This is a genomic window from Bacillus sp. MUM 116 (assembly GCF_001866655.1).
GTDB lineage: Bacteria > Bacillota > Bacilli > Bacillales > Cytobacillaceae > Neobacillus.
Map to the genome: position 1 here is coordinate 1 of NZ_MLYR01000020.1, position 45,350 is coordinate 45,350.

Genomic DNA, 45,350 nt, shown 5'->3' on the forward strand with positions numbered 1-45,350 from the left:
TTACGAAAAGATGCCACGAAGCATTTTGTTATACGGGTTGATGAACTTATACGAAAAACAGCAATTTATGCGAAAATAGCATTAGATAAAGTTAAAGTCCAAATATTTTTTTATAAATAAAATTCAGTCTTTTTAGATAACTCGAAATTTAACAAAGGAATATGGAGGTAATATGAAATTTAAAACAAAGCTTTATACAAGTATTGGCTCATTATTGTTGTTATTTTTTATTTTAGCGCTAGTTTTAATGAATATGCTTGAGCAAACAATTGTGAACCTTAACCTTGTGGTCAATGATTTAAATGAAAGAATCGAAATGTCTTCCGATATTAAATTTGAAACATCCCGGGTTGGTTTAGAGCTAAGTTCGGCGCTAACGGATCAGCACCAAGCAATCTATGCAGCCGCACAAAATGATTGGGAGGATTCCCAAACCACAATAACCGAATCTCTTGGGGCACTGAAAAAGCGGGACACGGATAAGAAAGCCCAAGAGCTGATGGAAAAATTTTTAACATTACAAGATTCCTATACTAATATGGCACGTCTTGCCCTAACGGAGAAAAAATTCAATAAAGATTTCGAAACACCGGATTCTTTTTGGAAGGATTCCGAACTGCTTAGGCAAAGAATGTTGCAAATTGCCGATCTTCTCAATGGCTTGCAAAAACAAAAGTTGAAGAATGAACTGATCGGATCTAAAGATACATATAATTTGGCCGTCAAGGTGATTTACGCATATCTAGCAATTGCCCTGATTATTGGTATTGCTTTTACTTATTGGATCATTCGAAGTGTGACAACGAACCTGAACAAGGTGACAGATGTGATGAAAAGGGCGACGACCAGTAATTTCGAAACAATACCTAGGAGTGATATTTCTTCTAAGGGAGAATTAGGTGAAATCGCGGTTGCTTTTAATAAAATGGCCGATGAATTAGAAGAGCATAACAGGTTGGAAAAACAATTTTTACAAGAAGCAGAAGAGCAAAGCTGGTTAAATACAAAAATTGCCGAAGTTGCCACGATTTACCCTAATATGGAAAATGTTTCGACTTTAGCTGAGATGCTCATCACGAAGCTGGTTCCCATGGTAGATGCGTGTTTTGGAGTTTTCTATATTAAAGAAGTGGAGGAGGACCAATATTTTTTAAAAAAGATATCAAGCTTTGCCTCCTTGGATAAAAATAAAGATTATATGCGTTTTCGATTTGGAGAGGGGCTGATCGGACAAGCTGCACTTGAAAAGCGCTCCATCCTGATAAACGATGTCCCGGACAATTACATTAAGGTAGGTTCTGGGACGGGTGAAGCCACACCAAAAAATATCATCATATTGCCGGTACAATTTGAAAACCATGTCCTGGCTGTTATGGAAATTGCCTCATTTAACTCATTTAACCAGCTACAGGTAAAACTGCTTGAGGCGGTGATTAACAATATAGGAATCAAGATTAATAGTATTGTGAACCATATGAGGGTTGAAAAACTTTTACAAGAATCACAGGCTTTGACCGAAGAACTCCAAACCCAATCAGAGGAATTACAGTTACAACAAGAAGAGTTACGAACAACGAATGAAAAACTGGAAGAGCAGTATGAAGCATCGGAGCAAAAGAATCTTGAAATTGAAAAGGTCCGTGCCGAGCTTGAAGAGAAAGCGCAGCAACTAGAGATCAGCTCCCAGTATAAATCTGAGTTTCTCGCAAATATGTCTCATGAGTTAAGGACACCGCTGAACAGCTTGCTTATTTTAGCACAAATTCTTTCTGAAAATAGCGACGGGAATTTGACAGCCAAACAGGAGGAGTATATACGGACCATCTATTCGTCAGGAAATGATTTACTTCATTTAATAAACGATATACTAGATTTGGCAAAAGTCGAGTCAGGTAAATTAGATGTTCACGTGAAAGATGTAGAATTACATGAAATTGAAGCTTTTATCCAAAGCCAATTTTCTCCGGTCGCGGTTCAGAAAAATATTCAGTTTGCCATTGAAAGAGAAGAGGGGCTATCAGAGACTATCCTTACAGACGAGCTGCGTTTGCAGCAAATTCTAAAAAATTTACTTTCCAATGCATTCAAGTTTACAGAAGTCGGCAGTGTGACATTGCATGTTCAGAAAGTAACAAAAGATGTCGGCCTACTTCTACCTGATAGAAAAACACAAAAGAAACTAATGCTCGCTTTCTCTGTCATTGATACAGGAATCGGTATCGAAGAAAACAAACAGGCCTCAATATTTGATGCCTTTATCCAGGAAGACGGTACGACGAGCCGGCAATATGGGGGAACCGGCTTGGGACTGTCAATCAGCCGGGAGATTGCGTATTTATTAGGCGGATTTATTGAGGTGTCTAGTAAAAAAGGAAAAGGCAGCACCTTTACGTTATTTTTGCCATATGGCCACAACGAATTAAATATAGCTATGGAAGAAGCAGCAGTATCTGTTTATGAGGAGGAATTACAAGAAACCGAAGAGATTCAACCGAAACCACAAGAGAATAAAATTTTAATCAACAAGAAAATTCTAATCGTTGACGATGATATCCGAAATGTTTATGCACTCACCATCGCACTGGAGGAGAACGGGATGGAAGTGATTGTTGCAGAAAATGGCCGCGAAGGGATTGAGGTTTTAAAGTATAACCCGGATACCGACCTCATCTTAATGGACATTATGATGCCCGTGATGGATGGATTTGAAGCGATGCGGAAAATTCGTCAAATCACAGAATTTAAATCCTTACCAATCATTGCTCTAACTGCAAAAGCGATGAAACGCAGCAGAGAGGAATGTTTGGAGGCGGGGGCAACGGATTATATTAGTAAGCCTATAAACTTGGACCAACTGTTCTCGTTAATGCAAGTTTGGCTGTATCGATAGGAGGGGCCCGAAATCATTACGAAGAAAATTACTCCCATTCTACATCCAGATGAAATGGAAAAAATCGAAATCGAATTACTGCTCGAGGCCGTATTTCGCTTTTATGGCTATGATTTTAGAAACTATGCTTATCCTTTTATCCAAAGGAGAATTAGCCAACGTGTTCGAAAGGAGAATCTATCAAGTATATCGGCTCTCCAGGAAAAAATCCTTCGTGATTCAGGTGCAATGCAGAACTTGCTATTGGATTTCTCCATTAATGTGACTGAGATGTTTCGCGATCCAACATTTTTTAGGTCTTTTCGAACAAAAATTATCCCAATTATAAGGGATTATCCCGAAATACGGATTTGGCATGTGGGCTGTTCTTCCGGGGAAGAGGTTTATTCCATGACGATTCTCTTACATGAAGAAGGAATATATGAAAAGACGAAAATTTATGCAACGGACCTAAACCATATGATTCTTGAAAAAGCACAACAGGGCACCTTTCCATTAGATGTGATGAAGCTTTATACCAAAAATTATATGGATGCTGGCGGGACGAGGGCGTTTTCGGAATATTATAAGGCAGTTGGGGATAAGGTTTTTTTTCATGCTTTTCTTAGAAAAAATGTATTTTTTGCCCAGCATGACCTGGTAACCGACCAATCTTTTAATGAGTTTGATATTATAATATGCCGGAATGTGCTCATTTATTTTAATAAGGATCTGCAGAATGAAGTCCATAAGCTATTATATAACAGCCTAAGCCAATCCGGCTTTCTCGGGCTGGGAAAAAGAGAGGGGATAAAGTTTACAAGTTATGAAAACTGTTACGAAGAATTCGACGGATCCGAAAGACTATTCCGAAAAAATAGGTAGTTCGGAAACGGATAAAGTGAACATTTTAATGGTAGACGATCATCCAGAAAATCTCTTAGCGCTTCAAGCTGTTCTCAATTCTCCCCATTATAATTTGGTGAGTGCGACCTCGGGAAAAGAAGCGTTAATCTGTATGCTAAAACAGGACTTTGCCGTTATCCTACTGGATGTACAAATGCCGGGGCTAAATGGATTTGAAACAGCAAAGCTGATTAAGGCCAGAGAAAAGACCAGACATATTCCAATTATTTTCATCACAGCGATTAGTCAGGAGCGGGAACATGTCCATCAAGGATATGCTGCAGGAGCAATTGATTATATTTTTAAACCATTTCATCCGGATACATTGAAACGGAAAATCGAACAATTTGTGAAACTTCATCAAAAACATGAAGAAAATATTCTTCAGACCAATCGGGAACGGAAGAATGAATTGAATGAAATTAATCGGAAGTTAGACCGAACAACACTTCATTTACGCCGAACAGAAGCATTAGCGAAAGTCATTGGTGAAACCATTGTCGACACTATTATTACATTCGATGAACAGGGCTCTATTTTATCAGTGAATCCCGCTGTTAAAAAAATGTTTGGATATAAACCCGAGGATTTGGAAGGAAGAAATGTTTCTGTTCTTTTCCTTAAAGGGGAGAATGAAATCGTCATGGATTCTTTTTTAACCTCCATTAAACAATCGGTAGGAAAAGTAATGGAATCGGTTGGGATTAGAAAAGATAACCGGCAATTCCATGCTGACATTCTCATAGGTGAAACATCTGTCGAACAACATCAGATTTTTGTCTGCACAATTCGTGATGTGACAGAAAGAAGAAATATGGACGAAGTTAAAAAACTAAAATTTATCAATATGGAACATATGGTAGAAAAACGAACAAGGGAATTGATTAAGTCAAACGAGAAATTGCAATCCGAAATTGAAGAAAGAAAAAAAATCGCTGATCATCTGTATCGATCACAAGAAAGATTTCGAAAAATTTTTGAATCGAGTCCATGTTTAATGCTGATTTTTTCCCAAAAAGATTTAACGATCATGGAAGTAAATGATAGTTGGTTAAAATATACAGGATTTTCCTATGAGGAGTTAGTTCAACAAAAAATAAATTTGAATAGTTTTGTTGAAGAATCAACCTCCAAATCCATTCGGATTGATCAAACGATTAGGAATAAGAAAGTCAACTATCGCACGAAAACCGGCAGTATGCGTGATGGTTTATTATCAACCGAATTGATTGATGTCTATCCAGAACCATGTATACTGTTTGTTTTGAACGATATTACTGAAAGAGTTCACTTGGAAAAAGAAATATCCCGACTAGATCGGTTAAATTTAATTGGGGAGATGGCCGCGGGAATTGCCCATGAAATTCGCAATCCGATGACTACCGTTCAAGGATTTCTACAAATATCAAGAAATAACTTGGACCCTTTACCAACAGATATTATGGATCTGATGTTAGAAGAATTAAATCGGGCGAATTCCATCATTACCGAATTTCTAAATCTAGCAAAAAATAAGATAAGCGTGAAGAAAAAACAAAGCTTGAATGCGATACTTAAAGCCATCTATCCCCTTATTCAAGCAGAAGCTTTGCGTTCAAGTAAACAGGTAAACTTGGACTTAAATGATTGTCCGGATATTTTCCTCGATCAGAAAGAAATCCGCCAGCTCATTTTAAATATTTCATTAAATGGACTGGATGCCATGTCAACAAATGGACTGCTGACAATCAAAACCTTTTCGGAAAAACAGGCAGTAATTTTGGAAATTAATGACCAAGGTCACGGAATAAGCCCAAAGGTTTTACAAAAATTAGGGACACCTTTTTTTACAACGAAGGAGAAAGGAACGGGATTAGGTTTGGCGATTTGCTATAGTGTTGCCAAACGGCACAATGCGGAAATTGATATAAAAACCGGGAATCAGGGAACCACTTTCTCGATCCGATTTCATTTAAATTCCTTTTAAGCTACTTATGGTTTTTTAAACAGAATGGCTCTTTTCTAAAAGATTGTTGTTTTTTAAAAAAACGGTTGATTGGAACGGAAGGTGCGAGTTTCCAGTGGGAGAAGGCTCACCGCCCGCCCCGCGGAAAGCGAGCATCCCTACGTTCCAATCAACCACTCCTTATTCAATAGCAACAAAGTTTACGAAAACAGCCAACAGAAAAGAGGGAAGGATTTAGTGTTAAAAAAAGGAAAATTTGTTTTTCTAACGGCTGGGGTTATTATTCTCATCATAGGCGTATTTTTTTACAAATCGTACAATAAACCGAAAGTGATGGTTGTAGTAAAAAATTTAGACACGCAATTTTTCGAAATTGTTAAAGCCGGTGTTGAGCAAGGGTTTAAAGATTATGGCTTTAACGGGGAAGTAGTCGGTTCACTGAAAGAATCTGCTGATGAACAAGGTCGTATATTGAAAAAAATCTATTCCGAGAATCCCGATGTTTTAATTGTTTCACCGGTCAATTCATCGGTTATTCCAATATTGGATAAATTTGTGAAAAAAAAGCATATTCCTGTTTTATTATTGGATCAAAATAATCCATGGCCAGATAAAACGGCTTATGTGGGTTCCGATAATGTAGAATTAGGCAAAAAGGCGGGATCATTACTAAGCTCGGAGCTTCATCCTGGTAATAAAGTGGCCATATTCGCCGGAAATTTATCTAACACGGTTTTTAAGGAAAGAATAACGGGGGCAAAAATCGCCTTAAAAAATTCAGGCATGACGGTTGTGTCGGAAAAAGCGGCGATACCGGAGAATTTGAAGAGTGTAAGAAATGAAGTGAATCAGATTTTAGGAGAGTATCCCGATCTTAATGGAATCATCGCTACACATGATATTCTTGCCTATCAGGTCTTAAAGGTGCTAAAGGAACAAGACCGGAACATTCCGGTAATAGGGGCCGATGGAATTCCCGATATGATAAATTATATCGAGGATGGAACCATCTCTGCGACAGTCGCACAAAACCCATATGACATGGGCCATTTAGCCGTTGAAACAGCCTTTAAAGTGATCAAAGGAGATCATGTCCAAAAATTCGTGGATTCAGGTGTAGATCTCATTTTGAAAGAAAATGCCAAAGAAAGACTCGATTTCTATAAAAAAATGGTTCACTTTGGTATGAACTAGATCGAAGAGTCTAACTTCTGTGCAATAAGCTATCAGGCAATATTTGAAGAAATTCCCTAGCCAAACTGAACTGCACCCAATTGTTAGACACAACTAACAACTGGAGGTGTAGTTTTTTTATGGGGAAGTTTTCATTTGAAGATAAAATGAAGAAGTTCTAGATTATCTTGAAGGGAAAGAATCCTATAGGGATATAGGAAAGCAAATTGGTACTGATCATAAATTCATCGTAAAATGGCCGTCTATTAGGTTGTTTTTTGAACTGCACCCAATATCCCCATTTCTTATAAAAAATAATAATTATTAAAGGCGGTGACAAATAAGTCCCGCCTTTAATTCTTTAATTCAATGTTAAGATTTTTATAGGAAAAGGTTTTTTATTATCAGTATTTTGAAAAATCTGTTAATATATGGAGAAGATAAATTTTCTTTAGGGATGCGTAATAATTGAATGGATTGTAAAGAAGATGCTTTTTACAAACTAAAAATGGGGAAGGAATGATAAAGCCTATGGCAGATTATTTACATAATCCATTGAACAATCAGGAGGTGAATCAGCGCTCCAAAAGGGTATGGATGGCCATTGTGCTCGGTTCGCTGTCCGCATTTGGTCCATTATCAATTGATATGTACTTACCAGCATTGCCTAATATTGCAAAGGATTTTCAATCAAATCCGTCTTTTGTGCAGCTTAGCTTAAGCTTTTTCGTCATTGGATTGGCTTCTGGCCAACTGCTTGCAGGACCGATTAGTGACATTAGCGGTCGGCGAAAACCCCTTTTGATTGGATTAATTTTGTATTTTATTGCATCTCTTTTGTGCGTATTTAGCCCCTCCATATGGGTTTTAATTTTCTTACGGTTGCTTCAAGGCTTGGCGGGTTCTGCAGGTATTGTGATTTCAAGGGCAATTGTCCGTGATTTATATTCCGGCAGCGAATTAACCAAGTTTTTTGCGCTGCTTGCTTTGGTAAATGGGCTGGCTCCCATTCTCGCTCCTGTAGTCGGTGCCCAGCTGCTTAAATTTGTTCCATGGCAAGGTGTATTTATTGTATTAAGTGTGATTGGAATCGTGATGTTTTTCGTTGTTCTTTTTGGTTTGCCGGAAACGCTTAGTAAGGAAAAACGTTCTGAAGGCGGCATTAAAAATACGTATAAAACCTTTCTAAAACTGATTTTAGATCGAAGTTTCATGGGATATGCTTTAGCACAGGGGCTAGTTTTTGCTGCCATGTTTGCCTATATTTCAGGGTCTCCGTTTGTCGTGCAAAACATTTATGGTGCATCTCCGCAAATGTTCAGTCTGATTTTCGCCATTAATGCGGTGGGCATTATGATTAATAGTCAGACGGCAGGGAGATTAGCTGGGAGAATACATGAATCTAAACTGCTTGCTTTTGGTTTGGGTACATCATCAATTGGTGGAATTGTTTTACTTGTTTTGTTACTGGTACATGCAAAATTAATTTTTATTTTGATTCCTTTATTTTTTGTTGTATCCAGTGTAGGAATGGTAAATACAGCGGGATTTTCCCTTGCAATGCAATCACAAGGAAACAACGCCGGAAGTGCATCTGCCTTACTAGGTGTTATGTCATTATCATTCGGGGGAATTGTTGCACCACTAGTTGGAATTGGTGGAGGGCAAACAGCGATTCCAATGGGAATTACGATCGTTTGCGCCGGGTGTGGAGCGGTACTTTCTTATTTACTACTTGTAAAAAGGAAACACGAAAAAAACAATAAGCAGCTTTATATTTAAAAAATATATATCTAACTAAAAACCGTACAGAAATTTGAATCTGTGCGGTTTATTTGTGCATGTGGAACATTTGCGAAACAAGAAAATTCAGGCGGTTCCTGTCACCGCCGAATTTTATCGAAAACTAATTCAGGAATATTGACCCTATTGACAAATTTAATGGATGATTTTAACATATATATGTTAACTTTATTTTATTTTTAGTTAACATATTGATGTGGGAGGTAAAAGGGGTTGAGCAAAAAAGACTTTTATAGTGTTAGAATGAGAGCTTCTGAGAATGGAGCCCATGAACAGGGGGGGAAGCATATTTCAGGTGGGGAACTTATTTCTACCTTCGGGAATTTGAAAAATGCTGTTAATGTCCTGCTCGAAAAAGCATTAACGCATTCAAGAGGAAAGCCGGATTTTATGCAAATACAGTTTGAAGCAATAGAAAATCCAATAACCAAATTGAAGCCATTACCGATTTTGACTAATGAAGTGGAGTCAGTTGAAGAAGGACATAAAACGGCATGGAAACTTTTAGAGATCGCAGGGGTCCCGCATGAATGTATTGAAAGAGCATACAAGCAAATCACTAAAATTACTGGACTTAGAGGGGCCATTTTATTTGATATTCGGACTGGTAAACGAATAGATAATCGAAGAGAAAAAGGGGTCCGGGTTTCGAGAATGGATTGGGTGACCACGGATTTTGACAAATGGGCAGACCACCACAATATTGCTCCAAGTCAAAGGGTTAAGGAGGCACTTGTTCTCGCAACAAAGGTGAGTCAGCATCCAGCTACAGTCGCAGAATTATGCTGGTCCGATGATCCTGAATATATTACCGGATATATAGCCAGTAAAAAACTGGGCTATCAGCGGATTACGAGATTAAAAGAATTTGGAGATGAACGTGGCTGCCGGATCTTCTTTGTAGATGGTTTAAACGATCTTCAAGCATACATAGAATACTTAGAAAAACAACCAATATTCGTTGAATGGGAGGAAGGAAATGTCACACGAATTAATTGAAAAAAGTAAAAAGTACCTTTGGTTACCGTTCACGCAAATGAAAGATTACGATGAAAATCCACTTATCATCGAAAGCGGCCAAGGTATAAAAGTGAAAGACACGGATGGAAAGGAATATTATGATGGATTTTCTGCCCTTTGGCTAAATGTCCATGGACACAGAAAAAAAGAATTAGATGAAGCGATAAAAAAGCAGCTTGATAAAATTGCCCATTCAACTCTTTTAGGAATGACCAACGTCCCGGCAACAGAATTGGCAGAAAAATTAGTCGAAATTAGTCCCGAAAAATTGACCCGAGTTTTCTATTCAGATAGTGGTGCAGAAGCAATGGAAATTGCGCTAAAAATGGCTTTTCAATATTGGATGAATAATGACAGACCGGAGAAACAAAAATTTATTGCCATGCATAATGGTTATCATGGAGATACAATTGGCGCCGTCAGCGTTGGGGCGATTGATCTATACCATCAAGTATACGGCCCGCTCATGTTTGAAAGCTATAAAGCTCCGATTCCATTTGTCTACCATTCTAAGAGCGGTGATCCCAAAATATGCCGGGACGAATGTTTACATATACTTGAACAGCTATTAATCGAAAAACACCATGAAATCGCTGCGCTCTCAATTGAATCAATGGTCCAAGGGGCCGGAGGAATGATTGTGATGCCTAAAGGGTTTTTAGCAGGTGTACGTGAACTTTGTACAAAATATGATGTTTTAATGATTGTCGATGAAGTCGCAACTGGATTTGGCCGGACAGGAAAGATGTTTGCCTGCGAACACGAAGGGGTTCAGCCTGATTTAATGGCAGTTGGGAAGGGAATTACTGGAGGATACCTGCCAATTGCGGCAACTTTAACGACAGAGAAGATTTATCAAGCTTTTTATGATGATTACGATAAATTAAAAACCTTATTCCATGGCCATTCTTATACGGGAAACCAGCTGGGATGTGCAGTGGCCCTTGAAAATCTGCGTTTATTTGAAAAAGAAAACCTTGTTGAAGAGGTAGCAAAAAAGGCAGGGTATCTCCAAACATTACTTGAGGAGCTGAAATCTCTTCCTTATATTGGCGACATCCGCCAGCTTGGGTTTATGTGTGGGATTGAGCTTGTTTTATCAAAAGAAACGAAGGAACCTTTCCCGAAAGAAAAGCGGATTGGATATCAAGCTACCTTAAAAATGAGAGAGCTTGGGATGCTGACGAGGCCATTGGGCGACACCATCGTCTTTATGCCGCCGCATGTGAGCACAAAGGAAGAACTAAAAGAAATGGTGGCGATTGTGAGAGAAGCGATAATTGAGGTGACAAAAGTTGGAGCTTGATGAATGGTTAAGTAAGCGATTGGATCAAACCAAAGCGGCTGGTTTGCATCGGAAACTGCGAACGATGAATACAGCTCCATTACCAAAAATGTTGATTGAAAGTAAGGAACAGCTTGTCTTTTCCTCTAATAATTATTTAGGGCTCGCTTCCGATCAACGTTTGGTCTATGCTGCCGAAACGATCCTGCACGATTTTGGCGTAGGCAGCAGCGGCTCCAGATTAACAACAGGACATACGGACTGGCATCGAAGGCTGGAAGAAAAAATTGCTCAATTTAAGCAAATGGAAGCCTCCTTACTTTTTTCAAGCGGCTTTTTAGCAAATGTTGGCGTGCTATCTTCCTTGCCTGAAAAAGGGGATGTCATTTTAAGTGATGAACTAAATCATGCCAGTATTATCGACGGCAGTAGGCTTTCTAAGGCCTCAACAGTCGTATACCGCCATATTGATATGAATGATCTGGAAGAAAAGTTGAAAGAAACAGCAGATTATCAGCGGCGGTTTATTGTAAGCGATGGTGTTTTCAGTATGGATGGAACAATTGCCCCACTAGATCAGATTATCAGGCTTGCGAAACGCTACCATGCTTTCGTGATTGTGGATGATGCCCATGCAACAGGTGTATTGGGGGAGAATGGCAGGGGTACAAGCGAATATTTCGGTGTCCAACCTGATGTCGTAATTGGTACCTTAAGTAAAGCGGTTGGTACGGAAGGCGGGTTTGTTGCGGGTTCAAAGGTTCTAATTGACTTTCTGCTCAACCATGCAAGGACCTTTATTTTTCAAACCGCTATGCCTCCCGCTATCTGCGCTGCTTCCTATGCCGCAATTGAAGTCATCGAAGAAAGTAATGAAAAGCGGAAAAAGCTATTTTCAAATGTAAAAGAAATAAAAACGAGCTTAGTAGAAATGGGGTTTGTCGTAATTGGGGATCTGACACCTATTATTCCTGTCATCATTGGCGATGCAACAGAGGCAGTTGTTTTTGCTGAAAAGCTTCAGGAAAATGGGATTTTTGCGCCTGCGATCCGTCCGCCTACGGTGCCGGCTGGGGAAAGCAGGATTCGCCTAACGGTTACATCCGATCATTCCTCGAAAGATATCGAATACTTATTAAACCGCTTTTATTCCATTGGAAAGGAGTTAAACCTGATATGATCAACGGTATTTTTGTTACAGGAACCGATACAGATGTTGGAAAAACAATTATAGCAAGTGGAATCGCAGCCGTTCTAAAAGAGCGGCAAATAGATGTAGGTGTCTTTAAGCCTTTACTAAGCGGCATATCGCGCGAGAATCCAGCGAGTGATACAAGTCTTTTAAAACAATTTTCCCAAACTTCTTTATCTTACGATGAGATCACGCCTTTTGCCTTTAAAGAACCACTCGCACCATATGTTGCAGCCAAGCTCGAAGGAAAGAGCGTAAGGATGGAAGCGGTTTTAAGTCACTGGGAAAATATTAAAGAAAAACATGAATTTTTCATTGTAGAAGGTGCTGGCGGTATTTCAGTCCCGTTGGGGGAACAGTTTTTAGTAATTGATTTAATAAAAGCATTAAAGCTGCCCATTTTGATTGTAGCCCGGCCAAATCTTGGGACCGTCAATCATATTTTTCTAACGGTACAATATGCAAAAAGTCTGGGTCTAACAGTAGCCGGGGTTGTTTTAAATGGAATGAATGAGCATCCTGATCTTGCTGAAAATACAAACCCTGAATTAATTGAAGAGTTATGTGGTGTTCCTATTTTAGGAATTACTCCTAAATTGAAAAATTTAACAGAAGAAAACATTAAAAATATGGTAAAAGAACACATAGATGTAACGTTATTTTTAAAAGAAAAGGAGCTAAGAGTATGAATAAATGGATGGAGTTTGCAGATCAGGTATTAGCGGGGAAAGAAGTAACAAATGAGGAGGCACTTTCAATCTTAACATGTCCAGATGAGGATGTATTGTTGCTCATGCATGCGGCTTTTCAAATTAGAAAGCGTTATTTTGGTAAAAAGGTAAAGCTGAATATGATCATCAATACAAAATCGGGATTATGCCCGGAAAACTGCGGTTATTGTTCACAATCCTCTATTTCAACCGCACCGATTAATACTTATAGAATGGTAGATAAAGATACGATTCTTGAGGGAGCGAAACGCGCCTATGATTTAAATGTGGGAACATATTGTATTGTGGCAAGCGGCCGGGGACCATCCAATAGGGATCTAGATCATGTGGTAGAAGCGGTTAAAGAAATTAAAGATGCATACGGGTTAAAAGTCTGTGCCTGTCTTGGACTTTTGAAGCCAGAACAAGCCGAACGCTTGAAGGAAGCTGGGGTAGACCGTTACAACCATAATATCAATACATCCGCGAGCAACCATGCAAACATTACCACATCCCATACATACGATGATCGTGTGAATACGGTGGAGATGGTCAAAGAATCCGGGATGTCACCATGTTCCGGTGTCATTGTTGGCATGAGAGAAACAAAGCAGGACGTTGTCGATATGGCAAATAGCCTTAAGGCTCTTGATGCGGATTCCATTCCGGTTAATTTCTTACATGCAATTGATGGTACTCCTCTGCAAGATGTTAAAGAGTTAACACCGCTATATTGTTTAAAAGTACTGGCATTATTCCGCTTCGTCAATCCAACGAAAGAAATCAGAATCTCAGGTGGCCGAGAAGTGAATCTGCGTTCATTACAGCCATTAGGCTTATATGCTGCGAATTCGATTTTTGTTGGTGATTATTTAACAACTGCAGGGCAGGAAGAAAATGAGGATTATAAAATGTTACAGGACTTAGGATTTGAGGTTGAATCCGTGGAGGAAATGAAGGAAAGTCTGGCGGCAGAAAAATAGAAAGGATAAAAGTCTTACAGAAATTGATTCTGTAAGACTTTTAAAACGAAAGGAAAGGAGCCGAACATGAAGACGGTTATGAATCAAACAATGCCATCTCCTCCACATGACTTTTTTCAAAATCCTTATTCATTTTATGAAAGGGTACGAACCATACATCCCATATGTTGGGGAAATCTACTGAAGCAGTCGGGATGGTATGTAACAGGATATGAAGAAGCAAAAACGATTTTAAAAGATACTCGCTTTAAAAATCGGATCCCATTGCCCTTAGCAACAAAAAAATATGAACAATTAAAAAACATCCAAAGTGAGATGCTGCTTTTTAAAAATCAACCAGACCACAAACGCTTGCGTTTCCTTGTAAGTAATGTTTTTACACCGAGAATGGTCGATCAGTTAGGTCCATATATTGAAAAAACGGTCAATGATTTACTACAGTCGTTTCAACATAATAAAAACATGGATATCGTCTCTGATTTTGCATTTCCATTAGCAAGTCAGATTATTGCGGAAATTTTAGGAGTACCACAAGAAGATCACTATCGCTTTAGAGAATGGGCGACAAGCTTAATTCATTCAATTGATTTTACACGATCAAGAAAGGTGTTAGTAAATGGGAATGAAGTGATGTTAATTTTAAGGGATTATTTTAAAGATCTGATAAAAAAACGGAAACAAAATCCTGAAGAGGACTTAATCAGCTTGTTAATAAAAGAGGAACAGCAAGGTGACAGACTGACAGATGAGGCATTATTGGCAACCTGTATTTTACTTGTAATTGCTGGTCATGAGACAACCGTTAATTTGATCAGCAATTCCATGCTTGTTTTATTGAAACATCCCCAGCAAATGATGGAGCTAAAAGAAAAACCACTGCTGATGGAAAGGGCGGTTGAGGAGTTTTTGCGATATGAAAGTCCTACTCAAATGATTGCCCGGATTGCGTCAGAGGATATAGAAATCAATGAGAAAAAGATTAAAAAAGGAGACCAGGTGTATATTCTTTTGGGTGCTGCCAATCGAGATCCACTTCAGTTCCATGAACCTCATTTACTTGATTTCAAGCGGGAGCCGAATCATCATCTTGCCTTTGGAAATGGTTCGCATTTTTGTTTAGGCGCTCCATTGGCTCGATTAGAGGCAAAAATTGCTCTGCAGTCTCTTTTAGCTTGGAAAGACATTATTAAATTAGCTACTCCTGATTTGCAATGGAGGGAGCTGGTTGGATTTCGATCATTAAAGGAATTAAAGATTACATTTGAATAAATTGCTGCACGAAGAAAAATGTCCTTCCAGCGTTCGTGGAAGGACATTTTTTCATTGAAGAGAGAAACTGTCTTTCAAGAGCCTTTGGTAGGACAAAATTTCGTGGAGGAAAGGGGATCCTGTCCCTCCACGGACAAATCTAACCCAAATACCTATGATAAAGCACCTTAGCTTCCGCAACATCCTTCGTTCCGTGCACAATCACTCTTCCATCTTTAAAAACAACCATTCTAAAAGAATCGGCAGTAAAAGATAGAAGATAAGGATTCCGCTGCACAACTCCACCTTGATTCAGCAATACTTTTTCCAAAGCCTCTAAATCACGCCCAACAGGGGAGAAGGGGCGAATCTGAACTGAATCCCTTCCACAAAGCACCGCTGTCTTTGTTTGGTTTTCAAATGACAAATATGGGTGGGATCGTTCAACTCCGCATGAAGGACAATCCAAATTCCGTAAAGAATCTACGGAAATTGCACTATATTGATTTTTCCAAACATCAAACGACACAAGCTTGTTGCGCAATGAATCCAAGTCTCCTACCAAAATTTTTAGTGCTTCACAAATCTGATATGAAACCACCATATTTACAGCCGGACTAATGATTCCGGCTGTATCACACGTTAATCCACCTAAAGGAACGGTCTCTAGTAAACAGGAAAGGCAGGGAGTAAGCCCTGGAACAATGGTATAGGATATCCCATAACTTCCTACGCAGGCACCATAAATCCATGGGACTCCATACTTTTGCGATACATCGTTCAACATCATTCTGGTTTCAAAATTATCGGTTGCATCAATCATTAAGTCTACCGTTGGAGCCCAATCTTCTAGCTCTAATACAGAGGCATCCGTAATGATCGCTTCAATCGAAACAGATGAGTTAATTCTCATTAAACGGTTTTTGGCGGCAATGGCCTTTGGCAGCCGATTTTTCGCATCTTCTTCTGTATATAACTGTTGCCGCTGTAAATTCGACCATTCCACATAGTCCCGGTCCACGATCGTTAATTTGCCAATGCCTGCACGGACAAGGGCTTCGGCACTACCTGAGCCGAGCGCACCGGCACCAATAATCAATACATGTCCAGAAGAAATTCGTTGCTGCCCGTCTTTTCCTATCGGCGCAAAAAGCTCCTGCCGTGAGTACCGCTCGTTCACCCAATACTCATTCCTTCCTTAGGGCTGCTCGCCGTTGCATAACGTTTTTTCTCAATTCTTCCAGCCTCAAAACCTAAGCGGCCAGCCTCAATGGCCATTTTCATCGCTTTTGCCATTTTCACAGGATTCTTAGCTGCAGACACGGCAGTATTTAATAACACACCATCCGCTCCTAATTCCATCGCCAAAGCAGCATCTGCAGGGGAGCCAATACCAGCATCGACAATGACAGGCACGACAGCTTGTTCAATTATAAAGCTTAAATTTACCGGATTGATGATCCCTTGACCGGAACCGATAGGCGATGCACCTGGCATGATTGCATGACAACCCAGTTCCTGCAGCTTTCTTGCCAAAACAACATCATCGGAAGTATAAGGGAGGACGATAAACCCTTCCTTCACCAATTCTTCGGTTGCCTTTAATGTTTCGACCGGGTCAGGCAGTAAAGTTTTGTCACAGCCAATGACTTCAACTTTGATCATGTCGCAAAGGCCAGACGCTTTCGCTAATTTTGCAATTCGGACCGCATCTTCTGCTGTTTTTGCCCCTGCAGTATTCGGGAGAAGGGTATATTGATTGGTATCCAGCTGCTCCAAAAAATTAGGCTGACTTGCTTCAAAAATATTCATTCGTCTTACCGCAAATGTAAGGATTTCTGCTTCGGATACTTCAACTGCTTCTTTCTGGATTTCAAAGCTAGGATACTTTCCAGTTCCTAGTAATAAACGAGATTGAAAAGAAAATGAACCTATTTTTAACATATTATCCGCCTCCTACAAAATGAACAATTTCGATTTTATCTTTATCTGATAATCTAGTACTTTGGTGTTCCAATTTCGTTAATATATTACCATTTATTTCCACAACCACTACTTTATTGTGAACGTCGTAGTGTTTAAGGACATCCGAAACAAACACAATATCATCGGGAAGCACGACTCTTTCTCCATTTAATAAAAGCTTCATGTACAGCCTCCATTCTTTAAAAAAACATTGACAAAAAATAATTTTTATGGTATGATTAAATTTTTACATGTTGATAAAAATTCTATAAAGATGTAATATTGGATTCGCAGTTAAGATTAATTTTTTCAGGAGGGATCCAATGTTCATGAAAAAGGGTATTCACATGCTAGAAATTTCCAACAACTCTACCGGTACGGTCAATGTCATTCATCCAACAATCATTTGGGATGACGAGGACTTGATTTTAGTTGATACTGGTTACCCTGGAAATTTAAATGAATTTCGTGATGGGATTGAAAAGGCAGGCGTTTCCTTTGAAAGACTGACAAAAATCCTTATCACCCATCAAGATATCGATCATATCGGCAGTTTACCAACCATTCTGGAAGAATCTCCGAAAAAAATAGACGTGTATGCGAGTGCAATTGAAAAGCCGTTTATTCAAGGTGAAAAAATGATTCTCAGGATTACCCCTGAATCCATTGAAAAAGCCTTGGAATCTCTGCCACCGGAAGTACCCGAAGATTTTCGCCGTGCCTTTAAATTCAGATTGGAAAATCCACCAAAAGCTAAAGTCGACCATGTAATAGAAGGTGGTCAGGAATTACCTAATTGTGATGGAGTAATTGCCATCGATACGGCAGGTCATACCCCAGGCCATTTGAGTTTTTATCATAAAGCAAGTAAAACCTTAATTGCCGGGGATGCGTTAATCGTGAAAGAAGGTCAATTATATCAGGCTGATCCGAAATACACTTTAGATAATGAAACGGCAATGAAATCACTTGAAAACCTCTTACACTATGACATTGAAAAAGTCATTTGCTATCATGGCGGATTATTTGCCGGCAATGTTCATGAAAGATTATTAGAAATTTTAAAAGCATAATCCACTAATGAGGTCCGGACAGTAAATTCTTGTTCGGGCCTTATTGAACCGTTTCCAAGTGTCGTTCCAACTTAAAGGCGGAAATAATAGGGTCCTGTTTACCCCCTAATAAGTCAGCGACCAGCTTTCCGGTAATTGGGCTTAATAGAATTCCATTACGAAAATGACCGGCAGCTACGAACAAGCCTTTCCATTCCGGGTGTTCGCCGATATAGGGGAGCCCGTCACCTGTCTGCGGCCTAACCCCAGCCCATACACGCTCCCAAGCCATATCTTTAATCTCCGGAACCAATTTTGTAGCTCTCTCAATTAATGTTGCGAGTCCTCCAGGCGTTACATTAAGATCAAAGGTATTTTCAATCATCGTTGCACCAATATAAATTTCCCCATTTCGTTTTGGAACGAGATAACAGCGTTTATCGGAAAAAATCGTCCTATTGATTAAAGGCGTCTCCGTTTTGATGGAAAAGCATTCACCTTTTACAGGATAAAGAGGAACATCAAACCCTGACTCACGTAACAATTGGCCAGCCCATGCTCCGGTTGCCACCACAACTTGTTCGCAATGTATATCGCCATTTGTGGTTTTGACACCTTTCACTTGACCGTTTTTAAAAAGAAAAGATAGAACCTCGGTATTTTCCCTTATTTGTGTGCCAAATTGTACGGCTGCTTTTGCAAATGCTGCGGTTAATTTTTCCGGCTGTACATGGCCGTCATTCGGAAGATACATCCCGCCGGCCACATTCGGTGAAAGAGCCGGTTCCATCTCTCTTATTTCCGCTGAGTCAAGCCATTGGATTTTGGAATCCCAATTTCTTTGAAAAAGCACTTGCTGTTTAGCCTCGATGACGATATCTTCTGTTTCGGCGATTTTTAACATCCCTTTTTGAACAAGCTCGATATCGATTCCTGTAAATTCGAATAACTCATTTGCCATATCAGGAAACATTGCCTGACTTTTTAATGCCATTTGGAAGAGGGGACCGTCCTGTTCGATTTCTGCTTGTGCTGCCAACATGCCGGCCGCTGCACTGGATGCCTGGCATGCCAATTGTTTTTTTTCCAAAATGATGACTTTTTTATTACGCTTTGAAAGCTGATAGGCAATGGAAGCCCCGTTAATTCCGCCGCCAATGATGGCAACATCATAGGAATGATTCAATTGATTCACCTCCATTTTTTAGTACGTTTACGTAAGACTTTACAGCCTCGACTGGGTCCACAGCATCTAAAACTCCGGACATGACCGCAATCCCATTTGCACCGGCCGCTGCCACTTGCCTGGTATTCTCAGGTGTAATGCCGCCAATGGCAATGACTGGGATGTTAAGCGAGGCGATCCTTTTTAATTCCTCAAGACCTTTAGGATTTTTCCCCGGTTTTGATTTGGAAGGGAAGACGTGGCCAAACAGAACGAAATTGGCTCCATTTTCTTTGGAAATTTGGCCCTCTTCATAGCTGTGAATGGAACTTCCTATCCGAAGTTCGGGAAAATATTTTTTTACCGTATTTGCCTCTAAACTGTGATAGGCTAATTGAACTCCCATAGCCCTTGTAACATGAGCAACATCGACCCGATCATTAATGATAATCTTTGTTAAGGGGATATCTTTTTTTGTAAAATAATCAATTGCTTGAAAGAGTTCTCTTGCTGTTTTCTGTTTTTCCCGCAGGTGAATGGCCGTTACATACGGATGGATAGCTTGTGCAATTTCAGTTAATTGTTCAATCGGCATTCTACCATTTGAAATAAGATGGAATTCTTTTGGAATTTTAACGTCACCCCCTTTAGAAGATTCCGCTGAAATGAAAAAAACCACTTTCTAATAGGTAAGAAAGTGGTTTGAAAATTTGAAATAATCAATTTTTGGTTATTCAAATATCCTGTTTTCCACTTCCCTACGCTGGTCTTAACCAGATCAGGTTCATAGAGTCCCGAAGTTACACTTCAATCTCAGCCCTTTAAAAAGGCACCTCTAGCGGAATTGCATCATTATTCATATGTAAAGTTTTCCTATAATTAATATATTAACACGCTGGACAGGAATGTCAATTTATTTTGTTAAATGCGATTCTATCATTTTTACCATCTTTATCTTGTATAAATACTTTTCAATTTTTCGACATTCTTACGTAAAAATAACGTTCTTTATGTTAAACTAAAATAGATTGATGATGGAGGTTTGATGGGGTATGTTGAACATTCGTAACGTGAAAAAGCTGGACTTATCTGATATTTTTATCATTGAACAACTTTGTTTCCCTCAAGAAGAGGCTGCGACAAAAGAAGCATTTGAAATGAGAATTCAAGTAATTCCAGATAGTTTTTTTGTAGCAGAAGAAAATGGAGTGGTCATTGGTTTTGTGAATGGACCGGTTATTGAAACCCCATTTATTACCGACGACTTATTTAAGGAGATAAAGCCAAATCCGGAAACGGGAGGTCATCAAAGTATCCTAGGGATAGCGGTAACTCCACATTTTCAAACTCGCGGGGTCGCAGCAGCATTGCTTGCACATGTTGAAGAAGATGCAGGAGCCAAGAACCGCGAAACCATTACTCTTACTTGTAAAGAAGACCTAATCGGTTTCTATGAAAACCATGGATACCGCAATATGGGCGTCTCGAAATCACAGCATGCCGGAGTCATTTGGTATAACATGGTTAAAAAATTGCAATAAAATGGAACATTTATGTAGAAAAAACAAAAATCCTCTTGCATGAAGAGGATTTTTGTTTTTTTATGTTTGAATATTGCTGATGATAGGAGGAGTAGGAAAAAAAATAACTTTTAAAAGGTTTACCTACAAATTTGTCGAACTATTAAGATAATATATCTCGGCAATTGAGGTGGGCAAAGTTGAACGATATCCAATATGCATTTTTCAATGAATACGGAGATTATGGTTTTGATTTTGACAACATAGACACGTCAACCCACTTTATGATCACAGCCATTCTCGTAAAAGATTCCGATAAAGAATGTTTAGAAGAGGAAATCGAGAAGATTTTGGAAAAATACTTTCAAAATAAAGACTATGGCTTCAGTCAGATAAAAAATCAACCGGACCTTTTATTGAAAATTTTAATTGAATTAAACGAGTTACCTCTTAAAATATATACTTACGCGATCGATAAACAAAAAATTAGAGAGAATAGTGGGGTTACATATAAAAACACGTTTATAAAATATTTAACCCTTAATGTCCTTGAGGATCTATCTAATACATACGAAAAGCTTGATATTGTTGCGGATGACAAGGAACCAAAAGAATTTATGAAGGCCTTCTTAAATTACGTAAAAAAAGAATGTATTCCAGATCTTTTTAATTATTCAAGTTTCGGATTTAATAACACGAAGTCAGATATTCTTGTGAATTTGGCGGAATGGATTGCGGGTACGCTGGCAATGGAATATGACCGAAAACACTCAAAGCATTATCAAACTTTTTATAAACTCATCAAGCCTCAAATCGTCCGAATGAATTTATGGCCCCATGATTATCGAAACTTCCTCTATGACTACAAGGTAGACCGCGCTAACATAAAGAATGACGAGGTAATCATTAAACAGGCCGTGAATTCAGCTTATCAATACATCGATAAATACCGAAAAACGGACGATGAGGACGAAAAGCTGCGCGTAGATTTTATAAAATTCTTATTGTTTAATTTGAAGGAAAACCCCGATGACTATGTTTACACCCAAGAAATTTTAAATAACCTGAATGCGATTCGTGAGGTGGATTTGAATCCTCATAATTTTCGCTCAAGCATCGTCTCAAAGCTTCGTGATCGTGGATTGCTGATTGCAAGCAGTAATAAGGGCTACAAACTGCCGGTTTGTTTGGCTGATTTATATGATTTTGTGAACCTGTCAAGCCTCACGATTTTTCCGATGATCCAAAGAATAGCCAAATGCCGCGATCAAATATTAAAGGCAACCAACAAAGAAGTCGACATTCTTGAGCAAAAAGAATATGAATACTTGAAGCGGGTTATTGATATGGAGAAAGTGAAGTAATGTTAAGGGGGAGGTATATCAGGACCTTCCCTTTTAAATTTAGCATGTTTTGTATAAAGGAGTTGAAAATAAGGGTATATCTAATTATCTTTACGTTTTAGGAGGAAGAATATTGAAAAGCAGGAGAACGAAATTCACTTTAACAACGATCCTCCTCGTAGCTGGTGTTTTAATCTTGTTAATGACGTCCAGTGTATTTGGGAAATTTTCAAATGTAAATGGACACCCTGTTAAGGAAAAAAAGGTCACTATTTACCTTGCTGGAGATTCTACTGTTTCCAATTACCCCGACACAATGGCACCACGGACTGGGTGGGGACAGGTGCTTCCTGAATTTTTTAACCATAATGTAATAATAAAGAATCGTGCCGTACCTGGCAGGAGTTCGAAAAGTTTTATCACGGAAGGCAGATTGGCATTGATTTTAAAACAAATTCATAAAGGGGATTATCTCTTTATTCAATTTGGCCATAATGATGAAAAATATAAGGACCCTAAGCGCTTTACAAAACCATTCTCTACTTATAAAAGCTTTTTGAAGCAATATATTGATGGTGCCCGGCAAAAAGGTGCCACACCAGTTCTTGTCACGCCGATGGAAAGAAGGCGGTTTTCTAGTGACGGTAAGGTGTTGGAAACACATGGTAATTATCCGGCATCGATGAGAGAACTTGGGCGGGATGAGCATGTTTCCGTAATTGATTTAAATGCAAAAAGTAAGAGGCTTTACCAGCGGCTAGGTCCGGAAAAAACAAAAGAGTTATTTATGTGGATTGAACCAGGAACAAACCCTAATTATCCGAGAGGAGTAGAGGATAATACTCACTTTCAGGATAAAGGGGCAATGGAAATAGCTAAGATGATAGTTGAGGGGATTAGGGAACATGAATTAGGACTACGGGATTATTTAAAATGAGGTGTATATAAATTAATCAGCGAATCAAAATAAGAATCATGATTTAGTCAAAAAATGAGACCAGCCCTTCACATTGAGCTGGTCTTTTGTATTAAATCAACGTTTTTTTCAAGTTCTGCAAGTAGCGGTACCTGATGATAATGAAATAAATCAGCTGAGCAACTAAAAAACTTGCAAGGACAATGATGATTTCCGTCACAATTGATAACTGATAAAAACTTTGCAGAGCCATAAAGGCAAAAGCACTGTGAATAAAAGCGACAATAATTGGAACAAAGAACAGCAGGGCAAGCTGACGTGTGACGATTTTATTTAATTCTTGATCCGTCAGACCGACTTTCTTGATTGTTAAATATTGACGCCGGTCGTAATCAAGGTCAGCGTACAGTCTGAAGTATAAGAAACTACCTGCCGCGATAAAGAAGACAGCACCCGTCAATAAGGCAACAAATAACATCATCTTATACATATTCATTTGGTTTTCATAGATGGTCCCACTTACAGTCATCGAATAAGGGTTTTTATCTGAGTAAAATGTCATTCCGTTTTTCGTTAAGTTTTTTGCCATACCGGCTGTTTCATTTAACTGCTTTGTATAAAATCCGGTAAACATATCGGTGGAAACAGGCGTTAGCTTTTTGAATAGGTCATCACTAACGACGATCCCTTGAGTCAGAATCAATTGCATCGGAAGAACAACATGACTTGTAATTTGATCAAGATGAAGTTTTAAATGATTCTGTTTCAATGTGTAAGTGATGGGTCCTGGATTACTTATTGTTGCTGTCCGCATTTCTAATATTTCTTCGCCAGTAAGCGGTTTTTCGCTAAAATCAAACCCAGCATTTTTTTCTATATTTTGATAGTCCGAAAAAGATACTACGGCTATTTCTTCAGGCTTATATTTTTCTGTTGACGAAGCAATGGAAAAATATTTGATTGGAACTTGATTCCTTGTATAGTTTATATTTCTCGCCTTCAATTCATCTTCAATTTGCTTCAGGTGTTTCTGGTGAATAGGTTGATTGTCCTTAGCTAAATAACTGATTTCTGCCGGGAATTCTACTTTTACTTGCTTATTCATGACATTCATTGAAGCAAGGGTTCCGACTGCACAAAAGGCAACAGTTGAAACGATCGTCACCATAAAAAACATCCGCGCATTATCTTTTAGACGGTAAGCTAAATTAGAAATTGTAATTAAATTTGTTTTTCTCCAGACCAACAAGCGGTGTTTTTGTAGTCTTTTCATTAAGAATACCGAAAGCTGTGTATAAAAAAAGTACGTGCCGACCACCGTCATTCCAATAACCGGAAGTATTCGGAAAAGTAACGTCTGTAATGTTGCTGTAGCCGCTAAATAATAGCTGCCGAGTAGCAAAATGGCAGAAAGCAGTGATAAAAAAACGGATGCTTTAGGTTCTTTTTTTGGTTTTGTCCCGGCTTGAAATAAATCGATTAACTTATTTACCCTTACAAGAATAGTTGTAAAGAAGGAAATGCTTAAGAATAAGATTAAAAACGCTCCAATTGTCAGCAGCAAAGCCTTTTTCGATAAGAAAAAGGGAAGCGGGGGAATGCCAATCATTTTCGAGCCAACCAATAAAAATAGTTTTCCCGTGATGATTCCCAATCCAATCCCAACTGCAACTGCACCGAGACCAATCAGCATATTTTCTAAAAATACCATTCGATTCAGTTGTCCTTTTGTCATACCATGCATCATAAGGATTCCAAATTCACGTTTCCGCGATTTTAAAAACGTGCTGACGGAATAGAGGACAAACAAAAAGGAAAACACATACATAATCACTTCTGCAGCAGTCATGAGTTGGACGGCTGTTCCTGAGGTAACCCCTTTTTTAATTTCAGGGTGAAAAATAAATAATGCATAGATAAAAAAGATTAATACCGAAAAGGCGCTGCTTAAAAAGTAGGCGGAGTAGGTCCGCTTATTTCGGACAACATTTCTAAACACGAACTGTGGAAAGGTCACGGCTGTTTCCTCCTAACAATGCAAGCATATCGATAATCTTCTGGAAAAAGGCCTGCCGGTTATCGCCTCGGTAAATCTCATTATAGAGCTGCCCATCTTTGATGAAGATGACACGGTGGCAGTAGCTGGCGGCAACGGCATCGTGTGTAACCATTAAAGCGGTTGCCCCATCCTCTTTGTTTATTGCTGTCAGTGTTTCCATTACATCCTTGGAGGCTTTGGAATCCAAGTTACCTGTGGGTTCATCCGCTAATATAAGTGACGGCTGGTGAATGATGGCCCTCGCAATCGCAGTTCGTTGCATCTGCCCGCCGGAAATTTCATAGGACCGTTTCTTTAGAATCTGGTCGATTCCCAGCTTCTTTGCTACGATTTGAAGTTTTTTCTCCATTTCACTAACACTTACTCCGTCAAGAGTAAGTGGCAAGACAATATTTTCTTCCACTGTTAGTGTGTCGAGCAAATTAAAGTGCTGAAACACAAAGCCTAGTTCATGACGTCTAAATAGCGCAGTTTCCTTTCGGTTTAGAATATGGGGATTTTTCCCGTTAATTAAAACCTCACCAGATGTTGGCCGGTCAATCGTAGCGATCAAGTTGAGCAAGGTGGTTTTCCCGCTCCCGGATGGACCCATAATCCCAACAAACTCACCTTGATCAATGGTAAAATTGATATTCGTTAATGCTCGATGAGCAATTTTCCCTTCATAAATCTTCTCTAAATGTCTAACATCCAAAATCGACATCTTCCCAACTCCCTGTTCAATTTGACTTTGTACCCTTATTCTAACGACATCCCCGTACCCCTGCCATTTTCTAAACTTACACTAACCTTACAAAACTGTAAGACGGTGTCAAAGAAAAGTGACAGGCACTGTTCGTGGACAAATCAATGTGTTTGTCTACGTAGGGTGGACAGTCGCTTATCCAAAGATGATTCGGACGGTGGTACCTTGGTGAACAGTGGAATCGATTTCGATGTGATGACCGAGTTTCTCACAGATTTGCTTTACGAGGTATAGGCCCATTCCGGTTGATTCTTGAAAGTTGCGGCCATTTTCGCCTGTAAAGTATGGATTAAAGACGCGCGGGAGATCACTTTCCAGGATGCCGACGCCTTCGTCCTTGACCTCAAGAACGGTCTTGATACCACGTCGGTAGCTAAGGAAGTGGATTTTCCGGTTTTCATGAACAGTGTAACGAATGGCATTGGTAATCAGTTGTGTTATCACAAATGATAACCACTTTTCATCGGAGACAATCTGATGGTCCTCGCTAAAGTGGAAGGAGGGGAATATTCGCTTCCTGATAAATAACCGTTTTTGGTTCGAGACAGTGGATTGCACCACCGATTCCAAATTCAGGTTCTCGACAAAAAAGTCCCGTTCAAATGTATCAAGCCTCGCGGTATAAAGAACCATATCCAACCCTTTGCGCAATCGGTCAATTTCATCACCAATTGCGGTAAAACGAGGATCATCCTCTTCCTGAATAATTAAATGTATCACTGATAAAGGAGTTTTCATTTGATGCACCCATTGATTGATAAACTGGATATGTCCTTCAAGCTTGTGCTTATAGTTATGTAAATCAGTTTGATAATGTTGGAACTGACTTAATAGGAGCTCCTGCAAACTTTCAGCCAATGGTGAATGGTGCACCTCGGATCTAAAATCCTTCAATGATTCGAGCGGTTTTTCCAACCGCTGATAAAACGAACGATGTGTAATATATCTGAATATAAGATACCCGACGAAAAGACAGCCACTAAGCAGGGCAGCATATAAACTTATCTCAAGATGGTGAAACCCATCAAGCCAATAAATTACGGTAATGACCATTAATTGTCCAATATATAGAAAAATAAGGGGAAGCTGCTCACGGATGAAAAGCGTCATTCGTTTTCACCCCAGTTTGGAACGAGTCGATAGCCCTGACCACGAATGGTTTGAAGTGCCTGCTCTACCTCTAATTGTGATAACTTTTTCCTTACCCGTGTAATGTAAACATTCAATGTATTATCATCAACGAATGCCTGGTCATCCCAAATTTTTTCTAATAAACGGTCACGGCTCACCACTCGCTCCGCTTTTTTCATTAATTCATCTACAATTTTTGCTTAGGTATGACTTAATTCGACGGTTTTGTCATGTAAAGACATGCAAAGCCGTTCAACATCAAGTGTTAATCCCTCCACTGTAGTAGTTCGTCCCTGCTGGGGATTGGCATAGGAACCGTACACCCGGCGAACCTGGCTATTAATTTTGGCAAGGACAATATCATAATCAAACGGTTTTGTTATGTAATCATCTGCACCGTTTTCAAGAGCCATCACTTGATCCATTTTTCCTTCTCGAGCCGATATAAAGAGAATCGGACATGTTGAAATACTGCGGATTTGCCTGCACCAGTAATAGCCATCAAATTTTGGTAAATTAACATCTAAAAGGACAAGATGCGGTGCATATTCTTCAAACTTATCCCGGACTGACTCGAAATCTTGAACCGATTTTGTATCAAAGCCAAATTTATGTAAATGCTCCTCAAGTAAGTGGACAATCTGTTGGTCATCCTCAATGATAAAAATTTTAAACATACCATTTTCTCCCTTCTAATACTGCCATATTGTAACAAAATTGAAGGGGGAATTGAAAACAGGAAGCCTTTTGAAAATTTACATTGGGGTATGTAGACTGCCAGTAAACCTTGATAATTCGCCCGTAAGAGATGGCAGACCGCCAGTAAATGCAGCTTTTTCACCAATAAGAGAAGGTAATCCGCCAGTAAACAAATTCAAAGGAAAATCCGAAAAAAGTGGCTCCAAAAACCTCATATAAAAAAGAAGGTGAGTTTCACCTTCTACTTTACAAAATTATGTGCGCTGAATTTGTGCGGTAGAGAAGCTCTTAATCAACTTTTGTAAATTCCGATGACCTTCTCTTAATTTGATTGTTTCATCAATAATCATCTGAAATCCTTGCAATTCTTGATCGGATGCATTTAATAGGGATTTCGGCAAACCTTCTGCAAGTTGTTGTAGGGTGTAATCTTTTGTCACGGACATCGACCATCCTTTCAACTTTTTCATTAGACTTCAATTTTGTCTTTTCTAGTAATTTGGGATATACACTCGTTTTTCCTGCATATACAATAAAAAACTTATCTACATATATCACCAGAATTCTTTTTGAAAAACGATAATTTAGCAACTAACGACATGAGCCACTAAAAACCCCGGTATTTTGTAGAAAATAATAGTAACTTTCTAGCTTGCTTGTAATGTGGAGACAAGGTAAATTATAGAAATATTGATATTTTAAGGAGGGTTAGGGGATGGAACATGAATTAAAAGAATTAATCAAGAAGTGCGATTTGGCAATAAAGCAAGAAGATTTTGATATGTTGATGAATTACTATACGGATGATGCTATTCTGGTGGTAAAACCTGGCATGATTGCCCGAGGTAAAGAGGAAATCAAAAAAGCATTTATCGCCATTGCCCAATACTTTAATAACAGTCTTGTACCAACTCAAGGTGAGATGATAATTTTAGAGGCGGGGGACACTGCGTTAGTGATTTCTCAAACACTGCTTGATGCTGATAAAAACGAGTCGGAATTATCTATGGATAGAAGAGCAACCTACGTATTTAAGAAAAATTCAAAAGGGGATTGGCTTTGTGCAATTGACAACTCCTATGGTACGGATTTAATTAAAATGTAGACCTTTTCGTTTTTAACAGACCCAAACAAATAAGTTATAAAAATAACAAAAGGCTTCCTCCAAAATGATATGGGGAAGCCATTGTTATTTCTAATTTAATATCGTTACCTTCAAATGTTTTACACCAAAATTAATGGCATCTGCTTGGGAAGGAATAAAGACATCGATTCGATTTCCTTTAATGGCCCCCCCTGTATCGCCAGCTATAGCTTCACCAAATCCTTCTACATAAACTTTACTACCTAGCGGGATAACAGATGGATCAACGGCAATAACCTTTGCATTTGGGTTTTCCTTTATGTTAATTCCAGTTTTTGTGATACCTGAACATCCTGCACATGAAGCTGTATAAGCAGTGGCCTTTACAGTGATTTGTTTTGCAGCATCTACTTGTTTTACACTTTGCGTTGAAACTTGTTCCTTTGATTTTTCCGTATTACCTTTAGTATCTGCAGATTGATCAGATTGATCATTCTTTTTTGTATTTGTTTCAGAAACATTCTTTTCATTTACACCCTCAAAGTATATTAAATCTAATCCAGGATGGATCAGGTCGGTAATTAAATGATTCCATTCCTTTAGCTGCGAAACACTCACATCATGTTTTTTAGCAATATCCATTAATGTTTCATTATCTTTAACGATATAATGTTTTTCAGGTGCGACGTCCAGTCTTTCACCTGGATAAATAAAATCTGAAGTTAAATGATTTAACAATTGGATGTTTTCAACCTTTGTATGATTAACACTTGCCAGATTGGAAAGTGTATCTCCTTCTTGAACAGTAATCGTAGCAGCTTGTACATTAGCAGTTACAGTTCCTGAGAGTACAACAGCTGCCATAATTGTTTTTATTTTGTTTAGCATTCTTTTCCCCTCCGTTTTCTTTGTCCGCTAAGTTTTCATAAGCTTATCATGAATTTTAGGGATACAAAGAACAAGGAGATGTTAAAAACATTACAAGCATGGCAATTATATTGCAATAGTATTTCTATATTAACTGAATAATCAGAAAACATAGTGTGTCAAACACATCTTATAAAAGGAAAAGCCCTATAGGATGCACTCTAAGCGGCACATCCTATTTATTACAATAATGTTACAAAAAATGAGTCTTTTGTTTTACGAAACTCCAATATTTTCCCATATACCCAGCATTTTATTCTAGCAAATCCTAAATATTTGCTGAGTAAAACGGTTCAAGAAATAAAAAATCCGAAAATCGTATATAAAATAATCGAAATTACACCACCAATCGCCGCAATTTTTAATTTGTAACGGGCATAATCAACAAGTGATAAATCCAGAATGGTGGCGGTGGTGATCGTGGTATCACCGAGAGGGGAGGTTAACGCTCCAAAAGCGCCACTGGCAAAAACAGCACCAACGGTTAATGGAATTGATGCATCGGTCGAAACGGCTAGGGACATTCCTAATGGCATGAATAACCCCCAAGTTCCCCAAGAGGAACCAATAAAATACCCGATAATGGAACCTAATACAAAGATGGTTACTGGGGTCAAAAAGGCTGGCAGGAAGGAACCTAAGGTTGAACTGATAAATTTTGAAAAACCAAGATCTTCTGCCGATAAGGTTAATGACCAGATAAGAACTAGCAAAGTGATGGCCTCCATCATTTGGTTTCCGCCATCAAAAAAGTGGTAAAGGATTTCATCTAATTTCTGTCGTCTTATTATGTAAAAAACAAAGGATAAAACAAGAGTGATGAAAACAGCTAATAACATCACAAATGTGGCATCGGCCATCGAATAAGCCTCAAAAACGGTGTGTGCCCCCTTTGCGATACCGTTTTGCCATAGTAGAAATAATGATAATCCCAAAAGTAAAAAGACGGGGAAAATCAAATTCCAAGGCTGGGATTTAACCATCGACAATTCTTTTTTTATGCCACTCCGGTGCAGGTCATTCTCTTCTTCGTCAACCTGTTTTTGATTAAGGTTGAGGAGGGAGGTGTTGTTCCTGGGGGTCCAAAAGGTTTGGACAATACCAATAACCAGCATGACAATTGCAAAAAAATTAAACAAAATACTAAGCAAGAAGACATGATAGGGGGACATCCCTAAATGAAGCTTACCTATGCTGCCTTCCACTAATGACACCATGAATCCAACGAACGCGGTCGCCACCGGTAAGAGGACAATCACCGACTCTGTTGAAATATCCATCGTTAGACCGACCTTTTGCTTTGGCAAGTTCATTTTATTAATGAGGGATTTTACGATTGGACCAATCATCATGATGCGAAACATCGGCATCATAAAGGTAAAAAGGAGGGTGAACCAAATGAGCGAAAGCAGCCCGCGTTCTGTATGAATCTTATTCCCAACCCATTCCGAAAAACCCTTAATCCCACCAGATATGTTCATCATGCCAACTAATCCGCCAAATAAATAAAGAAATCCGATAATTTTAATATTATTTCTAACGGATAAGGTGGTCACAATATATGAAACCGTTTGATAGACTCCATCTAATAAATCAGCTTTAAAAATGAAAGAACCCACCAGCAAACCGAGGATTAGACCAGGTAAGATGTTTTTTAGCCAGATAGATAAAGAAATAACGATGATAAAAGGTAATAAAGAAAGCCAAGTATGATTCAAAGTTTCCCCTCCTCAAGCATACTTTATATTTGAAAAACTCATTCCATTATTATGACCATATAATAGAAGAAAAATGAGGAACTGAACAATTTGATAAATAGAAAAAACACACTACAAATAAATTTGTTGTGTGCCTATTTATCACTAGCATTTTTTAAATCATTGTAATAACAACTTTTCCCTGCGCATGCCCTTCAGCAAAATACTTGAAAGCTTCGGGTATTTCGCTCAACTTATATTGCCGATCAATTACCGGTTGAACTTTGCCGGCCTCAATCAGTTCTTTTAAATCAATCAAATCCTTTTGGTTTGCCCTTTGTAAGAAGGTGCTAATTTTCTTTTTCCCGGTCACAGAAATCCAAGGCCCCGCTACCATGGCATGAAACATTTGAGTCCCAGAACCACCCACATGCACAAACATTCCATTCGGACGTAAGACACGCTTATAAGCGGAAATCGGATAAGATCCATTCACCCCCAAAATGAGGTCATACCTCTGGTGTTTATTGGTGAAGTCTTCATTTTCATAATCAATTGCATGGTCCGCACCAAGGGATTGTAATATGTCTAAATTCCTCGTACTGCACACACCCGTTACCTCAGCCCCGAATGATTTGGCAATCTGAACAGCGAAAGTTCCTACACCTCCAGATGCCCCATTAATCAATACTTTTTGACCTGTCTGAATTTTTCCTTTATCTCGTAAGCTTTGTAAGGCAGTGACACCTGCCATAGGCACCGCAGCTGCTTCTTCAAAGGAAAGATTGGCTGGTTTCAGCGCAATTGCTTTTTCGGGAACAGAAACATTTTCAGCAAAACCTCCCCAACTACAACCGGACAGGTCACCATAAACATCATCACCAGGTTGAAATTGGGTAATATTTTTACCAACAGCTTCAACCCTTCCTGCAATGTCACCACCAGGGATCGAGTATTTTGGTTTAAGCAAACCGAATACAAAGCGGGCCAAAAAAGGTTTTCCTTTCAAAAGTACCAGGTTACCATAATTTAAGGACGAAGCATGGATTTTTACCAGGACTTCGTTGTCTCCAGGAATTGGTTTTTCCACTTCTTGTAATTCAAGGACATCTGCCGAACCATATTGATGATATACAATTGCTTTCATACGCTCCCCCCAAAATGATTTCATTTGAAAAAACCTCTAATTAAAAGGTATTCGAGTGAAAAGATATTAAAGACTAAAATATATATACATAAACTTGTATAATTATTAATCTAAAAAATAGAACGATTAGTTAAAAATCTTTTATAAATTCAGAAAAAATGAAAACGCTTTCTAAAAAACTATCATAAATATTCAAAAAATATTCAAAAAAAGATTGTCAAAAAAGATTTTTTTCACTATAATCAAAATTATCAAATGTGAGGAAATATAACATGGAAATGAGGGTTAATATAACATGGCTAAAACATTAACTGAAAAAGCACCTTTAACTGCTACAACTCTCAAACAAATTAAAGAAATCATTGCAGAAAAATCTGTTGAACTATTACACTTGCAATTTGTTGATATTGAAGGAATCTTAAAACACGTAACCGTTACAACTGAGCAGCTCGAAGATGTAGTCGAAGGGAGAATGATGTTTGATGGCTCTTCCATTAAAGGATTTTCTCCAATTAATAAATCAGACCTTTATTTGCAGCCAGATCTTAATACATTTGCCGTTCTTCCATGGACAGTAGAAGAGGGGTATGCGGAAGCTCGTTTCTTATGTTCGGTTAAAAATCCAGATGGAACTTGGTATGAAGGGGATACTAGAAATGTTCTAATGAAGACGGTTGAGCGTGCGTCAGAAAAAGGCTATACGATTTCTGTTGGGCCTGAATTAGAATTTTTCCTTTTCAAAACAGATGAAAATGGGTATGCTACGCAAGAACTTGGCGATAAAGCAGGCTATTTCGAGCCCTCCCCACATGACCTTGGCGAGCGAGTTCGTTTAGAAATCTATCGTGCATTAAAAGCAATGGGCTTTACGATTGAAGCATCACACCATGAAGTGGCAGAAGGTCAGCACGAAATTAATTTTAAATATGCGGATATTTTATCAGCAGCAGACCTTTCAACTACTTATAAATGGGTTGTAAAAACTGTTGCCAAGAAATTTGGTTTACACGCAACTTTCATGCCAAAACCAGTATTTGGTATCAACGGTTCTGGAATGCATGTTAATATGTCCCTCTTTGACGATAATGGAAATGCATTCTTTGATGAAGCGGATGATTTACAATTATCGGAAAAAGCATACCAATTTATCGCAGGAGTTCTGGCAAACGTGAAGAACTTTACAGCCGTGACGAATCCATTAGTAAACTCTTACAAGCGTTTAGTTCCCGGCTATGAAGCGCCTTGCTATATCGCTTGGTCAACTTCTAACCGTTCAGCGTTGATTCGTATCCCTGCTAAAAGAGGTTTAGCGACTCGCGTTGAATTACGCTGCCCAGATCCGTCTTCGAATCCTTACCTAACCTTTGCTGTAATTGCAGCTGCAGGTTTAGATGGAATCGAAAAAGGACTAGAAGTACCTGCTCCAATTAGCGAGGATATTTTCCATATGTCGGAAGAAACAAGAGCGTTCATGGGTATTGACAGCCTTCCTGGCAGCTTGGCAGAAGCAATCGATGCATTGGAATCAGGAGAAATTGCTGCTAATACTCTTGGGGAGCACATTTATAACGAATACATTTCTATGAAAAAAGCGGAATGGGATAGCTACCGTACAGCAGTACACACATGGGAAATCGAAAACTATCATTCTAAATTCTAATGATTGAAAAAAGCGGGGAGAGCAGCCCCGCTTTTTTTGATGGTTTTTCGTGATCCCGTAGTGGGTTAAAGAAAATAAGGTAAAATAAAAATGTTATGTTTTAACAGCGGAAATGAAGGTTCAGAAAAGAAATGAGAGGAGTGTATGAAATGGAGGTAAGTCCAAAGGGATTTTTTGTGAATCATTTGCGTTATATTCTACGATCTGCAATAGAAAAGGATGCAAGTAATTTGTCGGAAGTGAGATTGCAGATTGATGGCGAAACAGAAAACTTAGATAGAGAAAAAGGCGAAGCGTACATAGATGAAACAGGTTTTATACAACTCATTAAAAATGACACAGAAAGCAGTAATAACTTATTTTTAGTGGCTGAAGTAAATGGAAGAATTGTAGGTTTTTCAAGATGTGAAGGGAACTATTTAAAAAGAACTTCTCATAAGGTAGAATTTGGGGTTTGTGTTTTGAAAGAATATTGGGGTTATGGAATCGGCAAAAACTTATTAAAGGAATCTATTCACTGGGCAGATGCAATTGGAATAAAGAAAATAACGTTGAATGTCCTTGAAACCAACGATAAAGCAATCAAGCTTTATAAAAAATACGGCTTTGAAGTGGAAGGGATATTAAAACAGGACAAACTTCTAACAGACGGGGAATTCTATAATACCCTATTGATGGGTAGGATTGTTGAATAATGAAAAGAGGAACATCCAATTTGTTTTAAATTAAATACAATAGGTCAATCACTCCCAATGATTGACCTTATGATTTTTATAATAATTTTTTAACCATTACAATATGCGGCCCGATAGGAGGATAGTCAAAAACATCACCATGTGCTTCAAAACCCAATTTCATATAATATTCCTGTACGGTCGTTCTTCCTTTGCACCATAAAAGGTCAACAGATTCCCTGATCCATGGATACCATTTCCAGGATAAAATTCCATTGCGAGGTTTCACATATAATAGAAGGTTCAAACCCAAGTCTCCTGCATTCCTCCATAATGGTTTCATGGATGGAAAAGCCCTCACGGAAGATAATTAAGTTTTCATACATCAACTCTTCCCATTTTACACGATCATGTTGTGCCAAAGGATGATTTTCATGGACAAGAATGCGTAAAAGGATCTCTTTTGATTGTATTAGAAGTTTTAATAAACGTTCAATCAAATTTTAACCAAGTGATTATTTGCAGCTTTCAAGGTGATATTTAATCAGCTATTGACCAAACGAATTATCAATGGCTGGCCTTATAATACGAAGAAGCAGGGTAGTTTAGGTCTTCGTTAGTATAAAGGATAGCTTCTCTATGAACCTTGTGTGCCCCACTTTCATTACAAGTCAAGAAAGCTGTTCCCATTTGTACGCCCTTTGCTCCTAAGCAAATAGAAGCCATTAACCCTCTCCCGTCCATATTTCCTCCAGCAGCAACAACAGGAGTGCTAACATTGTCAAAAACCTGTGGAATTAATGACATTAAACCAACTAAACTCTCTTGAGACCCATCGATAAAGCTCCCCCGTTGTCCACCAGCTGCGATCTTTTTATCAAAATTCACCGTGAATTGGCAGCCTTTATTAGTAGGTGTGAATTTAAGTGGACTTGGTACGATTGTTGCTTCCCTCGCAAGTGTAATTTCATTTAAACTTTTTATTAAGAGAGATCCACAAAAAAGTAAAATGTATCTTATAAGGTTTAGCTTTTATAACTTTTCGATTTTAGCTCTTTTAACTCTTGTTTATTATTTTACAATGAAATATCAAAATTTCTTTTAATACAAAGTAATAGGTTTAAATAACTTTTAATCATAGGAACACCCCTAATTTTGAAAGGAGGAGAAGAAGAGAACCGAAAGAAACTAAAGGAAAAGCGATATGAAGAACTCCCGATAAGATTCCAGCCAGGTTAATAATTCCGTTATCAGCCAACTTTTTCTCAAGAACAGCAACAAGAACAACGGCACCAGCTGCAATTATGAAGTGAACATCAAAGAACGCTAGAGGGTTGATATAGAGGGAATAGAAGGAATAGAAGGAATAGAAGGGAAGAGAACGGCGACTGTTCTCCTGGTGTTTCCGGTATAAAATAAATCGTGATAAATAGAGAAAAAAACATATTTTTTAAAAAGATTACTTGAAAAACAAGCTGAAGAATTGGAAGCCTTGCAGAGGAAGGGACCTGCTCTAACTAGATAATTAGCAAAAAGACTAAGGAACCCTGATTGAAGAGTAGTTAGTGGTAGTTAACTGCTCTTTTTTTCATTCATTTATTTTCATACAAGTCTTTTGAGACAAATTGAAGTCTAAATAAAGGGTTTTTAGTTTAAACAGGATATTCTACTAAACTCATCTGCAGGAATTCAATTTTCACCATAAAACTGATGATTAATTGTTATTATTCTCCAGTTAATTCTTCTTCAAAGAAAAAGGTATTTGGATATTCTTTAACAACGTATGAGTACCTTTTCATGTTTTTAACATACTGACATTTATAGATTGTTACAGATTCACCGGACACTTTAATTTTTACTTCTTCCCCAATAGTAAAAAGACTTTCCCTCATTCTTTCACCTTCTTTAGTATCCAAAAATAATAAATTATGCTCATCGCTTTTGATGAATACTTTATAAATTAAGTTTGACAGAACTTCTTAATATTATCCAGTTCTTTTTTGGGGGGGCGGTATTTGAAATGATTTTAATTGCTGATGGTGGACAAATTTTAAAGGCAAAAAAGCAAAATAAATTTATTAAGAAGTTATATTAAGAGTGGTTGAAAAGTCGACTTACCATAAAGTATCGTTGCAGTTACTTACAAAAAATGTTATTATAAATATTGAATTATTTTTGTTCGGTGTAAAGGATTATAAGTTTAACTTTTCGTCTTGATGATCACTGAGAGCAAGAATAGTAATACATTGTGTGTAAATACACACTAGGAGGCAACAAAAATGGAAAAAGGTAAAGTAAAATGGTTTAACGGCGAAAAAGGCTTCGGATTCATCGAACGTGAAGGTGGAGAAGATGTATTCGTTCATTTCTCAGCGATTCAAGGCGAAGGGTACAAAACATTAGAAGAAGGTCAAGAAGTGACTTTTGACGTTGAAAAAGGTCAACGTGGACCACAAGCAGCTAACGTACACAAAGCTTAATAATAGAATCCTTTAAACAGGCTCTTAATTTAGAGTCTGTTTTTTTTATTTCTTCTTTTAAAAACAAGGAGCCCCACTCACGAATGAGTAGGGCACATGTAAACAAGTAAATCAAATGGTAAACAAAGTGTATCACATAATAACGGAATGTCCTAATTTAAATGAGGGAGGCTGAAAAGTTTGCTCATTTTATTTACTGCTTTTATCGAACCAATCAAATGCCATGTGAAAAAGGTAAAGTAAAAATCAATTCAGATGTGCATTCAATCAAGGTGTTTAGTCCAATATAAAAAATAGTAAACACATAGAAGGGGTTTTTGAGTATGACAACATTTCATGAAATGGGCATTAGTGAACCCATTCAAAGAGCGATTACGGATATGGGATTTGAAGAAGCATCTCCTATTCAAGAGAAAGCGATTACTTTGGCTTCGATGGGGAAGGACATTAAAGGTCAAGCACAAACAGGTACAGGAAAGGCGACTGCCTTCGCCATACAGATCTTGGAGAAAGTGGATACGAGCAAAAAATATGTTCAGGCGATTGCAATTGCACCTACAAGAGAATTAGCTATTAATCTCGCTTTTTCTCTAGTTGTATTTATGTAAAGCAAAGAAATATCAGATGAAGTATGTCCGAGTTGAGACTTAATCAAAGGGAAATCTCCATTTGTTTGTACAGCAAGGTTGGTTGCATATGTATGCCGCACCTTATGGGGGTACATTCTTTTGTCAAACGACTTTGTATATTTATAAACGATATTCTCTATAGCACGATTCGTTAGTGGTTTCGGTTCATTTTTATTAGGTAATAGGGAGAATGTGTATGTATCGACCAAAGAGCTTCTCTTTATTGGTCAATTTTTTTTTGGGAAACGAACCTTCAGGCGCATTCAAAAAATTGTTAAAATCATTTACAATTTTATTAAGGTAGAAATAAATAAAAGTTTTTTGAAGGGATTTTTTAAATGAGTGGAATTGCAAAAACTCCGGAACCACCTTATTATGCAGTCATTTTTGCATCACAGAGAACGGATGGTGACAAAGGATACGGCAAAATGGCAGACAAAATGGTTGAATTGGCATCACAACAAAAAGGTTTCTTAGGAATGGAAAGTGCAAGAGATGAAGGGCTAGGAATAACCGTTTCCTATTGGGATTCCTTAGAATCAATAAAAATTTGGAAGGAAAATTCGGCTCATAAAGCAGCACAAGAAAAAGGTAAAACAGAATGGTACAAAAATTTTGCTCTCAGAATCTGTAAAGTGGAGAGACAGAACTTATTTGAAATTTGAAAAATGAAAAATTGAAATGACATTCCTATTCTCTAAAAGACTGAATAATTAGGCTTTTTCATGTTTCCAAGATCTTCACTCCGTTATTATTGCCTCTCTAATCAATTAAATCCCTTTTACAAGCAGTTGGGTTATTTTAATAGGCATATCGGTCAATTTATTGGAGATTTTATCATTAAAGGGCAATTTATCTTTATGAAAAAGGATGTTACTGATATGCCGTTGAAAATGCAAAGAATCCTTAATATAGCGATGGTCTTATTGGCATGGTCAACACTACCTTTATTGGGAGTCCAGAATTTTAAGCGATTTTTTCCCGCTTCTTTCCTTATTGGCGTTTTCGAAGTGTGTAATGCAATCATTGGGAAAAGGCGCAAATGGTGGGTATTTTATAATAAGCCCAATTCATACTTATTTGGTGAATTTCCTTTTAATATTGGTCCCATATTTATAATCTCTTTGTGGATTCTTAAATGGACATATGGAAATTTTGTACGGTTTATTTTTCTCAATGCATTAGTACATGTTTTCTTTGTATTTCCTTTCACATTTTTTGCAAAAAAAATAAGGTATTATTCATTAGTACGGATAAATAAATTCCAGTTTTTTTTATACTTCTTTTATAAGGCTGTTTTATTTTATTGGTTACAATGTCTTTTTGAAAGGACAAAAGTGCAAGAGGATTAACATTTAAAGTTGGAAATAGTGACTAAATATATGCTTACTAAAAAAATCTAGTGCTAGGTCCTTGCTGTGCATATGCTTAAACAGCAAGGAGCAGGCACTTTTTTTATTTCACTATTTTTATGTAATGTAAAATCTATTTAAACAACAGTTTAATATATAAACAAATGTTTGTAAATGGGTAAAAAATTGTGAATAAGCTTAATTAGAATACATAAATTTCACATGAGGATACAATACTCAAACTATTATACCAAAAAATAGATTTGCAAAAAGGTAGACCTGTGATTTATATTGGAGACTATGATTTTTTTTAAAATATTCAAAGAATCATAATCAATATAAATCATGGGAGGATGTTAGATGATGAATAAGTATTTGTATCCCTTGTTGGTTGTGATCGCTGCTAGTAGTTACGGGGTAGTTTCAACCATCATAAAACTGGCAATACGGAGTGGCTTTTCTGTCTCTGAGGCAGTTACAAGTCAATTTTTTATCGGTTTTTGTATTGCAATGTGTATATTCCTTCTTACAAACAGAACAAAAATAAGTTTTAATGGCGTTAAAACTCTTCTCATTGCAGGGGTTCTAACCGGGTTGACAAATATTGTTTATGGCCGTTCTTTGAACTATTTACCTGCTTCATTGGCAGTTGTATTGCTTTTTCAATTTACCTGGATTGGCATGTTAATTTCTTGTATTACAAAGCGTCAATTTCCCAGTCGAATTGAAGTCATTTCTTTAATCATACTGGTTATGGGAACGATTCCAGCGGCTGGTTTGTTTGATGCAGATCTTTCTAAAATACCATTTCAAGGCTGGCTTTGGGGTCTGGCAGCTGCACTTTGTTATTCCCTATTTTTATTTGTTAATGGCAGGTCAACGACCAATATGAAAACGACTAATCGATTAGTATTGGTATCTTTCTTTGCCTTTATAACGACGGCTGTCTTTCAATCTCCGGAGATTATTTGGAATGGGACTTTGTTTACTGAAGGACTTTGGCTTTATGGATTGGCGCTGGGGTTATTTGGCCTAGTTATTCCCGTATTCTTATTCAGTATTGCCGTTCCGAAGGTGGGACTAGGTATGTCATCCATTTTAGGTGCTATTGAATTGCCTATTGCTGTGATGGTATCCGTTATTTTATTAAGTGAAACGGTTACTGCAATGCAAGTAGCAGGTATAGTAACCATTATTCTTGGTATAAGTTTACCGACCATACTTAGCAGCAATAAATGGTTGAATAAAGATAAAGTTGCAAATAAGAAAGTAAATAAAAAAACCTATTGGTTTGCTATTTTTAAAAGGCACGTAAGTTGAGTATGTATCTCGTTATTTGTATTAAATTTTCAAAAATAGCCTTTACGCAGCGAGAGTAAAGGCTATTTATCAATGGAAAAGTTCATTTTTCCGAAATAAGCTAAAATGGGTATGACCGACTAAAGGCGGTCATTTTATGTTGTTGATTTAGCAGGGAGTAAGAGACCGTATATTTCCTTCATATTCGGCGTATGATGTGGAATAAGATTAGCTAATTTTTAACTTTGTGGAAGGAATATATTCAGAAATTATTATCGTAGGTTACGATTGAAGTGAATTTGGAGACTTTAAGAATTGAATTGGTAAAATAAGAAAATTATCTATTTCCAGGGTGGAGCCTTAAACTCGACCCCTTTTCTTTTTGCGCCTGAAAACAGGTTAGTCTCCAGTCTATGGCGGTTAAAAGAATTAGAGATATTTATATTTTAAATCAAGCTATCATTCAAGGATTAAATGTCATAATCATTCTGCTTCAGCGTAAGCTTCTGTTGTTGTGTCTTTACACTCCCAGCATTCCGCTCGATTTCTTTCCATTATAGATAATTCCTCTCCGCATGAAATGCAAATATCCATTAATAATCCCCCTTTCTGTGTTTTTTCATTGTTTAAACATACAACTTTATTTATTAAATAAGTTGTATGTTTAATTATAACGCAAAATATTCTGAAAAATAGAACAAACACATGTTAATTGAGTTACAAAATTTACAATCATATCACTTTCAGGTAAGCATTTAAGGTGCTTGGAAATTGAACGGTGGTTATGATTTTTATCAACGGGTATGTTGTAAATATGTCCTTCATGATAATAATGGAATTCCTATACAAATAAAAACCCATAATGGTATAATTTCCCTGTGTAAACAAATATACCGCAGATTAATAGTTTGAAGGGAAAGGAAAACAATATATGCCAAAATGTGTTTTGCTTGTGGTAGATGTTCAAACAGCTTTGGTAAACGAACATCCATATAATGAACGGAAAGTTATTGAAAATATTAAAAACCTTATTTCGGTTGCAAGGGATCATGAAAAGGAAGTTGTGTTTGTCCGACATGATGATGGAGTTGGCACAGAATTAGAGTATGGAACGGATGGGTGGCAGATTTATGATGAAATTGCACCGAATAAGGATGAAAAAGTTTTTGAAAAACAGTATAATAGCGCCTTTCTTAAAACAGGTTTAAAGGAATATTTAGATACGAAAAATGTTAATTCGATTATTTTGGTAGGTATGCAAACAGAATATTGTATTGATACTACGTGTAAAAACGCCTTTGAATTTGGATATAAACTCATTATTCCAGAAGAAACAAATACAACTTTTAATAATGAGTATCTATCTGGTGAAAAACTTTATGAATTTTATAATTTTAAAATTTGGAATAAGCGGTTTGCGAGCGTTCTACCGGTCGATCAAGCAATAAATATTTTAAAGGAAAATAATTCTTAATTTCGACATGTAACAAAAAGAAAAGGAGTGTTTTAATATGTATGAACTCAAAACAAAAGAAAACGACAGAGATGTCATAGAATTTATAGAAAACGTAGAAGCCCCAAAAAAACGGGAAGATGCTTATAAATTAATAGATATTTTTTCGGAAACAACTGGTTTTCAAGCAAAGATGTGGGGCACAAGTATCATTGGATTTGGTTACTATCATTATAAGTATGAATCAGGTCACGAAGGTGATGCTCCTCTGGTTGGATTTTCACCCCGAAAAGCCAAAATCAGTTTATATTTCGCACCAGGTGATCCACACCGAGAAGATTTATTAAAGGATTTTGGAAAGCACACAACTGGAAAAGGGTGTGTATATATCAACAAAATAGCGGATATTGATGTTGAGGTATTAAAAGAGTTAATTAAACAATCCGTAACATTTTTGAACAATATTTATCCGAACAGATAAGCTTTTTACTCTATTAAGCGAAATGGTTTTTGATCCAGCTGCCAAAATGGCAGCTTTCTTTATGCTAACAGTTATCGGCTCTGTTGCTGGCTTCCTTTCCTAAGACAAGGGCAATTAAGGTACCCTAAGTCCCAAAGGAAACCTTAATCATAGCGTACTTGATCTTCTCCATCAATGATTAATTCAAGTTCTGTATAGAAGTTGAGTTCAAGCGGTGCAGGTATGCGTTCCAGAATTTCTTTAATCTCGATAAGATTTTCTGCATCTTCGATCGTAGTGGGTGGATGATCTAAATGCTGATACCAAATCTTTAATTCATCAATAAACTCATAAAAATGCCTTTCAAATCGTTCGGCATAATCTTCACTTTCATCTTCTGAAGCGTTCTTCATCATTTCCCAATCCTCAAGGGCAGCTTCCAATTTTTCTTTAACACGATTGATCACATCATCACTCCTTGTTTTTTCATTGGTGCATTAACTCACAAAATTCATTACTCTCTGGCTTAGTATATTCCTCACACACGATAATTCTACGAAATTTCCTTTCAATACTCAATGACATTAATCAACTAAGGAAAAAAGAAAACGGTTTTGATTATCCTTAGGGACTTTTAATTACAAACGTAAACGAATTAAGGATAAATTAAGTTAACTATTTTAAAGTAAAAGAGTCCTTCAAAAGGATAAAAAGAAATTTACTTTTTATACCACTACTGTTGAAACCTGATGGGTAAAGCAAAGTAATTTTATAAAGGAAAGGAAGTCTTTAAATGGACAAAAATAAATTTACCTCCTGGGGAGTGAGTTTTGCCAGCCTGGCTCTCGTAGCGGGTATGGTATCCTATCTGGGATTGACGAACAAAAATGGTACAAATACCACGAGTAAAACGAGTCAATCAGCAGCAAGTAAAGATTCCAATCAACATTCATCTAATCAAACCAGAGATAGCCAGAATTCTTTTAGAAGTTCATCCAATGAGAATTCTTCGAGCTTGAACGACAATCAATCATTCAATAGTAATAGTCAGTCAGACTTTAATAATAATAGTCCTGATCAGTATAATAGTCAGTTTTCAGGTGGCAATTTTGGTCATCATGGCGGATTTGACACAACTACAGGAGGGACCTGATTATGTATAAATATAATTTTAATTCCATGAGCACGATGGTACAAATAACTATCGACCAAGAATTGTTTGCAAATGACCTTATGCCGGTATACAGATTATTTTCATCCGTTGAAGATACTTGCAGCCGATTTAAGGATGATAGTGAAGTATCGCGGTTAAATCAGCAAATTGGGAAAGAAATGCTGATATCGAATGATATGTTCAGTATTCTTAAAGACGCACTAAAGTTTTATAAAGAGACTAATGGAGTATTTAATCCTGGTATTTTGTCTAGTGTTGAAAACAGCGGCTATACGAGGTCAATTGAGTTTATTAGGGGGAGGGAATTGGGTGCTGCCTCCGATACTGCCGTGGAAGTTAGTAAAAATCAACCGTTTCAATTAAATATGGAGAAACAGACAGTTGTTTTGCTAACTCGCATCGATTTAGGCGGAATCGCGAAGGGCTGGGTGATTGACCGTGCTGCAGAGGTACTATCAAATTATGGATATGGGTTTATTAATGTGGGAGGAGATATTCGGATTTTTGGAAGTTTACCAAGACCATTAAATATTGGAATTGAAGACCCGTTTGATTCCGAAAACATTATTTCATCCATCCAAGTTTCGAATGGGGCAGTTGCCACGTCAACCTCCATGAAAAGAAGATGGAAAATCAATGGCAGAAGTAAGCATCACCTTATTGATGTCACAACAGGGAAACCCTCCACAAGCACGATTATCTCTTCAACGGTAACAGCTCCAACAGCTGTAGAGGCGGACGTATTGGCAAAGGTGGCTCTTTTAATGGGAGAAGAGTCCGGAAAGGCATTGATTTCTAGGAAAAAAAATAAAGCAGTCATGATCAACGAAGCTAAAGAAATTTGGAGGGGAGAGGAATCATATGGAGTCTCTTGAATGGTACGCAATTCGAGCTACAGGGCTTGTGGCTTATCTATTATTATATCTGGCAGCATTAACTGGACTTTATTCTACCGTTCAGAAGAAACGAAAAAAGAAAATAAACGGCATTCTTCATTTTCATGAGGTGCTTTCGGACTGGGCATTCATTATGACTTGCGGGCACTTAGGAATCTTACTGATTGATTCGTATTTTCCATTTAAACTATCTGAATTGTTCATTCCATTTGCGAGCGGATATGAAACGATCCCAATGGCGATAGGGACGTTTGCTTTTTATTTCTTAATTTTAACGATGATTACATCAAAATTCAGGAGGAATATTGGATTTCAAAGATGGCGAAAATTACATGCTCTTAATCCTATTTTGTATATTCTTGTGACTTTACATGGTTTATTGAGCGGTTCAGATTTTCCAGGAATGGTTTTGGCAGCGGTTAATATCTTACCAATCATGATGATGGCGGGATGGTTTCTCTTGAGTAAGAATAGGTTAACAGAAGCAAGGTGAAAAGACCTGTTACGACCCAATTTGGGTTCTGACAGGTCTTTTGATTTTATATATGCTATAAAGAATGGGTTTTATCAGGTTATTTTATTAAGGCTCTTTTCGTAAACTTTGTTGCTTTTGGACCTTAATAAGGGTCAAATACTTAAGTTTCTAGGCAATTTTCGCAAATGTTCTTACGAAAAGATGCCACGAAGCA

At 37.8% G+C, this 45,350-nt stretch carries 45 protein-coding genes, 2 pseudogenes and 1 riboswitch; of the genes and pseudogenes, 27 read left to right on the top strand and 20 right to left on the bottom strand.

Annotated features, from left to right (window positions below):
• Positions 1–172 precede the first annotated feature (172 nt).
• The 11 genes from BIV60_RS05780 to BIV60_RS05830 all read left to right on the top strand — a co-directional run bounded on the left by BIV60_RS05780 (position 173) and on the right by BIV60_RS05830 (position 15,155).
• A complete protein-coding gene (locus tag BIV60_RS05780) occupies positions 173–2,890 on the top strand; it encodes a response regulator (RefSeq protein WP_071354781.1) in 2,718 nt (905 codons plus the stop codon).
• Positions 2,891–2,944: 54 nt separating this feature from the next.
• Positions 2,945–3,754, top strand: a complete 810-nt coding sequence (locus BIV60_RS05785) for a CheR family methyltransferase (RefSeq protein WP_071354782.1) — start codon at positions 2,945–2,947, stop codon at positions 3,752–3,754.
• On the top strand, positions 3,696–5,741 hold the full coding sequence (locus BIV60_RS05790; RefSeq protein WP_177177225.1) for a PAS domain S-box protein: 2,046 nt from the start codon (positions 3,696–3,698) through the stop codon (positions 5,739–5,741). The genes BIV60_RS05785 and BIV60_RS05790 overlap by 59 nt, the downstream gene beginning before the upstream one ends.
• Positions 5,742–5,957: 216 nt before the next feature.
• Positions 5,958–6,914: a sugar ABC transporter substrate-binding protein gene (locus BIV60_RS05795; RefSeq protein WP_071354783.1), complete on the top strand. Its 957-nt coding sequence runs from the start codon at positions 5,958–5,960 to the stop codon at positions 6,912–6,914.
• Positions 6,915–7,424: 510 nt separating this feature from the next.
• On the top strand, positions 7,425–8,675 hold the full coding sequence (locus tag BIV60_RS05800; RefSeq protein WP_071354820.1) for a multidrug effflux MFS transporter: 1,251 nt from the start codon (positions 7,425–7,427) through the stop codon (positions 8,673–8,675).
• Between the two features lie 234 nt (positions 8,676–8,909).
• The gene (gene bioW, locus BIV60_RS05805; protein WP_071354784.1) at positions 8,910–9,695 is read left to right on the top strand and encodes a 6-carboxyhexanoate--CoA ligase; all 786 of its coding nucleotides are present in this window, start codon (positions 8,910–8,912) and stop codon (positions 9,693–9,695) included.
• Complete coding sequence (gene bioA / locus BIV60_RS05810; RefSeq protein ID WP_071354785.1) at positions 9,676–11,022, top strand: adenosylmethionine--8-amino-7-oxononanoate transaminase; 1,347 nt, start codon at positions 9,676–9,678, stop codon at positions 11,020–11,022. Before bioW ends, bioA begins: the two co-directional genes overlap by 20 nt.
• Positions 11,012–12,181 (top strand): 8-amino-7-oxononanoate synthase, encoded by a 1,170-nt coding sequence (gene bioF / locus BIV60_RS05815; protein WP_071354786.1) that lies wholly within the window; start codon positions 11,012–11,014, stop codon positions 12,179–12,181. Before bioA ends, bioF begins: the two co-directional genes overlap by 11 nt.
• Positions 12,181–12,882 carry a dethiobiotin synthase gene (gene bioD, locus BIV60_RS05820; protein ID WP_071354821.1) on the top strand — a complete coding sequence of 234 codons (702 nt, stop codon included), beginning with the start codon at positions 12,181–12,183 and terminating at the stop codon, positions 12,880–12,882. Before bioF ends, bioD begins: the two co-directional genes overlap by 1 nt.
• Positions 12,879–13,886 carry a biotin synthase BioB gene (gene bioB, locus BIV60_RS05825; RefSeq protein ID WP_071354787.1) on the top strand — a complete coding sequence of 336 codons (1,008 nt, stop codon included), beginning with the start codon at positions 12,879–12,881 and terminating at the stop codon, positions 13,884–13,886. The genes bioD and bioB overlap by 4 nt, the downstream gene beginning before the upstream one ends.
• A 66-nt stretch (positions 13,887–13,952) precedes the next feature.
• On the top strand, positions 13,953–15,155 hold the full coding sequence (locus BIV60_RS05830; RefSeq protein WP_071354788.1) for a cytochrome P450: 1,203 nt from the start codon (positions 13,953–13,955) through the stop codon (positions 15,153–15,155).
• Between the two features lie 139 nt (positions 15,156–15,294).
• On the opposite strand, the gene BIV60_RS05835 is transcribed toward BIV60_RS05830, so the two are convergent.
• The 3 genes from BIV60_RS05835 to thiS are packed head-to-tail and all read right to left on the bottom strand — an operon-like array spanning position 15,295 to position 17,283.
• Positions 15,295–16,314 (bottom strand): thiazole biosynthesis adenylyltransferase ThiF, encoded by a 1,020-nt coding sequence (locus BIV60_RS05835; protein WP_071354789.1) that lies wholly within the window; start codon positions 16,312–16,314, stop codon positions 15,295–15,297.
• Positions 16,311–17,078, bottom strand: coding sequence for a thiazole synthase (locus BIV60_RS05840; RefSeq protein WP_071354790.1), 768 nt, complete (start codon positions 17,076–17,078; stop codon positions 16,311–16,313). The genes BIV60_RS05835 and BIV60_RS05840 overlap by 4 nt, the downstream gene beginning before the upstream one ends.
• A 1-nt stretch (position 17,079) precedes the next feature.
• Positions 17,080–17,283 carry a sulfur carrier protein ThiS gene (gene thiS / locus BIV60_RS05845; protein WP_071354791.1) on the bottom strand — a complete coding sequence of 68 codons (204 nt, stop codon included), beginning with the start codon at positions 17,281–17,283 and terminating at the stop codon, positions 17,080–17,082.
• A 139-nt stretch (positions 17,284–17,422) separates the two neighbouring features.
• Between thiS and BIV60_RS05850 the strand changes: the two genes are divergently transcribed.
• Positions 17,423–18,172 (top strand): MBL fold metallo-hydrolase, encoded by a 750-nt coding sequence (locus BIV60_RS05850; RefSeq protein WP_071354792.1) that lies wholly within the window; start codon positions 17,423–17,425, stop codon positions 18,170–18,172.
• A gap of 40 nt (positions 18,173–18,212) precedes the next feature.
• On the opposite strand, the gene thiO is transcribed toward BIV60_RS05850, so the two are convergent.
• Entirely contained in the window at positions 18,213–19,346 is a 1,134-nt protein-coding gene (gene thiO / locus BIV60_RS05855) for a glycine oxidase ThiO (RefSeq protein ID WP_371261507.1), read from the bottom strand.
• On the bottom strand, positions 19,321–19,911 hold the full coding sequence (locus BIV60_RS05860) for a thiamine phosphate synthase (RefSeq protein ID WP_071354822.1): 591 nt from the start codon (positions 19,909–19,911) through the stop codon (positions 19,321–19,323). The genes thiO and BIV60_RS05860 overlap by 26 nt, the downstream gene beginning before the upstream one ends.
• A gap of 143 nt (positions 19,912–20,054) precedes the next feature.
• Positions 20,055–20,163, bottom strand: a riboswitch (TPP riboswitch).
• Positions 20,164–20,368: 205 nt separating this feature from the next.
• Here BIV60_RS05860 and BIV60_RS05865 point away from each other — a divergent pair.
• From BIV60_RS05865 to BIV60_RS05875, 3 genes are all read left to right on the top strand, one after another.
• Positions 20,369–20,857, top strand: coding sequence for a GNAT family N-acetyltransferase (locus tag BIV60_RS05865; RefSeq protein ID WP_071354794.1), 489 nt, complete (start codon positions 20,369–20,371; stop codon positions 20,855–20,857).
• Positions 20,858–21,036: 179 nt separating this feature from the next.
• Complete coding sequence (locus tag BIV60_RS05870; protein WP_071354795.1) at positions 21,037–22,200, top strand: DUF3800 domain-containing protein; 1,164 nt, start codon at positions 21,037–21,039, stop codon at positions 22,198–22,200.
• Between the two features lie 112 nt (positions 22,201–22,312).
• Positions 22,313–23,116: a rhamnogalacturonan acetylesterase gene (locus tag BIV60_RS05875; RefSeq protein WP_071354796.1), complete on the top strand. Its 804-nt coding sequence runs from the start codon at positions 22,313–22,315 to the stop codon at positions 23,114–23,116.
• Between the two features lie 91 nt (positions 23,117–23,207).
• Here BIV60_RS05875 and BIV60_RS05880 read toward each other — a convergent pair whose 3' ends face one another.
• From BIV60_RS05880 to BIV60_RS05905, 6 genes and pseudogenes are all read right to left on the bottom strand, one after another.
• Positions 23,208–25,112: an FtsX-like permease family protein gene (locus BIV60_RS05880; protein ID WP_071354797.1), complete on the bottom strand. Its 1,905-nt coding sequence runs from the start codon at positions 25,110–25,112 to the stop codon at positions 23,208–23,210.
• On the bottom strand, positions 25,087–25,857 hold the full coding sequence (locus BIV60_RS05885; protein ID WP_071354798.1) for an ABC transporter ATP-binding protein: 771 nt from the start codon (positions 25,855–25,857) through the stop codon (positions 25,087–25,089). Before BIV60_RS05885 ends, BIV60_RS05880 begins: the two co-directional genes overlap by 26 nt.
• Before the next feature lie 177 nt (positions 25,858–26,034).
• Positions 26,035–27,009, bottom strand: coding sequence for a sensor histidine kinase (locus BIV60_RS05890; protein ID WP_071354799.1), 975 nt, complete (start codon positions 27,007–27,009; stop codon positions 26,035–26,037).
• Positions 27,006–27,707, bottom strand: a pseudogene (locus tag BIV60_RS05895) (response regulator). Before BIV60_RS05895 ends, BIV60_RS05890 begins: the two are co-directional and overlap by 4 nt.
• A gap of 78 nt (positions 27,708–27,785) precedes the next feature.
• Positions 27,786–27,908: a hypothetical protein gene (locus BIV60_RS30195; protein WP_256218303.1), complete on the bottom strand. Its 123-nt coding sequence runs from the start codon at positions 27,906–27,908 to the stop codon at positions 27,786–27,788.
• Between the two features lie 75 nt (positions 27,909–27,983).
• Positions 27,984–28,175: a hypothetical protein gene (locus BIV60_RS05905; protein WP_071354801.1), complete on the bottom strand. Its 192-nt coding sequence runs from the start codon at positions 28,173–28,175 to the stop codon at positions 27,984–27,986.
• Between the two features lie 269 nt (positions 28,176–28,444).
• Between BIV60_RS05905 and BIV60_RS05910 the strand changes: the two genes are divergently transcribed.
• The gene (locus BIV60_RS05910; protein WP_071354802.1) at positions 28,445–28,834 is read left to right on the top strand and encodes a YybH family protein; all 390 of its coding nucleotides are present in this window, start codon (positions 28,445–28,447) and stop codon (positions 28,832–28,834) included.
• A 90-nt stretch (positions 28,835–28,924) separates the two neighbouring features.
• On the opposite strand, the gene BIV60_RS05915 is transcribed toward BIV60_RS05910, so the two are convergent.
• The 3 genes from BIV60_RS05915 to BIV60_RS05925 all read right to left on the bottom strand — a co-directional run bounded on the left by BIV60_RS05915 (position 28,925) and on the right by BIV60_RS05925 (position 32,584).
• Positions 28,925–29,701, bottom strand: coding sequence for a LysM peptidoglycan-binding and 3D domain-containing protein (locus tag BIV60_RS05915; RefSeq protein ID WP_071354803.1), 777 nt, complete (start codon positions 29,699–29,701; stop codon positions 28,925–28,927).
• 332 nt (positions 29,702–30,033) lie between these two features.
• Complete coding sequence (locus tag BIV60_RS05920) at positions 30,034–31,458, bottom strand: Na+/H+ antiporter NhaC family protein (protein ID WP_071354804.1); 1,425 nt, start codon at positions 31,456–31,458, stop codon at positions 30,034–30,036.
• Between the two features lie 154 nt (positions 31,459–31,612).
• Positions 31,613–32,584: an NAD(P)-dependent alcohol dehydrogenase gene (locus tag BIV60_RS05925; RefSeq protein WP_071354805.1), complete on the bottom strand. Its 972-nt coding sequence runs from the start codon at positions 32,582–32,584 to the stop codon at positions 31,613–31,615.
• Positions 32,585–32,879: 295 nt separating this feature from the next.
• On the opposite strand from BIV60_RS05925, the gene BIV60_RS05930 reads away from it, so the two are divergent.
• Entirely contained in the window at positions 32,880–34,244 is a 1,365-nt protein-coding gene (locus tag BIV60_RS05930; protein WP_071354806.1) for a glutamine synthetase family protein, read from the top strand.
• 149 nt (positions 34,245–34,393) lie between these two features.
• A complete protein-coding gene (locus BIV60_RS05935) occupies positions 34,394–34,939 on the top strand; it encodes a GNAT family N-acetyltransferase (RefSeq protein ID WP_071354807.1) in 546 nt (181 codons plus the stop codon).
• Between the two features lie 76 nt (positions 34,940–35,015).
• Here BIV60_RS05935 and BIV60_RS30200 read toward each other — a convergent pair whose 3' ends face one another.
• From BIV60_RS30200 to BIV60_RS29500, 4 genes and pseudogenes are all read right to left on the bottom strand, one after another.
• Complete coding sequence (locus tag BIV60_RS30200; RefSeq protein WP_071354808.1) at positions 35,016–35,225, bottom strand: GNAT family N-acetyltransferase; 210 nt, start codon at positions 35,223–35,225, stop codon at positions 35,016–35,018.
• On the bottom strand, positions 35,146–35,418 hold the full coding sequence (locus BIV60_RS30845; RefSeq protein WP_083402128.1) for a LysR substrate-binding domain-containing protein: 273 nt from the start codon (positions 35,416–35,418) through the stop codon (positions 35,146–35,148). Before BIV60_RS30845 ends, BIV60_RS30200 begins: the two co-directional genes overlap by 80 nt.
• Before the next feature lie 109 nt (positions 35,419–35,527).
• Positions 35,528–35,782, bottom strand: a pseudogene (locus BIV60_RS05945) (nitronate monooxygenase); the annotation flags it as partial.
• An 860-nt stretch (positions 35,783–36,642) separates the two neighbouring features.
• Entirely contained in the window at positions 36,643–36,810 is a 168-nt protein-coding gene (locus BIV60_RS29500) for a hypothetical protein (RefSeq protein WP_177177228.1), read from the bottom strand.
• Between the two features lie 387 nt (positions 36,811–37,197).
• On the opposite strand from BIV60_RS29500, the gene BIV60_RS05950 reads away from it, so the two are divergent.
• Positions 37,198–37,398 (top strand): cold-shock protein, encoded by a 201-nt coding sequence (locus tag BIV60_RS05950; RefSeq protein ID WP_071354810.1) that lies wholly within the window; start codon positions 37,198–37,200, stop codon positions 37,396–37,398.
• Between the two features lie 323 nt (positions 37,399–37,721).
• Complete coding sequence (locus tag BIV60_RS05955) at positions 37,722–38,006, top strand: DEAD/DEAH box helicase (protein WP_071354811.1); 285 nt, start codon at positions 37,722–37,724, stop codon at positions 38,004–38,006.
• Here the strand turns inward: BIV60_RS05955 and BIV60_RS28175 are convergent.
• On the bottom strand, positions 37,934–38,236 hold the full coding sequence (locus BIV60_RS28175) for a tyrosine-type recombinase/integrase (RefSeq protein WP_256218304.1): 303 nt from the start codon (positions 38,234–38,236) through the stop codon (positions 37,934–37,936). The genes BIV60_RS05955 and BIV60_RS28175 overlap by 73 nt on opposite strands.
• Before the next feature lie 129 nt (positions 38,237–38,365).
• Here BIV60_RS28175 and BIV60_RS05960 point away from each other — a divergent pair, with 129 nt between their 5' ends.
• The 4 genes from BIV60_RS05960 to BIV60_RS05980 all read left to right on the top strand — a co-directional run bounded on the left by BIV60_RS05960 (position 38,366) and on the right by BIV60_RS05980 (position 42,612).
• A complete protein-coding gene (locus tag BIV60_RS05960) occupies positions 38,366–38,692 on the top strand; it encodes an antibiotic biosynthesis monooxygenase family protein (protein ID WP_071354812.1) in 327 nt (108 codons plus the stop codon).
• 1,047 nt (positions 38,693–39,739) lie between these two features.
• Entirely contained in the window at positions 39,740–40,699 is a 960-nt protein-coding gene (locus BIV60_RS05970; RefSeq protein WP_071354813.1) for an EamA family transporter, read from the top strand.
• Positions 40,700–41,609: 910 nt separating this feature from the next.
• Positions 41,610–42,152 carry a cysteine hydrolase family protein gene (locus BIV60_RS05975; protein ID WP_071354814.1) on the top strand — a complete coding sequence of 181 codons (543 nt, stop codon included), beginning with the start codon at positions 41,610–41,612 and terminating at the stop codon, positions 42,150–42,152.
• Between the two features lie 37 nt (positions 42,153–42,189).
• Positions 42,190–42,612 carry a DUF1801 domain-containing protein gene (locus tag BIV60_RS05980; RefSeq protein WP_071354815.1) on the top strand — a complete coding sequence of 141 codons (423 nt, stop codon included), beginning with the start codon at positions 42,190–42,192 and terminating at the stop codon, positions 42,610–42,612.
• Between the two features lie 143 nt (positions 42,613–42,755).
• On the opposite strand, the gene BIV60_RS05985 is transcribed toward BIV60_RS05980, so the two are convergent.
• The gene (locus tag BIV60_RS05985) at positions 42,756–43,058 is read right to left on the bottom strand and encodes a hypothetical protein (RefSeq protein WP_083402129.1); all 303 of its coding nucleotides are present in this window, start codon (positions 43,056–43,058) and stop codon (positions 42,756–42,758) included.
• Between the two features lie 326 nt (positions 43,059–43,384).
• On the opposite strand from BIV60_RS05985, the gene BIV60_RS05990 reads away from it, so the two are divergent.
• Genes BIV60_RS05990 through BIV60_RS06000 form a run of 3 tightly spaced genes read left to right on the top strand, consistent with a single transcriptional unit; the run spans position 43,385 to position 45,154 of the window.
• A complete protein-coding gene (locus BIV60_RS05990; RefSeq protein WP_071354816.1) occupies positions 43,385–43,744 on the top strand; it encodes a hypothetical protein in 360 nt (119 codons plus the stop codon).
• A gap of 2 nt (positions 43,745–43,746) precedes the next feature.
• A complete protein-coding gene (locus BIV60_RS05995) occupies positions 43,747–44,640 on the top strand; it encodes an FAD:protein FMN transferase (protein ID WP_071354817.1) in 894 nt (297 codons plus the stop codon).
• Positions 44,627–45,154, top strand: a complete 528-nt coding sequence (locus BIV60_RS06000; protein WP_071354818.1) for a ferric reductase-like transmembrane domain-containing protein — start codon at positions 44,627–44,629, stop codon at positions 45,152–45,154. Before BIV60_RS05995 ends, BIV60_RS06000 begins: the two co-directional genes overlap by 14 nt.
• The last annotated feature ends 196 nt before the right edge of the window (positions 45,155–45,350 follow it).

Excerpts from the sequence above, each read along its gene's own strand:
- BIV60_RS29500 (WP_177177228.1), bottom strand. The coding sequence starts at position 36,810 with ATGAGGGAAAGTCTTTTTACTATTGGGGAAGAAGTAAAAATTAAAGTG.
- BIV60_RS05935 (WP_071354807.1), top strand. The coding sequence starts at position 34,394 with ATGGAGGTAAGTCCAAAGGGATTTTTTGTGAATCATTTGCGTTATATT.
- thiS (WP_071354791.1), bottom strand. The coding sequence starts at position 17,283 with ATGAAGCTTTTATTAAATGGAGAAAGAGTCGTGCTTCCCGATGATATT.
- BIV60_RS05785 (WP_071354782.1), top strand. The coding sequence starts at position 2,945 with ATGGAAAAAATCGAAATCGAATTACTGCTCGAGGCCGTATTTCGCTTT.
- bioA (WP_071354785.1), top strand. The coding sequence starts at position 9,676 with ATGTCACACGAATTAATTGAAAAAAGTAAAAAGTACCTTTGGTTACCG.
- BIV60_RS05910 (WP_071354802.1), top strand. The coding sequence starts at position 28,445 with ATGGAACATGAATTAAAAGAATTAATCAAGAAGTGCGATTTGGCAATA.
- BIV60_RS05970 (WP_071354813.1), top strand. The coding sequence starts at position 39,740 with ATGATGAATAAGTATTTGTATCCCTTGTTGGTTGTGATCGCTGCTAGT.
- bioB (WP_071354787.1), top strand. The coding sequence starts at position 12,879 with ATGAATAAATGGATGGAGTTTGCAGATCAGGTATTAGCGGGGAAAGAA.
- BIV60_RS05905 (WP_071354801.1), bottom strand. The coding sequence starts at position 28,175 with ATGTCCGTGACAAAAGATTACACCCTACAACAACTTGCAGAAGGTTTG.
- BIV60_RS05780 (WP_071354781.1), top strand. The coding sequence starts at position 173 with ATGAAATTTAAAACAAAGCTTTATACAAGTATTGGCTCATTATTGTTG.
- BIV60_RS05950 (WP_071354810.1), top strand. The coding sequence starts at position 37,198 with ATGGAAAAAGGTAAAGTAAAATGGTTTAACGGCGAAAAAGGCTTCGGA.
- BIV60_RS05980 (WP_071354815.1), top strand. The coding sequence starts at position 42,190 with ATGTATGAACTCAAAACAAAAGAAAACGACAGAGATGTCATAGAATTT.
- BIV60_RS05975 (WP_071354814.1), top strand. The coding sequence starts at position 41,610 with ATGCCAAAATGTGTTTTGCTTGTGGTAGATGTTCAAACAGCTTTGGTA.
- BIV60_RS05800 (WP_071354820.1), top strand. The coding sequence starts at position 7,425 with ATGGCAGATTATTTACATAATCCATTGAACAATCAGGAGGTGAATCAG.
- BIV60_RS05990 (WP_071354816.1), top strand. The coding sequence starts at position 43,385 with ATGGACAAAAATAAATTTACCTCCTGGGGAGTGAGTTTTGCCAGCCTG.
- BIV60_RS05995 (WP_071354817.1), top strand. The coding sequence starts at position 43,747 with ATGTATAAATATAATTTTAATTCCATGAGCACGATGGTACAAATAACT.
- BIV60_RS05890 (WP_071354799.1), bottom strand. The coding sequence starts at position 27,009 with ATGACGCTTTTCATCCGTGAGCAGCTTCCCCTTATTTTTCTATATATT.
- BIV60_RS05915 (WP_071354803.1), bottom strand. The coding sequence starts at position 29,701 with ATGCTAAACAAAATAAAAACAATTATGGCAGCTGTTGTACTCTCAGGA.
- BIV60_RS05955 (WP_071354811.1), top strand. The coding sequence starts at position 37,722 with ATGACAACATTTCATGAAATGGGCATTAGTGAACCCATTCAAAGAGCG.
- BIV60_RS05930 (WP_071354806.1), top strand. The coding sequence starts at position 32,880 with ATGGCTAAAACATTAACTGAAAAAGCACCTTTAACTGCTACAACTCTC.
- BIV60_RS05960 (WP_071354812.1), top strand. The coding sequence starts at position 38,366 with ATGAGTGGAATTGCAAAAACTCCGGAACCACCTTATTATGCAGTCATT.
- BIV60_RS05925 (WP_071354805.1), bottom strand. The coding sequence starts at position 32,584 with ATGAAAGCAATTGTATATCATCAATATGGTTCGGCAGATGTCCTTGAA.
- BIV60_RS05860 (WP_071354822.1), bottom strand. The coding sequence starts at position 19,911 with ATGCCGATTGAACAATTAACTGAAATTGCACAAGCTATCCATCCGTAT.
- BIV60_RS05790 (WP_177177225.1), top strand. The coding sequence starts at position 3,696 with ATGAAAACTGTTACGAAGAATTCGACGGATCCGAAAGACTATTCCGAA.
- BIV60_RS05830 (WP_071354788.1), top strand. The coding sequence starts at position 13,953 with ATGAAGACGGTTATGAATCAAACAATGCCATCTCCTCCACATGACTTT.
- BIV60_RS06000 (WP_071354818.1), top strand. The coding sequence starts at position 44,627 with ATGGAGTCTCTTGAATGGTACGCAATTCGAGCTACAGGGCTTGTGGCT.
- BIV60_RS05850 (WP_071354792.1), top strand. The coding sequence starts at position 17,423 with ATGTTCATGAAAAAGGGTATTCACATGCTAGAAATTTCCAACAACTCT.
- BIV60_RS05865 (WP_071354794.1), top strand. The coding sequence starts at position 20,369 with ATGTTGAACATTCGTAACGTGAAAAAGCTGGACTTATCTGATATTTTT.
- BIV60_RS05885 (WP_071354798.1), bottom strand. The coding sequence starts at position 25,857 with ATGTCGATTTTGGATGTTAGACATTTAGAGAAGATTTATGAAGGGAAA.
- BIV60_RS05840 (WP_071354790.1), bottom strand. The coding sequence starts at position 17,078 with ATGTTAAAAATAGGTTCATTTTCTTTTCAATCTCGTTTATTACTAGGA.